This is a genomic window from Nocardioides sp. (assembly GCF_036267815.1).
GTDB lineage: Bacteria > Actinomycetota > Actinomycetes > Propionibacteriales > Nocardioidaceae > Nocardioides.
Genome location: NZ_DATAVI010000029.1, coordinates 1 through 56256, shown reverse-complemented (window position 1 = coordinate 56256; position 56256 = coordinate 1). Strand labels below are relative to the sequence as shown.

The following is a 56256-nucleotide window of genomic DNA, read 5'->3' as shown; positions in this document are numbered from 1 at the left end:
AACGGCTCGGCACCCTCGTTGAGCTTGATCCAGGCGGCCAGCTCCTCGCCGTACCTCTCGTCGGGGACGCCGATCACCTGGACGTCCTCGATGTCGGGGTGGCTGTAGAGGAACTCCTCGACCTCGCGTGGGTAGATGTTCTCGCCGCCCCGGATCACCATGTCCTTGATCCGGCCGACGATGTTGCAGTACCCGTCGTCCCGCATCTCGGCGAGGTCGCCGGTGTGCATCCAGCCGTCGGCGTCGATCGCCTCGGCCGTCTTCTCCGGGTCGTCCCAGTAGCCGATCATCACGGAGTAGCCACGGGTGCAGAGCTCGCCCGGCTCGCCGCGCTCGACGGTCTCGCCCGTGGCCGGGTCGACGATCTTGACCTCGACGTGCGGGTGCACCCGGCCGATGGACGCCGTACGCCGCTCCAGGTCGTCGTCGGTGCGGGTCTGGCAGGAGACGGGGCTGGTCTCGGTCATGCCGTAGGCGATCGACGCGGTCTCCATGTGCATCTCGTTGACGCAGCGCTTCATCACCTCGACCGGGCAGATCGAGCCGGCCATGATGCCGGTGCGCAGGGTCGACAGGTCGTGCTCCCCGAACGACGGATGGTGCTGCATGGCGATGAACATGGTGGGCACGCCGTACACCGCGGTGCAGCGCTCGTCAGTGATCGCGTCGAGGGTGAGCCCCGGGTCGAAGCCGGGCGCCGGGATCACCATCGTCGCGCCGTGGCTGGTGCAGCCGAGGTTGGCCATCACCATGCCGAAGCAGTGGTAGAAGGGCACCGGGATGCAGAGCCGGTCGGCCTCGGTGAGGTCGATCAGCTCGGTGGTGAGGAAGCCGTTGTTGAGGATGTTGCGATGGCTGAGGGTGGCGCCCTTGGGGAAGCCGGTGGTGCCGGACGTGTACTGGATGTTGATCGGGTCGCTCGGCTCGAGGGTCCGCTTGCGGACCGTGAGCGCGTCGGCGTCCAAGGCGTCGCCGCCGTCGATCAGGGCGTCCCAGTCGTCGGTGTCGAGGTAGACGACACGTTCGAGGACGCCGCCGGTGATCGCGCCGCTCGAGGTCGTCTCCTCGACCATCGTGCGGTAGTCGCTGGTCTTGAAGCTGCTGGCCGTGACGAGCAGCTTGGTGCCCGACTGGTTCATGGCGTAGGCGAACTCGTGGGTGCGGTACGCCGGGTTGACGTTCACCAGGATCGCGCCGGCCTTGGCGGCGGCGTACTGGGTGAGCGTCCAGCGAGCGCTGTTGGGTCCCCAGATTCCGACGCGATCGCCCTTCTCGATGCCCGCCGCGATCAGGCCACGAGCGACCCGGTCGACGTCGTGGTCGAACTCGCGCCACGACCAGCGGCGACCGGTCGCGCGCTCCACCAGCGCCTCCCGGTCGGGGAAGGCCGCCACGGTGCGCTCGAGGTTGGCCCCGATCGTCTCGTCCAGCAGGGCCGGTTCGGTCTCACCCTTCGCAGAGGACTCCACCCCCTGAGCCTAGGTCCCTCAGGTTGGTCGGGGGTAGGCGCGAGTCCTCCTCCGCCGAGTCGGCCTATGCCGACTCGGCGCGTTTTGCGTGCCCCTTTGCGCCGGGTCGGCGTGTCTTGCGTGCCCCTTTGCGCCGGGTCGGCGCGTTTTGCGTGCCCCTTTGCGCCGGGTCGGCGTGTTCTGCGCGCGCCTAGGGTGGGGGGGTGGAGACCGAGGCCGTGCTGCGGCTGCTGCGCGATGTCGCCGACGAGGTGATCAACCCGCGGTTCAGGTCGCTGGCCGCGGGCGACATCGACGAGAAGGGGCCCGGCGACCTGGTCACCACCGCCGACCGCGAGGCCGAGCGACTGATCACCGACGCCCTGCTCGCGGCGTACCCCGGGGCCGTGGTCCTGGGCGAGGAGGCCTACGCCGGGAGGCCGGAGCTGCTCGCGGAGTTCTGGGCCGCTGATCACGCCTTCACCGTCGACCCGGTGGACGGCACCAAGAACTTCGTGCACGGCTCGCCCGACCACGCCGTCATGGTCGGCGAGGTCCGCGACGGCCAGGCCGTGCGGGGCTGGATCTGGCAGCCCCAGCACCACACGGCGTACGTCGCGGAGCTGGGCGGCGGGGCCTGGCGCGACGGTGAGCGCCTGCTGCGGCCACCCGCGCCGACCAGGCCGCAGTGGCGCGGCGTGACGTCGAGGCGGGCCCTGGTGGGCCGCGCCCTGGCGGGCGACCTGCGCCCGTTGGAGCTGACCTGGGTCTCCTGCGGCATCGACTACCCGCAGCTGGCGCAGGGGGCTGCCGACTACGTCGTCTACGGACGCGCCAACCCCTGGGACCACGTGCCCGGTGGGCTGCTCCTCACCGAGGCCGGTGGCTTCCTCGGCACGGCGACGGGCACGGCGACGGGCACGGCGACGGGCACGGCGACGGGCACGGCGTACCGACCGCGCGACCAGGAGCCGGACGGCTCGGTCCCGCGTCGGGTCGTCGCGGCGGCCGACCGCGCGACGTACGACGCGGTGGTGGCCCTGCTCTAGCTCGGCGACCCGGGGTCCTGCGCCGTACTCGTCAGGCTGAGCGCGGTGAGGTTCACGACCCGAGGGACGACGGGCGGCGCAGTCACCACCGCCACCGGCACCCGGCGGACGTCGAGCAGCACCGACGAGACGAGGTGGTCGTGCCAGCCCTGCCGGAGGCCGCGCCCGTCGGTCAGCGCCGTCCACGCCAGCACGGCCAGACCGAACCCGAACGGCGCGGCGGCGACCCCCAGCGCAATGCTGCGCAGGACAGCCGGCCAGACCCCGATCGGCTCGCCGGTGCCGGTGTGCACCAGCCGCAGCCGGAACAGCGCCTTGCCCGGCGTCGTCCCGGTGGCGCCGAGCAGGACCGCGAAGGCGAGCGCCACCACGAGCGCGCCGGCCGTCGCCGTCAGGACGCCGGCCAGCAGGTGGCCGCGGGAGCACAGGAGCCGAACCGCCAGCAGCACGGCAGCCGCATCGAGACAGCCGGCGAGGAGCCGGTCGACGGCGAAGGCGAGGAAGCGCCGGTCGGGGTCAGCCGTCCGGAACCCGTCGTCCAGTGGTCTGGCGATGCTCCTCACCCCCACCGGCTCAGGCCTCGGAGACCTGGATCGTGACCCCTTCCCCGAGGTCGATGGTGGCCCCGGGCACGAGGCGCAAGGCGACGCCCGGTCGGAGGTCCTCCGCCGGCTGGCCGGGCTGGGCGACGACGGTGCCGTTGGTGGAGCCGAGGTCGGTCACCACCGCGGAGCCGTGGTCGGCGCCGGTCCCGGGGCGGATCTCGACATGGGTCGAGGAGATCTCCTGGTGGGGACTCGGCACGGTCACGGTGCGGGTCTGGTCGTCGCCGCCGAAGCGGCCGTGCTCGGGAGCGCGCCCGATGACGACGGACCGGTCGACGTCGACGACCTCGCCGCTGGAGAAGGTCAGCCGGGCGACCGCGCCGCTCGGGGGTGCGGGGGCCTCGGCATAGGCCGGGGTCACCGTGAGCTCGGGACTGGTCAGCGGGTCGAAGCCGGGGATGCCGAGCGCGCCGGCCGTCGACATCGGCGGAACCGGCGGAACCGGCGGCACCGGCGGAACCGGCGGAACCGGCGGCACCGGGACGTCCGAGGGCAGGTCACCGATGCCGAGCGGGTCGGGGTCGACCGGAACGGCGGTAGCGGCCTGCTCCGCCGCCCTCTGGGCCTCCTTCTCCGCCTCGAGCTGGGGATCGGGCGGCAGGATGCGAGCGGGTGGCTCGGGTTCGGGCCCGGGCTCCGGCTCCGGCTCATCGACCGGCTCGACCGGCTCGCCCGGCTCGCCCGGGTCGACGGGTTCCAGGGGCTCGACCGGGAGGACGGTCGCGGCCGACCCGATCGGAACGGCGACCGCCTCGGCATCGCTCACCTCCGGTGCGGCCGACCCGCCCGCGGGATGCTCCACGCTGGCGACCCGGACCAGCCCCGACCCCACGGTGTAGGCGACGCCGTCGGCGTCGGCGACCCGCACCGTCAGCCGGGTGACCCCGCTGACGTTGCGCTCCACCCAGGTCGTGTCGGCCGTGCCGGCGACGACCACGGAGCCGTCCTTGGTCGTCAGCTCGGCCTCGCCGGCGCCACGGATCACGACCTTGACCTCGCGCCCGTCGCCACTGACCAGGACGAACGCCGGCAGGCTGCGCAGGCCATCGCTGATCAGGGCGTCGAGCACCTCGTCGAAGCCTGCCCCCTCGTCGACGGTCTCCCAGAGGCCGGCCACGCGGGCCTTGGCCTCGGGTGGCAGCAGGACGATGACGTCGTCCCCGAGGACGCCGTACCAGTCTCCGGGCACGACGGTGCGGCTCACGGTCACGGCAGGTCTCCCAGCTTCTCGGGCGAGCTCTCGTCCTCGCCGGACTCGCCTGGCAGGCCTGGCTCGCCGGCGGGGTCGGGGCTCGCGTCGGCCAATCCCACCACATCGACGACCACGGCGGTCGCGTTGTCGATGCCGCCCTCGGCCAGGGCCAGGTCGACGATGCGCTCGGCCGCCCGGCGCGGGTCTGCCTCGTCGGCCAGAACCCCCTCGATGTCGGGGTCGGCGACCAGGTCGGTGACCCCGTCGGAGCACAGCAGGACCCGTCGTGCCTGGGCCAGCGGAAGCGCGAAGAGGTCGGGGTCGACCGGGTCCGGGCCACCGATCGCGCGGGTCACGATGTGGCGCTCGGGATGCGACCTCGCCTGCTCCTCGGTGATGCGACCCGCGTCGACCAGCTCCTGGACGACGCTGTGGTCGGTGCTGACACGTCGCAGGGCGCCGCCGTCGAGGCGGTAGATGCGGGAGTCGCCGAGGTTGACCAACAGCCACCCGGGGACGTCGTCGTGCTCGACCAGGAGCGCGGCGACGACGGTGGTGCCGCCGTGCCACGGTCCGCCGTCGCGACCGCGGTGGGTCGCTGCGTACTCGACGAGCCGCCGGCGCGCGGCGAACAGCGCCGTCATCACGACCTCGGAGCCCTGGCGGGGGTCGTAGCCCGCGGCGGCGAGCCGCGCGAACTCCTCGACCACGAGGCCGCTGGCGATCTCGCCGCCGTCGTGCCCGCCCATGCCGTCTGCGACGACGAACACCGGCGGCTCGGTGAGCCAGGAGTCCTCGTTGACCTGGCGCACGAGTCCGACGTCGCTGGCGACGCCGTACCTCAGCCCGACCCCGTCGAGCAGGGCGCGCTCGCTCATCGGCCCTCGCATCCCGAGGCGATGGTGGTGCCGCCCGCTAGCGTTGAGTCGATGGGCACCTCGTCCGCCCCACGCACCGACACGGGCAGGGGCCACCGCTCGCTCGCCGACCAGCTGCGCAGCTGGCCCGACGAGCGACTGGTGCAGCTGCTGCGAGAGCGCCCCGACCTGGGCGCCCCCGCGCCGGCCGACTGCGCCCAGCTCGCGTCGCGCGCGGCGACGCGCTCGTCGCTGCACCGTGCCCTCGACCTGCTCACGCGCCTCGAGCTCTCCGTCCTAGATGCCGTCGTCTCATCGGGTCACACGACCGAGTCCGAGCTGGCCCACATCCTCGACGCGGATCGTTCTGCTGTCGAGAGCACCGTGCACAGGCTGGTCGACCTCGCGCTGGTCTGGGAGAACGACGCGGGGCTGCGTCCGCTGACCGGCGTCCCCGACGCGCTGGGCTCGCTGGCCCGGCTCCACCCCGTGAACGGCGCGACCGCCGAGCAGGCCGCGGCCCGGCTCGCGGAGCTGTCGGAGGCGGCGCGCGCGATGCTCGACCACGTCGACGCGGGGTCGGGCGAGGCCGACGCGGGGACGGCGCGCCACCAGATCTCGCCCGAGGACGCCCAGACCCCCGCGGAGGAGCTGCTCTCGCGCGGCCTCCTGGTGCCGGGCCGGCCCGGGCTGGTGCGGATCCCGGGCGAGGTGCAGGTGGCTCTGCGCGGGGGACACACGACCCGCGAGCGCATCGACCTGCCTCCTGACCTCGCCACCTCCGAGCGGCCCGCGGAGCTGGTGGACCACGCGGCCGCGGGCGCGGCCTTCGACGTCGTACGCCGCGTGGAGCTGCTGGTCGACCACTGGGGCAGCGCACCGCCGACGGCCCTGCGCACCGGCGCGGTCGCCGTCCGCGACCTGAAGGCCGCCTCGGAGTTCGTCCAGCTCGACGAGACGGCCACGGCGCTCCTCGTCGAGGTGGCGGCCGCGGCGGGCCTGCTCGCGACATGGCCCGACGCCGACGGCAGCCCGGCCTGGACCCCCACGGAGGCGTTCGACTCCTGGTGCGACGACGCGGCGGCCGAGAGGTGGCGGCGGCTGGCCACGGCCTGGCTGGAGACCGAGCGCCTGCCCTACCTCGTCGGCGCGCGCGACGACGCCGGCAAGACGCGCAACGCCCTGGACCCCGAGCTGACCAGCCGGATCGCGCCCGAGACGCGAGCCATGACCCTCGCCGTGCTCGACGAGCTGCCGCCCGGAGTCGTGCTGGCCACCGGCACCGGGCCGGCGTCGGTGGTGGCGAGGGTCGCCTGGCTCCGCCCGCGCCGTCCGCCGTCGCGGGTCGGTCAGGTCGTCGGGGCACTCGACGAAGCGGCCCAGCTCGGGATGGTCGCCCTGGGCGGGCTCGCGTCGTACGCCCGGACGATGCTCCTCGGTGACGACCCGGTCGCGGTCCTCGCGACGCTGCTCCCGGAGGAGGTCGACGAGGTGCTCGTGCAGGCCGACCTCACGGCCGTCGCGCCGGGGCCACTGACTCGCGAGCGCGCGCGGGACCTGCACCTGCTGGCCGATGTCGAGTCCCGCGGGCAGGCCACGGTCTACCGGTTCACCGCCGGGTCGGTACGCCGCGCCTTCGACGCGGGGTGGGCGGCGCACGAGGTGCACGCGTTCCTCGAGGCGGTCTCGCGCACGCCGGTCCCGCAGCCGCTGACCTACCTGGTGGACGACGCCGCGCGGACGTTCGGGACCGTGCGGGTCGGACAGGCCGAGGCGTTCCTGCGCGCCGACGACGAGACCGCGCTCACCGAGCTGATGCACCATCCGCGGGCCTCGTCGCTGGGACTCCGGCGGATCGCACCGACGGTCGTGGTGAGCACGACCCCGCTCGACGTCCTGCTGCCGCGCCTGCGCGAGCTCGGGGTCTCGCCCCTGGTCGAGGGCGCGGACGGCAGTGTCCACGTCGCCCGGGCCGACCGGCTCCGCGCACGGCCGCATCGCCGCGGACCCGCGCGACAGACCGAGGCGGTGCGCGCGGAGGCCCGGCTGGCCCAGGTCGTCACCGCGATCCGGGCGGGCGACCGGATGGCGGCCGTGCGGGCTCCGTCCTCGGTGGAGCTGACCCCGATCGGGTCGATGGCCGCTCTTCGGGAGGCGGTGGAGACCGGGCGGACGGTGGTGATCGGCTACGTCGACAACCAGGGTGTCTCCGGCGACCGTCTGGTCGACCCGGTCAGCGTCGACGGCGGCTGGCTGACCGCACGCGACCACCGGGCCGACGACGTCCGGCGGTTCGCCGTACACCGGATCCGGACGGTCAATCCTGTGGACACCCCTCGGTAGACTCAGGTGCTGTGGACTTCGTCAGGTACGCCGAGTCGTCGGCGGCGCTGCTGAACGCGTCGCTGACCGACCGCGACTCGCTCGTGGACTTCCTCGCGGGCCGGGCCTGGCTCCAGGGTCAGGTGACCGACCGCGACGTCGTCGTGCTGCGCCGCTTCGGCAAGGACCTGCGGCGGGCCTTCGAGGCGTCGTCCCGCGAGGACGCGCAGGGCGTGGTCGACGTGCTCAACGAGCTTCTCGAACGCCATCCGATCACCCCGCGGATCGCCGACCACAACCCCGCCCGGCTCCACATCCACGTCGCGAACAAGGCGGCCAGCGTCGCCGAGCTGCTGATCGGCGAGTCCCTGCTCGGTCTGGCCAACCTGGTCTGCGACCTCGGCCCGACCCGGCTGGGGGTCTGCGCGGCCAGCCCGTGCGCCAACGTCTACGTCGACACCTCGCCGAACCAGTCGCGGAGGTACTGCTCCGAGCGCTGCTCCTCACGCGCCAACGTCGCCGCGTTCCGCGCCCGCCAGAAGGCCGCCGCCGGCTGACTGGCTCGTTGAGTTGGCCCTCCGGGCTCGTTGAGTTGGCCAGGCGTGGGCGGCGAGGAGCTCGGCGACGAGGGGCTCGACGAGCAGGCGGACGTCGTCCACGCCGTCGTGCGGGTAGCGCACGGTCATCGTGGCTCCGGGCACCTCGCCGCCCACGGCCACCACGGTCGAGCCGCGCTCGCGCACCCAGCGCAGCAGCTCGTCCTCGTGGTCGGATCCGGTCAGGAGCAGCATCCGGTAGTCCGTGGTCTTGGTGAGGTAGACGTCGACGTGGCTCCAGTCGGCCGTCTCGCAGGCGTAGGCCGGCAGCCGCGGCCCCTCACGCAGCATCAGCGCCGACTGCAGCGCGGAGCCGATCCGACGGGCCGGAGCCACGACGTGGGTGCCGGACGGGCCCAGCAGCGCGTCGGCCGCGTCGGGCAGCCAGGCCGCCCGGCCGCCCAGGAGGTACGACGCGGCCTCGGCCGCCCGGTCGAGCAGCGTCGGCACGTCCGGAGAACGCGTCAGCCGCGCCTCCAGGGCGAGCAGCAGCGCCAGCGTGTGCTGGTAGGAGCGGCAGGCCACCCCCCCGCGCTCGAGGCCGGCCCGCATCGATACGGTGCGGTCGCACAGCGCCCCGAGCTCGGTGTCCTCGCGGTTGGTCAGCGCCACGAACCTCGCGCCGGAGACCTCCCGCAGCCGGCGTACGGCGTCGAGGGTCTCGCGCGAGCCGCCCGAGGCCGACACCGCCAGGACCACCGTCTCGGGGCCGACGTGCGGCACCAGCTCGGACGCCGCGAGCTCGGCGACGGCCCGCACCCCGGCGTGCCGGAGTCGCGAGGCCGCGACCTGGTTGGCGTAGTGCGAGGAGCCCATGCCGAGCAGCAGCAGCTCCTGTCCGCGCCCGACATCGGTCCACGGGTCGGCGTCACGCAGCGAGGTCGCCAGGTCCGTCAGCCGGCGCGGCTTCTCCTCCAGGTCGGCAAGGAACAGCTGGGGATCCATCAGGCCCCCGGCACGAGTCGGCGTCGCAGCTCCGCGGCCGGGACGTAGAGCCACTCGGTGAGCTCGCGCTGCCCGGCGTACACGACCTCCTGGCAGACCTGCGCCCAGTCGTAGGCACCGACCAGCGCCTCGTCGAAGAGGTCGCCGCGGCTCCCGAGGCCGCGGCGGTACCCCGACATGAAGGCCGCCTGCTCGCCGGACGTCCACGCGCGGCCGGCCTCGACGGACAGGTCGGGTGCGTAGTGCCGGACGACGTGCTCGACGTTCTCCAGCGACACCAGCAGCTGGGCGACGTCCCGCGCAGCCGGTGCGGGCGTGGCGCGCAGCTCGGGCGGCGAGGTCGGGTTGCCGTCGAAGTCGACCACGGCGTAGCGGCCCTCCGCATCGCGGAGCACCTGACCGACGTGAAGGTCCCCGTGTACGGGCAGGACCGGGGTGCCCGTGGCATCGGCCAGGCCCGCGAGCAGCGCCTCGACCTCGCCACGGCGCCCGGCGAGCAGAGCGGCCGACTCCGGGTCGAACCGCTCGAGGAAGCCCACGGCGACCTCGAGACCGGCCACCGCCTCGTCGGCGTACCGCTGCGCGAGCTCCGCAGGCATCCGCTCGGCGGGGTCGGCGGCGAGGGCGACGTGCATCCGTCCCACCACCTCGCCGACATCGTCTCCGAAGCCGGGTCGCACCGGGCCGGGCACGAGCCCGAGCCCGAGGGCGCTCCGGGCGTCCTCGAGAGCCCATCTCCAGCCGTCCTCGGTCCCGGGCAGGTACTCCTGCACGACCACGACCGGGATCCAGTGGCCGCTGCCGGCCTCGCGCCACTCGACGACACCGACCAGTGCCGGGGACTCGGCGAAGCCCAGCTCCGACAGACGTCGCAGCCGGTCGGCGGCGGGGTGTGGGCCGACCAGCGTCTCGGTCATCCACTTCACGACGACCCGCTCGCCCACGACCCACGACGCGTGCGTCTGGTCGACGCCAACGCCGCGCTCGCTCTCGCCCTCGACCGGCAGCCATGCGTGCGCGGTCACCCGGAAGTCCTCCGGCACGGCCATCCGGTTGCGCAACCGGTGCAGGACGGCGAGGCCGGCGCCGTCGCCCGGCGTCGAGCCGACCCAGCCGGCGCTCGTCTCGGTGACGGGCTCGGCGTGGTGACCGGCTCCGGTCTCGACGATGCGGATCGCGTGACCTTCGTCGAGCGCGAGCTCAGCCACCGTGCCGCGCCCGATGCTCGAGCCCGACCCGCTCGATGATCCCGGCACCCGCATGCAGCCCGTCGCGAGCGCGGATGCCGGCGCCGACGGCCGCCATCCGCTGCCGCAGCTCGGTGTCGGCCAGGAGCCGGTCGACGGCACCGAGCAGGTCCGCGTCGGCGAAGGAGTACGTCGGCAGCCGCACGCCGTAGCCCAGCTCGTGCACGCGTTGCGCGTTGTCGTACTGGTCCCAGAACAGCGGCAGCAGGATCATCGGCTTGCCGAAGTGCATCGCCTCGGTCGTCGTGTTGTTGCCCCCGTGGGTGATCACGAGGTCGACCTGCGGCATCAGCGTCGTCTGGGGCAGGGTGGCGGCGCCGGTCATGTTCTCGGCCAGCCTCAGCTCGTCGGCGCGCGGACCCATGCTGACGATCACGCGGTGCGACGTCGTCCCGAGGAGGTCGACGAGCCGCTGCATCAGACCGATGTCGGCACTGCCGAGCGACCCGAGCGAGAGGTAGACCAGCCCGGAGCCGGGCGGCCGCTCGGCGACCCCCGGCGGTACGACGTACTGCTCCTCGGTCTCGCGGACGCTGGAGTCGATGCGGTGCCAGGTCGGATCCAGCGGGCGCGCGTCGGTGTAGTCGAGCTCGCGCGGGTAGACGTAGATGTTGGCGGCCGTCGAGGTGTGCACGAAGTCGCGCCGCGGCAGCGCCGGCGCCCCCTGCTCCCGGCACCACGCGTCGAACGCCGCCCAGGTCTGGTCGTGGGTGCGGTCGAACTCCGTCAGGAAGTCGGCCCACCCCGAGCGGTCGTCGGCCGGGTAGCCCGAGAAGACCGGGGCCACGTCGTCGCCGCGGACCTCCAGCGGGTTGCAGGAGACGATCCGGACGTACGCCGCGTCACCGGTCATCAGCGCCGGGAAGGAGACGACGTTGTCCTCCACGACGACGTCCGGCCGCTGCCGGGCGATGATCTCCCGCAGCTGCGGCTCGGCGTACCTCGCGCCGTCGATGAGCGCGGCGTAGGTCGGTTGGACGAACGTCGCGAGCTGCTCGACCGTCGGCTTGGCGAACTCCGGCGCCGTCTCCTTGATGAAGTCGATCCAGAACTGCCCGGCTGCCTCCTCGCCGGCATCCGGATCGGGAGCGGCGAGGTCGACGAGGTCCTCGACGAAGCCGAACGGCGAGAGCCTCGCCTCCCACGATCTCTCGGCCGCGAACACCACCCGGTGTCCGCGGTCGAGCAGCACCTTCCCGAGACCGATGCACTGGTTGGTCGGCCCATAGGCCGACTCCGGCATGAACAGGACGGTCAGAGCGTCAGTCACGCGCGCACGCTATCGCCCCGCTCCCGCCCTCGCCGCCGGTCGAGCCCCCTACGTCGGCCGAGCCCCTAGGTCGGTCCGTAGGCTTGTCCGGTTATGAACGACGGACCCCTGATCGTGCAGAGCGACAAGACGCTGCTGCTCGAGGTCGACCACGAGCGCGCGGGCGACTGCCGCAAGGCGATCGCGCCGTTCGCCGAGCTCGAGCGGTCCCCCGAGCACGTCCACACCTACCGGCTGACGCCGCTGGGTCTGTGGAACGCCCGCGCCGCCGGGCACGACGCCGAGCAGGTCGTCGACACGCTGCTGGAGTTCAGCCGGTACGCCGTGCCGCACGCGCTCCTGGTCGACGTCGCCGAGACGATGGCGCGCTACGGCCGGCTCCGGCTGGAGAAGCACCCGACCCATGGCCTGGTGCTGGCCGCCCAGGACCGGCCCGTGCTCGAGGAGGTGCTGCGCGCGAAGAAGGTCGCCGGCATGATCGGCACGCGCATCGACGACGACACCGTTGCCGTCCACCCCTCCGAGCGCGGCAACCTCAAGCAGGTCCTGCTCAAGCTGGGCTGGCCGGCCGAGGACCTCGCCGGGTACGTCGACGGCGAGGCGCACGCGATCGACCTGGACGAGACCGGGTGGTCGCTGCGGACCTACCAGAAGGAGGCCGTGGAGTCGTTCTGGCACGGCGGCTCCGGAGTCGTCGTGCTGCCCTGCGGCGCCGGCAAGACCCTGGTCGGCGCGGCTGCGATGGCCCAGGCGAAGGCCACGACGCTGATCCTGGTCACCAACACCGTGAGCGCGCGGCAGTGGAAGGACGAGCTGGTCCGACGTACCTCCCTGACCGAGGAGGAGATCGGGGAGTACTCCGGCTCGGTCAAGGAGATCCGGCCGGTGACGATCGCGACGTACCAGGTGATGACGACGCGCCGGAAGGGCGTCTACACCCACCTCGAGCTGCTCGACGCCCGCGACTGGGGCCTGGTCGTCTACGACGAGGTGCACCTGCTGCCGGCGCCGATCTTCCGGATGACCGCCGACCTTCAGGCGCGGCGCCGGATCGGTCTGACCGCGACGCTGGTGCGCGAGGACGGCCGCGAGGGCGACGTCTTCTCGCTGATCGGCCCCAAGCGCTACGACGCGCCGTGGAAGGACATCGAGGCGCAGGGCTGGATCGCGCCCGCGGAGTGCATCGAGGTGCGGGTGACGCTGCCGTCGTCGGAGCGGATGGCGTACGCCGTCGCCGAGCCAGAGGAGCGCTACCGGCTGGCGTCGTGCACCCACCACAAGATCGACGTCGTGGCCCAGCTCGTCTCCCAGCACCGCGGCCAGCCGACGCTGGTCATCGGTCAGTACCTCGACCAGCTCGACGAGATCGCGACGGCGCTGGACGCGCCGACGATCACCGGGGCGACGCCGGTCAAGGAGCGGCAGCGGCTCTTCGACGCCTTCCGCTCCGGCGAGGAGGAGCTGCTCGTGGTCTCGAAGGTCGCCAACTTCTCCGTCGACCTGCCGACCGCGGAGGTCGCGATCCAGGTGTCGGGCTCGTTCGGGTCGCGACAGGAGGAGGCGCAGCGACTCGGTCGCCTGCTCCGGCCGAAGACCGAGGGCAAGAGCGCCCACTTCTACACGATCGTCTCCCGCGACACCGTCGACGCGGAGTTCGCCGCCAACCGGCAGCGCTTCCTGGCCGAGCAGGGGTACGCCTACTCCATCCGCGACGCGGACAGCTGACCCCGCTCGCCCTGTTGCTGATTCTGCCGGCGCCACATTTCCTTGCCTTGCCTTGCCTTGCCTTGCCTTGCCTTGCCTTGCCTTGCCTTGCCTTGCCTTGCTGCCAAATCCCCCGCTGAAGCGGGGGATTTGGCACTTCTTGGCCGCTGCAACCCCCGGGAAGTGACAAGAGAGGCCAGGAAGTCCGCGCGCCCGACGGTCCAGGACACCCGCTCGGACAACCCCCTGACCCGTACGCTCGATCGCGTGGGGATGCGCGCACGGCTCGGCGAGGCGCTGTTCCGGCGGGTCGCGGGGCCGGACGGCGACCGCCATCGCGCCCGGATCCACGGCACCCCCGGCCCCCGCTGGTTCGCCCCCGGGAGCCCGATCACCGTCGTGCACGGTGACTCCTCGATGTTCGTCGGCGGCATCCGGGCCGTGCTGCTCCAGACCATGCAGCCCCAGGCGATGACGGCGGTCGCCGAGCACTCCGGATACCGCGGTGACATGTGGGGTCGGCTGGCGCGCACCAGCCGCTTCCTCGCCGTGACCACGTTCGGCACCGCGGACGACGCGCAGCAGGCGGTCGACGCCGTGCGGGCCATCCACGACCGCGTCCACGGCGCCATGCCCGACGGAACGGCGTACGACGCCAACGACCCGCACCTCCTGGAGTGGGTGCACGTCGCCGAGATCGAGAGCTTCCTGCTCGCCCACCGCCGCTACGGCCGCCGGCGCCTCGACCAGGAGGGGTACGACGAGTACGTCCGGCAGACAGCGCAGGTCGCGCGGCGACTCGGGGTCACCGACCCGCCGTCCTCGGAGGCCGAGCTGCACGCGTGCGTCGAGCGCTTCCGGCCCGAGCTGCGCGCGATCGACCACGCCCGCGACGCCGTGGCCTACCTGGTCCGCGAGCCTGACCTCCCCCTGGTGGCCCGGCCGCCCTACTGGGTCCTGGTCGCGGCGGCGATCGGGCTGATGCCGCCGTGGACCCGCGAGCCGCTCGACCTGCCGACCCTGCCGGTCGCCCACGACCGCGTCGCCGACCTCCTCGGCCACGCGGCGACGCGCACGGTCCGCTGGGCGACGGCGGCCGACCGCTCGCACAACGCCGCTCTCCACCAGCGAGCCGGCGTCGTGACAGGGGCGACCGGAGGCGACCACAATCACCTCATGACCGGGACCACGGGAGGCTGATCCCCACTCGATGACCGACCTCGCCGAACGCTGGCCGCTGGCCGAGCTCGCGGACGTCCGCGACGCCCTGCTGGCGGCGTACGACGACCCGAGCCGGGGATACCACGACAGCCTCCATCTCACCGAGGTGCTCGACCGGCTCGACGAGCTGGCCGACGCCGGGGTGGGCTTCGACCCGGCCGTCGCGGCGCTCGCCGCGTGGTTCCACGACGCGGTCTACGACGGCGAGCGCGACGCCGAGGAGCGCAGCGCCATGTGGGCCGAGGAGGCGCTGGACGGCACGCCGTACGCCGCGGAGGTGGCGCGGCTCGTACGGCTGACCGAGACCCACGACCCCGGCGAGGACGATCCCGACGGGCAGGTGCTCTGCGACGCCGACCTGGCGATCCTCGCCTCGCCCCAGCAGCGCTACGACGCCTACGTCGCCGGGGTCCGGCGGGAGTACGCCTACCTGTCCGGGCCCGACTTCGCCGCCGGTCGCGTCGCGGTGCTCCACGACCTCGCGGGCCGCGACCGGCTCTTCCACACGCCGTACGCGCGGGAGACGTGGGAGCCGGCCGCCCGCGCCAACCTCGGCCACGAGCTCGAGCAGCTGGCCGCGCCCAGGGACGCGCGAGGTCAGGAGTAGAGGCAGAACGGGTGCCCGGCCGGGTCGAGCAGGACACGTACGTCGTCCTGCGGCTGGAAGTCCGCGAGCGTGGCGCCGAGCTCGACGGCGTTGGCGACCGCGGCCTCCAGGTCGACCACCTCGATGTCCAGATGCATCTGCATGCCGGGCCGGCCGCGCTCGGGCGGCCACACGGGAGGCTCGTAGACCTCCGCCTTCTGCACCGCGAGATAGCCGACGCCCTCGCCGAGGTCGAGGCTGCCGCCGTCCTCCTCGTCGCGCCAGATCGGCCGGTCGAGCACCGCCGACCAGAAGGCCAGCAGGGCATGGGGATCCGGCGCCTCGAGCACCACGCCCCACCAGTCGCGCCTCTCCCAGCGGTCGGTGTCCGGCCCGTTCCTCTCGCGTCCGCGCATCAGTCCTCCCCGGTGACCCGGGACAGGTGCTTGGGCCGGCGCAGGCCGGCCGACCGGAGCCGCACGATCAGCTCGCGCGACGACACCTCCACCGCACCGAGCCCGACCGCCTCGTCGTACCACTGCGACGGGACGTCGTAGTGGTCGCGGTCGAAGCCCCGCTCGGGCACCCCGAGCTCGCGCGCGAAGGCGTGCAGCTCGTCGTACGACGTGTCGCTGGCGAGGTGCGACCAGAGGCGGCCGCGCGACGGCACGAGGGGCGGGTCGATGAGGATCACCGGGACTCCCCGGACAGGTCGTCGGCCATCGAGCGCCAGGAGCGGACGTAGCCGGCGTCGACGTAGGCCTTGGCCGAGCCGCCCGGCCGCACCTGGTCTCCGAGGTGGAGCTGGCGCACCCCGGCGTCGAGCAGCCACGGGACGTGCTCGGCCGCCAGGCCCCCGCCCGGCATCATCAGCGGGGCGAGCTCGGGGGTGACCAGGGCGAGCAGGTCCTCGAAGCCTGACTCCATGCCGCGCGGCGACCCGGCCGACCGCACGGCGAGGAGCCTGGGCAGCTGGACGAGCCGTCGCCACGACCGCCGCGGGTCGAGCGAGGAGTCGATGGCGCGGTGGAAGGTCCAGGGCACCTGGGGCAGGCGGCCCAGGAGCATCGAGCAGGTCTCGGTGTCGATCTCGAGGTCGGCGTCCAAGAACCCGAACGAGACCCCGGCCGCGCCACAGGCGAGGTAGTCCTCGCCCAGGCCGATCAGGCGGGCGAACTCTCCCCCGGTGGTCGACCAGGAGTCGTTGAGCCGCAGCAGCACGAACACCGGGAGATCGCTCTCGCGGCAGATGGCGCTGACCAGGGCCGGCTCCGGCGAGAGCGCACAGGTCGGGCCGGGCGCACCCACGTGGAGCCGGTCCGCGCCACCCTCGGCCGCCCCGGCGACATCGCGCGGGTCGCTGACGGCGACCTCCAGCACGACTCCGGGCATGACGCCAGCCTAGGGCCGCCCGCCCTCGGATCGTGTGCCTCCGGCACCGCCTCCTGTGGGGCGCGGGGCAGAATCGAGGGGTGCCCGACGACCTCCTGCTCTCCGCCCGCGCCCTGGTGCTGGCCGACCTCGCGGCCAGGCGCCGGGCCACCCCCGAGGCGGTCGACGCCCTGGAGGACGCCTGCGCCAACCGCGGCTGGTGGGCCGAGCAGTGGCCCGAGGGCCGGGTGTACGTCGCCGGGCTGGTCGCCCAAGACGTCCAGGACGCGCTCTTCGAGAGTGTCGGCCGCTGGCCGATGTGCCTGGCCTGCGACCCCGAGGAGCCCGAGCACTCGCTGTACATCGAGCCCGACATCGGCGGCCCCGCGCCGCAGTGGGTGTGCGAGGAGTCCGGTCGCACGATCGCCCCGCTCGGCGCCCTGGGCGAGGCTTGAGCCGCTGGCGCCGAGCGCACCTAGGGACTGACCGCCAGCGGGCTCCACCAGGTGTAGCGCGACCCGGCGTACACCGAGCGCGAGACCTCGATCACCATGTCTCCGACCAGGCCCCGCCGCGAGTGCCGCAGGATCGCGTCGCCGACCTTGAGCTCGAGGATCTCGGCCTCCGCCGCGTTGGCCAGATCGGCACTGAACTGGTCCTCGGCCGCCCGGGGCCGCAGCCCTCGGGTGGCGAGCAGGGAGTACAGGCTCTCGGGCAGCTCGCCGTGCAGGAACCCCGGCAGCAGGGTCTCGTTGAGGTAGACGTCCTGGTAGCACAGCGGTACGTCGTCGTGACGCCGGCGACGACGCCAGTGCACGACCGGGTCGCCGACGGTGATCCCCAACGCCTTGGCGACGCCGGGACCGGCCTGGCCGAGACCCGACTGAAGGGTCTCGGTGGTCACCGCCCAGCCCCTGGCCCGGGCGTCCTCGGCGAACGACAGCGGGCGCGCCACCGGGCGCGGGCTCTTGCACACGAAGGTGCCGCGGGCCGGGGCACGCTCCAGCAGGCCCTCCGCGACCAGGGCGTCGATGGCCTGGCGCACGGTCATCCGGGCCACGCCGAAGTGCTGCATGAGGCCGCGTTCGGACGGCGCCGGCGCACCCTCGGGGAGGCCCGCGATGAGCTGACGGACGTACTCGCGCACCTGGACGTGCTTGAGCCGTGACCCGAGAGGCGTGCCCACCTCATCCACGGCCGCGAGTCTAGGGTGTCCAAGCCTCGCCGGTCGCCCGGACCGGGTGCGGAAACGGGTGCGGGAAAATCCACCGCGTCACTCGAACGTCTGTTCGACTGCGTGTTATCGTCGGGTCATGGACTTCCAGGGCACCCTCTTCGAGGCGCCGGCCCCGGGCCTGCGGTCCCTGGCAGACGCCGAGCGCCATCCCCTGACCCGCGGTGCCTGGGTGGACGTCAGACGCGACTTCGTCTCCGGTGCCCACGACGTGCTCGAGCGGCTCGTCGCCGACGTCCCGTGGCGGGCCGAGCGGCGCCAGATGTACGACCGCGTCGTCGACGTGCCCCGCCTCGTGCACACCTACGGCGAGGGCGAGCCGCTCCCGCACCCGCTGCTCGTCGAGGCCCGCGACTCCCTGTCGGAGCACTACCGCCCCGAGCTCGGCGAGCCGTTCCTGACCGCCGGCTGCTGCTACTACCGCGACGGCCGCGACAGCGTCGCCTGGCACGGCGACCGGTTCGGGCGCGGCCGGACCCACGACACGATGGTCGCGATCGTCTCCTTCGGCGACCCGCGCCGGCTCGTCCTGCGTCCGCGTGGAGGTGGCGAGGCGATCTCGTTCGAGATGGGGCACGGCGACCTGGTCGTGATGGGCGGCTCCTGCCAGCGCACCTGGGAGCACGCCGTACCCAAGGTCGCCCAGGCGGGCCCGCGCATCTCGGTGCAGTTCCGGCCACGGGGAGTGTTCTGAGCGCCGGACCCGGCTCGGCGCCCAGCGCGGTCGGTAGGGTCGCAGCGTGCTCGTCGCGCTCGTCTCCTTCACCCTGGCCTCGGTGCTCGTCGTCCTGCTGCCCGGGCCGGACAGCCTGGTCGTGGTCCGCGGTCTCGTGCGCGGCGGACGCCGGGGTGGCGCCGCGACCGCGGCCGGAGTCCTGTGCGGCCTGGTGGTCTGGGTCGCCGCGGCCTCGCTCGGCCTCTCGGCGCTGCTCCAGGCCAGCCGGACCGGGTACGACGTGCTCAAGACCGCTGGCGCCTGCTACCTGCTGTGGATCGGCGTCCGCTCCCTGCTGGCGGTCCGCCGTACGCCCGCCGAGGTGGCCGCCACCGGGGACGGCCCGATGGCGCCGGCGCCCGGCTCGGTGAGCCGCGGGACGTCGGGGCTGCGGGGGTCGGGCTTCGTCGCGGGCTTCCTGACCGACATCCTCAACCCGAAGGTCGGGGTCTTCTTCGTCAGCTTCCTGCCGGGGTTCGTCCCGTCCGGTGACCACGCGGTGGGGTTGACGACGCTGGCCTTCGGGGCGCTGTTCGCCGTGCTGACCGCGCTCTACTTCCTGGGCCTGATAGCCCTCTCAGGCACGGTGTCGACCTGGATGGGGACCCCGGGGATCCGCCGGCGGCTGGATGCGCTGACCGGTCTCGTCCTGGTGGGCTTCGGCCTGCGGCTCGCCATCGAGGCCTGAGCGCCACACGTCGTCAGGAACCTGACAGGAAGGGGGACCTACCGTCGGCCGATGCCACGCTCGGTGCTCGTCTCCCTGGCCCTGACCGCCGCGCTCGTCCTCGCGGCGTGCGGCTCCTCGCGCGCCGGGGCAGACGCCCCGGCGAGTCGCCCGACCCGTCACCCGTCACCTCACCCGACGCACGCGACTCACCGCCCGGCGCGTCACCCCGCCGACGGGGCGAGACACCTGGCCAAGCACGTCACCAAGGTCCTCGTCGTGATCGAGGAGAACCACTCCCTGGCCGAGATGCGCTCGGGGATGCCGTTCCTCGCCCGCCTCTCCCGCGAGTACGGCTACGCCACCGACTGGCACGCGCTGCGGCACCCGAGCGAGCCGAACTACCTCGGCATCGCCGGCGGCTCGACCTTCGGCGTGAGCAACGACCACCCGCCGGCCAAGAACGCGGCCCGGGTCGGTACGGCGAGGTCGGTCTTCGCCCAGGCCGCCGCGGCGGGCAAGAGAGCCGCGACGTACGCCCAGTCGATGCCGCGCCGCTGCGACACCGCCGACGCCTACCCCTACGCCGTCCGGCACAACCCGTGGACCTTCTTCTCCGCCGACCGTGCCGCCTGCCGGCGGCACGACCGGAGTACGGCAGGCTTCGCGCGGGCGGCCCGCAAGGACCGGCTGCCGAACGTCGGCTTCCTGATCCCGGACATGCGCCACGACGCGCACGACGGCACGCTCGGCGCGGCCGACGCCTGGCTGCACGCGTCCTTGAAGCCGGTCCTGGCCAGTCATGACTTCAGCTCCGGCTCGCTGGTGGTCGTCGTCACCGCCGACGAGGACGACCGGAAGTCGGGCAACGTCGTACTCACGTCGGTACTCACGCCGCGGCTGCACCACGCCGTGGTCGGCCAGAGGCTCACGCACTACTCGCTGACCGGCTTCATCGCGCGCGTGCTCGGGGTCTCGGCGCTGCGCTCCGGTGCGCACGCTCCGGACCTGGCCGCGGCCTTCGGCCTCTGACCCGCTCGGCCACGAAGCGCCACACCACGTGGGTTCGATCCCATGGGGGCCCGGTGCAGGTGGGGCCCGGTGCAGGTGGGGCTCAGTGCAGCGGGATGCGGAGCTCGAAGCGCCCGCCGGGGCCCGGCCTCGCCTCCAGCCGGGCTCCCGCGGCGCTCGCCATCCGACGGGCGAGCGGCAGTCCGAGGCCGGAGCCGTCTCGCGAGGAGCGGCCCGGCTCGAAGACCCTCTCGAGCTCGTCCGGCGCAACGCCCGGGCCGTCGTCGACGACGCTGAGGACCAGGTGGCGTGGTGCCGACGCGACCTCGAGCCGGGGAGTCCCGGCGCCGTGCAGAGCGGCGTTCTCCAGCAGAGGTCGGACCGCGGCGACGAGCAACGGCGTCGGCGCCGCCAGCATCACGTCGTCCAACGCCGTCGGCGGCTGCTCCAGCGCGGCGACCAGGTCGCCGAGCCGGGAGGCACGCTGGCTGCCGGAGTGGGCGCGGGCGACGGCGAGCATGGTGTCGATCGCCGAGGTCATCCGCAGCGCTGCGTCGTGGATCGCCTCGAAGCTCTCCCGTTCCTCGCCGGTGGCGGTTGTCCGCGCCAGCTCGGCCTCCCCGAGCACCACCGCGAGCGGGGTGCGCAGCTCGTGGGCGATCTCGTCGGTGAGCCGGCGCTCCGCGGACAGCGCCTCGGCGATCCGGTCCAGCATCGTGTCGAGGGTTCGGCCCAGGTGGGCGATCTCGTCACCGCCCGGCCCGGGCTCGAACCTCGCCCCGAGGTCGTGCTCGCGCCACTCGTCGGCCGCCAGCGTCATCGCCTGCACGCGCCGTAGCGACCGGGTCGCGGCCATCCAGGCGGCCCCGGTCGCGACGGCGACCGACACCACCGCCAGGACGAGGGTCAGCACGAGCGAGTGGAGCTCGGAGTTCTCGTAGGGCTGCTCGTCCTCGGCCACGATGACGGTCGCCACGCGCCTGCCGTTGCGGACGACCGGCTGGGCCAGCAGCACCAGGTCGCCGTGGGTGACCCGGCGCTCGCTCGTGGACGTCGCCAGGGCGCGGACCTCGTCGCTGACCTGGTCCTCGGACTCCGACAGGCGGCCCGCCAGCAGGGTGCCGCCGGTGTCGAAGATCCACGAGCTCTGCTCCAGCAACGTCGAGGTCGGCGGGACGACCCGGATCCCCTTCGCGGTGACCCGGACGCTGGCCGACGCGGCGCTGGCCCGGTCGGACAGCCGGCTGTGCAGGGTGACGCCGTTGGTGTGGGCGAGCAGGACCTGCACGCCGACGATGAGCAGGGCCGACGTCAGCGTCGCCACGATCATCGACGTCGCGGCCAGCCGGAAGGGGAGGGAGTGGCTCCTCATCGCCAGCGGTAGCCGACGCCGCGCCGGGTCGAGATCTCGCCGCCGTCGACCTCCTCGAGCTTGTGTCGCACCCGACGCATGTAGGAGTCCAGGGTGTTCTCACTGACGTGGCCGCCCATCGGCCACGCGGCGGCGACCAGCGCATGACGCCGCACGACCCGGCCGGGCTCGGCCATCAGCCTGCCCAGCAGCCGAAACTCCGTCGGCGTCAGGCTCACCTCGAGGTCACCGACGACCAGGGCGTGACGGGCACTGTCGAGAACCGGGCGCTCCGGCCCGGCGGCCGCCGGGGACTCGGGGCTCGCGGCACGCCGTAGCAGGGCCTCGACCCGGACCTTGAGCTCGGCGAGCTGGAAGGGCTTGGTCAGGTAGTCGTCGCCGCCCGCCTCGAAGCCCGCCACCTTGTCGTGCAGGCCGTCGCGCGCGGTGAGGAACAGCACGGGTGCCTCGATGCCGGCGGCCCGCAGGGCCAGGCACAGGTCGCGTCCGTCGCCGTCAGGCAGGCCGATGTCGAGCACCAGCACCCGAGGCGGTGACTCGCGGAACACGCGGAGCGCCTCGGCGGCGGTCCCCACCGAGACCGGCTCGTGGCCGAAGCTGCGCAGGCTGCGGCTGAGCACCGAGCGCAGGGCCGGCTCGTCCTCGCACACGCCGACGGTCGCCACGTCGAGAATCTAGTCGGCCGTTCCGCGGACCTGGGGGTCCTGACCTGCGCGGTCAGGTTGTCGGCAGGCGCCCGCGCGCACCCTGTGCGCCGGAGAGGAGCCGCAAACGTGTCGCATCTGACGTGGGTCGAGGCAGCCGTGGTGGGCGCCGTCCAGGGCGTGTCGGAGCTGTTCCCGGTCTCGAGCCTGGGCCACAGCGTGCTGCTCCCTGCGGTGATCGGCGGGAGCTGGGCCCGTGAGCTGGACGTCGCGGCCCCGGAGTCGCCGTACCTCGCCTTCATCGTCGGCACCCACGTGGCGACCGCCCTGGCCCTGCTGGTCTTCTACCGCCGCGACTGGGTCCGGCTGATCGGCGCCCTGTTCACCAGCGTGCGGCATCGACACGTCACGGGACCCGACGAGAGGCTGATCTGGCAGCTGATCGTGGCCACGATCCCGGTCGGCCTGGTCGGCCTGGTCTTCGAGCACTGGCTGCGCACCCATCTCGGACGACCGGTCCCGGCCGCATGCTTCCTGGCCGCCAACGGTGTCGTGCTGCTGTGGATCGAGCACCGCTCCGGGCGGAGCCTTCCCGAGCGGCCGGAGTCCGATCCTCACTCCGATCCTGCGGCCGACGTGGAGACAGATCCGGTTGCGGCCGATCCGGTGGCGGCCGACCGGCGGCTCTCGCGGCTGACCATCCCGACCGTGCTGGCCATCGGGGGCTCGCAGATCCTGGCGCTGGCTCCCGGCATCTCCCGCTCCGGCATCGCCACCGCCACCGGGATGCGCGCCGGGCTGGCCCGCGAGGACGCCGTCCGCTTCTCCTTCCTGCTGGCGACCCCGGTGATCCTGGCCGCCGGTGTCCTGAAGCTGCCCGATCTCTTCGGTCCGTTGGGGAACGGGATCCGGCCGCAGGTCGTCTTCGGCTCGGCGCTGGCCGGCATCGGTGCCTACATCTCCGTGCGCTGGCTGACCCGGTGGGTGCACACCAACTCGCTGCGGCCCTTCGGGGTCTACTGCCTGGTGGCCGGCATCGCCTGCCTGGTCTGGTTCTCGGTGCGGTAGCCGGCGCGCGCCTGCTCAGCAAGGCACCAGTCCACGCCCGGCGCGTGCGCACGCGAGGTTCCGTCGCGACCGGCAGACTTGGAGCCGCCATGTCCCCCTCGTCCCCCACGTCCGCCGAGCCCGCCGAGCCCGGCCAACCCGTGACCGTCGAGCCCCGCGACCCGGCCCCCGAGCGGGAGCCCACGCGCGACCGGGAGACCACCCGAGAGATCACCGCCACGCTGAGCCTGGCGCTGCGGATCGGCGAGCTCCTGCTGTCGTCGGGGGCGGGCGCGGGAGACGTGAGCGCCGCGATGCGGAACGTCGCCTGGGCCTGCGGGCTGCGCGGCTACACGGCGGACGTGATGTTCACCCAGCTCACGATGAGCCACCAGACCTCCACCGACGAGCCGGCCCTGATCCAGATCCGGCAGGTCCGCTACCGCGAGGTCGACTACGGCGACCTCACCGAGGTCGACCACCTGATCCGCGACCTGGTCACCGGTGAGATCGACCGGGCCGAGGCCACGAGCCGGCTCAACCGGATCATCTCCACCGGGCATGCCCGCCGGCGGTGGCTGGTCACCGTGGCGCTCGGCGTGATGGGCGGCGGAGTCGGGATGGTCCTGGGCGGCGACTGGGTGGTCGTCGGAGTCGCCGCCGTGGCGGCCATGCTGGTCGACCTGCTCCAGCGCCAGATGAGCCGCCGCCGGCTGCCGACCTTCTACCAGCAGGTGGCCGGCGGGCTGCTGGCGACGCTGATCGCCGTAGGGATCGACGCCACCCCGGCCAACGTCTCGTCCAACCTCGTGATCTCGACCAGCATCATCATGCTGTTGGCGGGGGTGAACTTCCTCGGCGCCATCCAGGACGCCTTGACCGGCTTCCCGGTGACCGCGGGCGCGCGGATCCTCGAGGCGTTCCTGGCGACGGCGGGTGTCGTGGCCGGCGTCAGCGGTGGTCTGAAGCTGGCCGACGTGTTCGGGGTCGACCTGGGGCGCCTGAACCCGGGCGCGTACTCCATCGCCGACTGGCCCGCGATGATGGCCGGCGGCGCGATCGCTGCCGCCGCGTACGCGTTCGCGGCGTACGCCCCGCGCCGCTGTCTGCTGCCGATCGCGGCCGTGGCCGCTGTCGCCATCGGGATCTACGTCGCGTCCTACGACCGCGGCCTGGGCGTGGCGTGGTCATCGGCGGTGGCCGCACTCTTCATCGGCCTGGTCAGCTATCCGGTGGCCGCACGCGCCCGGATCCCCACCCTGGTCGTCATCGCCGCCGGCATCACGCCGTTCCTGCCCGGACTCTCGATCTATCGCGGACTCACGCTGCTCGCGACCAACTCCAGCAAGGCGCTGCTCGCGATGGTGACCGCGGCGGCGATCGCGATCGCCCTGAGCTCGGGCGCGATCCTCGGCGAGTACGTCGCCCAGCCGATCCGGCGCGAGGCACGACGGCTCGAGAGCCGGCTGGCGGGTCCCCGTCTGGTCGGGCCGCACACCGTCCCCGGGGTCCGTGCCCTCCGCCGCCGCCGCGCCAGGAAGCGCGCCCCGCGCCCCCCTGGCGCGACGTCCGGCTGAGGTCGGGCGCGCGTCGGGCAGCGTCTGCCTGTGGCCCGGCCGTCGTGGTGTTCGCCCGGGTGTCGGGCGGCGTGGTCGTGGTCGGGTGGCGGGTGTGGTGGTGGTCGGAGCCATGTCGGCGGTGACGTGGGGGTCGCGGGTGGTGGTAGCCGTGGGGGCTGGTCCAGGCGCAGGTGCCGGGGGCGAGGGCGTGGTGGTCCAGGGAGTGTGGGTGTTGAGTCGGCGGTGTCGCCGGCACAGGGGGGCTAGGTTGCACGAGCAGGTCGGGCCGCCGCGCGGGCACGCGCCTCGCCAACACCACATTGCTAACGCCGCATGCGCCTTCCTTCGTCGGTTCGGCCGCGGTGCGTGAGGAGCCCGGGCAATACTTGCTTCGTGGCGAACCACGGGCAGCACTCCGGGGATGGCAACTGGTGGTGGACCGGCTCACAGTGGCTCCCGGCGCGTAGCCAGGATGGCCAGTGGTGGTTCAACGGTTCCTCCTGGATTCGCGCCAACCGCGCCCACACTCTCCCCAAGCCGACAGCACTCGAATGGCGGCTAGGCATCGCCTGGGCCGTCCTCTGGGCGCTCGCCCTGGTGTGGTGGGGGATGCTCGACGCGTCGCGACCCGAACAAGGCGAGGCTTTGAGCTCGGGCCTCTTGCGGTCGGGGCTCGCCCTCGGAGTCTTGGTGCTGGCTTACCTGCCCGCGAGCGGTTATGCACTTGCCCGCGCCCGCCGATGGCCGTACGTCGGGGCTCTGGTCCTCTACATCTCGGCACTCCTCATCTTGCTGTACGTCATCGCGATGCTGACGGCACCGACCGACGGCGGAACGAGCAATGACACAGCGGCAAGCGCGGGAGTCGTCCTACTCGCGATCCCCACACTCCTCCTCGTCGCCGTGTGCGTGGGTCTCGGCGCGGGAGCGAGCGCGCTCGTCGGAGTCCTGTCGCACTGGCGTTCCAGAGCCACTTGATCGCCTGCCTCGGGCCCCGAGCTCGGGGCGGATGCGGTCGGCGTCGCACGGGTGGCGGGCCGGTCGCAGAGCGACCTTGTCAGCCGCGGATGGGCTCCTCGGCGACGCGGGCGAGGTGCAGGATCGTGTCGGCCTCGATCGCGACCGTGTCGGGCAGGGCGGCCAGGATGGCGGCGAACGCCTCGGAGCGTGTGGGCTCGGGGAGCTGGAGGTAGTAGGAGACCGTCGTGAGGTGGTCGACGTACTCGCTCGCCGGCTGGGTGAAGCGGCGGACGAGCACCTTCTGACGCACCTCGGTGAAGAGACCCGAGCGCTCGAGCTCCGTGCCGGGCCACTGCATCGGGTCCTCCGACGGAGTGCCGTCGGGAGATCCGCGATCGTCCTCGGGGAGGAAACGTCGCCGGGCGGCGTCCTCCAGGGCCTGGACGTGGTCGTCGGCGAGGCAGTACGGCCCACCGAACGACGCGAAGGTGCCGCCCCCGCGCAGCAGCGCCGCCGCGCGGGGCCAGCGTCCGGTCGGCTCCGTCCAGTGCAGCGACGCCGCGGCGTAGACGAGGTCGTACGTCGTGTCGAGGGGCAGGTCCTCGAACGCCGCCTCGACGGTGGTGACCGAGCTCGGGACGTGGCGGCGCAGCTCGGCGAGCATCTCCGGGTCGGGGTCGGTGGCGGTGACCGCGATGCCGCGGGCGGCGAACACCCGGGTCGCCTTGCCGGTGCCCGCCCCGATCTCCAGGGCCGTGCGGACCGGCCCGCGGGCGTAGGCCAGCACCTCGTCGACGAGCTCGCGTGAGTACCCGGGACGGAACCGCTCGTACGCGGACGCGACGGCCCCGAAGCTGCGCGAGCGCTCGCTCACCCTGGTGTCCTCACCCTCAGTGGGGCTGCGTCCGTGTCTGCCACGCCCCGGCTACTCGAGTGCCGTCGGATCTGTAGTCACCGTGAGACTACGCGCAGCGCAGCACCGAAGATCGCTCACGGGGCCAGGCACCGTCGTCCGAAAACCGGGTGAGGAGTGTCGGTGCTGCCTGGGAGAGTCGGCGCAATGTCCGGGACCTCCTCTTCCTCCGCCACCCTCCGCTCGTTCTGGCTCGACCTGCCCCGCGAGGGGCGCCTGCTCTTGTCCATCGTCGTGGTGCAGTTCCTCGGCACGGGTCTGGTGCTGCCGTTCCTGGTCGTCTACCTCCACGAGATCCGCGGCTTCTCGCTCGGTGACGTCGGGCTCCTGATCGGCCTCGGACCGCTGATGGGCTTCGTGGCGGTGGGGCCGGGCGGCGCGATCATCGACAAGTACGGCGCTCGCGTGGTGATGCTGGCGACGATGACCCTGGAGGTGCTGGCCGACGTCGCCCTCACGTTCGCCTCGACGCTCCCGATCGCCGCCCTGGCCGTCGTGCTCCAGGGCATCGCCTTCGGCGTGGAGTGGCCGGCGGCGCAGAGCCTGATCGCGACCGTCGTCCCCTCCGAGCTGCGCCAGCGCTACTTCGGGGTCAACTTCACGCTGCTCAACCTCGGGATCGGTCTGGGCGGCGTCGTCGGCGGGCTCGTGGTCGACGTCGACCACCCGGTGACCTTCCAGGCGATCTACGTCGCCGACGCGGTCAGCTTCCTGCCCGCGATCTACCTCCTCTCGGTCCCGCTGCGCCACCTCGCGGGCCGGCCGGTGCACGACGCGTCCACCGGAGACCCGCCTGCCGCGGCGTCGTACCTCGAGGTGATGCGGCGTCCCGGCGTCCGGCTGATGATGCTGCTGAGCTTCGTCTCGTCGTACGTCGGCTACAGCCAGCTCAACGCCGGCACCCAGGCGTTCGCCCGTGACGTCGGCCGGATCTCGACCCAGGGCCTCGGGCTGGCCTACGCCTGCAACACGCTGGTGATCGTGCTGCTCCAGCTCGCGGTGCTCCGTCGCATCGAGGGACGGCGACGCACCCGCGTGATGATGGTGATGTCCGCGATCTGGGGCGCCTCCTGGGTGCTGCTCGGGACCTCGGGCCTCCTGCCCGGCGGGCTGAGCGCGACCGTGCTGGTGGCCGGCTGCGCGTCGGTGTTCGCGCTCGGCGAGACGCTGATGCAGCCGACGATCCCAGCCCTGGTCAACGACCTGGCGCCCGACCACCTGCGGGGTCGGTACAACGCGCTGAGCACCGCCGCGTTCTCGCTCGCCTCGATCGTGGCCCCCGTGATCGCCGGCTGGCTGATCGGCGCGGGCCTCGGCTCGGCGTACATCGTCCAGCTGGTGATCGGGTGTGGCGTGCTCGCCCTGGTCGCGATGTACCTCGAGCCGCGCCTGCCCGAGGGGGTGAACGGCGTGGCGGCGTCGTCGGCGGATCGCGACGCGACCGTCAGCGCGTGAAGATCCAGACCAGCACGACGATCACGACGACCGCGGCCACGACCGGCTTCCAGTAGGTCTTGGCCAGCACCGGCAGCACGGCCGAGCCGAGGTTCAGCGCGTCGTCCGAGCCTCGGGCCCTGGTCGACGGGGTGGCCGACGGGGTGGTCGACGGGGTGGCCGACGTGTCGGTCGGCGTATCGGTCGGCGGGGTGGCCGGCGTCGATCTCGGGGTCGCCGCGGGAGGCGGCGTGGCCGGCGCGATCGCCACCGGGTCTCCCGGTGACTCGTCGGTGGCGGTGGTGACCGGCTCCGGCGCGACCTGGCTCGCGTCGTCAGAGGGGGGCTCGGGGGCCGGCCCGGGGCTCTCGCCCAGCCGCGACTCCAAGCACGAGACGAACTGGCCGAGCAGCTTGTCGGACACGTCCTGCATCACGCCACGGCCGAACTGCGCCGGCTTGCCGGTGATGGCCAGGTCGGTGAGCACCGTGACCTCGGTCGAGGCGTCGCCGTGCGGCGTCATGGTGAGGGTCACGGTGGCCCCGGCGGTGCCGTTGCCGCGCTTGTCCTTGCCCTTGGCGTCGACGACGAACCGGTGGTTGGTCTCGTCCCTCTCGGTGAAGGTGCCGCTGCCGTTGTAGGTGAGCGCGATCGGGCCGAGCTTGACCTTCACCGACCCGGCGAAGGAGTCGTCCTCGACGCCGGTGACGGTGGCGCCGGGGAAGCACTGGGCGACCGAGGAGATGTCCTGGAACTCAGCCCAGGCCTGGTCGACGCCGACGGGAACGGTGAAGGTGTGCTCGAGATCCATGCGGCCAGTCTCTCGTCAGGCGCCGGCGGCCTTCAGCACGGCCCTCCGGGTCAGCACGGTCGCGAGGTGCTTGCGGTAGTCGGCGTCGCCGTTGAGGTCGCTCGGCGGGCGGGTGCCCTCGGCTGCTTGGTCGGCGGCCGAGCGGACGCCGTCCTCGGTCGCCGCCGCCCCTGACAGCGCCGACTCGGTGGCGCCTGCCCGCAGTGGCGTCGAGCCCATGTTGGTGAGCCCGACCCTCGCCTCGCCGATCGTGCCGCCGGAGGCGCTGACCGTCGCGGCCACGGCCACGATCGGCCACTGGTGGGCGACCCGCACGAACTTCTCGTAGTGCGCCCCCCATCCGGTCTTCTTCGGCACCCGGATCTCGGTGAGGATCTCGTCCTCGCCGATCGCGGTCTCGAACAGGTCGACGAAGAAGTCAGTCGCCGCGACCGACCGAGAGCCACCGGAGCCCGCGATCACGAACTCGGCGTCCATGGCCAGCGCGGCGGAGCCCATGTCTCCGGCCGGGTCGGCGTGGGCGCACGAGCCCCCGAAGGTGCCCCGGTGGCGGATCTGGTTGTCGGCGACCTCGGCCGCCGCCTTGGACAGCAGCAGCGCGTGCTGGCGGACCAGGTCGCTGGTCACCATCTCCGAGTGCGTCGTCAGGGCGCCGATCACCAGGGCGTCGCCGTCCTCGCGGACGCCGCGCAGGCTGTCGATGCGACCGAGGTCGATGACGACCTCCGGCGCGTTCAGCCGCATCCGGAGCACCGGCAGGAGGCTCTGGCCACCGGCCATCAGCTTGGCGTCGTCGCCGTGCTCGGCCAGGGCGCTGAGCGCCTCCTGGACCGAGCCAGGGGCGAGGTAGTCGAACTTCGCGGGGATCATGCCTGCGCTCCTTCGGTGCTGGAGGCGCCGGCTTCGCCCTCGTCGAAGTGCGGCATCGCCGCTGCTTGGGTCGCGGCGCCGGAGCCGGCCGAGTTGATCGCCTGCCAGACCCGGGCCGGCGTGCACGGCATCTGCACGTCGTCCACGCCATGGTGACGGATGGCGTCGACGATGGCGTTGACCACCGCCGGCGTCGACGCGATCGTGCCCGCCTCGCCGACGCCCTTGGTGCCCAGGGAGTTGGTCGTGGACGGGCTGGTCGTGTGGTCGATGTCGAAGGAGATGGTGTCGGCCGCGGTCGGCAGCAGGTAGTCGACGAAGGAGCCGCTCACCAGCGTCCCGGAGTCGTCGTACACCGCCTCCTCCCAGAGCGCCTGGGCGATGCCCTGGACGAGCCCGCCGTGCACCTGCCCGCTGACGATCAGCGGGTTGATGATGTTGCCGATGTCGTCGCAGGCGACGTACTTGCGCATCGTGGACTGCCCGGTCTCGGTGTCGACCTCCATCGCGCACAGGTGGGTGCCGTGGGGGAAGGAGAAGTTGACCGGGTCGTAGGTCGACTCGGCGTCGATGTTCGGCTCGATCCCCTCGGGGTAGTCGTGTGCCGCGAACGTCGCCAGGGCGATCTCCTGGATCGACCTGCCCTGGTCGGTGCCCTTCACCGAGAAGGTGCCGGCCGCGAACTCGACGTCGTCGACGTCGGCCTCGAGCAGGTGGGCCGCGATCGGCTTGGCCTTCTCGATCACCTTGTCGGCAGCCCGCACCAGCGCCTCGCCGCCGACCACCAGCGACCGCGAGCCGTAGGTGTCCAGGCCCTTGTGCGCGACCTGGGTGTCACCGTGCAGGACCTCGACGTCGTCGAAGGGCACGCCCAGCCGGTCGGCCACGATCTGGCTGAACGCCGTCTCGTGACCCTGACCGTGCGCGCTGGCGCCGGTGACGACCTCGACCTTCCCGGTGGCCAGCATCCGCACGCTGGCGTGCTCCCAGCCACCCGCGCCGTAGTCGAGGGTGCCCAGCACCCGGCTGGGCGCGAGGCCGCACATCTCGGTGAACGTCGAGATGCCGATCCCGAGCTGGACCCGGTCGCCGGCGTCGCGCCGCTGCCTCTGCTCCGCGCGCAGGGCGTCGTAGCCGAACATCTCCTTGGCTCGCGCCGTCGCCGCCTCGTAGTTGCCGGAGTCGTAGGTGAGGCCCGCCACCGTGGTGAACGGGAACTCCTCGTGCCTGATCCAGTTCTTCGCACGGATCTCGAGCGGGTCGGCGCCCACGGCCACGGCGAGCTCGTCCATGATCCGCTCGATGCCGTACGTCGCCTCGGGGCGACCCGCGCCGCGGTAGGCGTCGGTCCAGGTCTTGTTGGTCAGCACGGTCTGGCAGGAGAAGCGGTACGCCGGGAACTTGTAGATCGCGTTGAACATGAACGCACCCAGCACCGGCACCCCGCCGCCGACGATCGCGACGTACGCCCCGAGGTCCGCGAGCAGGTCGACCTTGAAGCCGGTGACCGTGCCGTCCTTGGTGGCCGCCAGCGTGAGCCGCTGCCACTGGTCCCGGCCGTGGTGGGCGCTCAGCAGGCTCTCGCTGCGGGTCTCGGTGTACTTGACCGGCTTGTGGATCCGCCGCGCCACGGCCCAGGCGATCCACTCCTCCGGCGTCGCCTGGAGCTTGCCGCCGAAGCCACCGCCGACGTCCGGCGCGACCACCCGGATCTTCGACTCCGGTACGCCGGTCGTGGCGGCCAGCGCGAACCGCAGGATGTGCGGGATCTGGGTCGCCGACCACATGGTCAGCTGCTCACCGGTCGGGTCGACGACGACCGAGCGCGGCTCCATGAACGCCGGGATCAGGCGCTGCTGGCGGTACTCCCGCTCGATCACGATGCCGTCGGCGCGGGCCTTGTCGATCGCCTCCTCGACGTTGCCGCCGGTCCCCGCCTCGCCGGAGTCGAAGACCCACAGAGCCGACTTGTTGGTGCCGGAGTCGGGGTGGGCGATGACCTTGTCCGCCGCGGCCTCCTTCAGGTCCAGCGCGGCCGGGAGCTCGTCGTACTCCACGTCGACGAGCTCGGCGGCGTCGCGGGCCTCGGCGGCGGTGCGCGCGACCACGACGGCGACGATCTCGCCCGCGAACGCGACCCGGTCGGCCGGCATCGGCGAGTGGGTGGGCGTGACCTGCTCGGGCGTGATCGGCCAGGCGTTGATGCACACCCCGAGCTCGTCGCCGAAGTCGGCACCGCTGAAGACCCCGACGACGTTCGGCGCGCCCTTGGCCGCACTCGTGTCGATGCTGGTGATCGTGGCGTGCGCGAACGGGCTGCGCACCATGGCGAGGTGGAGCATGCCGGGCAGCGTGATGTTGTCGGTCCAGCGGGTGCGCCCGGTGATCAGGCGCTGGTCCTCCTTGCGACGGCGGTCCTTCCCGATCTCGGCGGCAGGACGCTCGGCGGTGGTGGTCACGACGCCCCCACCTCCGCGGCCTCGGCGGCGGCGTCGCCGGCGTGCTCCGCGGCGTACAGGACGCTGCGGACGATGTTGTGGTACCCGGTGCAGCGACACAGGTTGCCCTCGAGGCCGACCCGCACCTCCGCCTCGGTGGGGTGCGGGTTCTCGTTCAGCAGGTCGACCGACTGCATGATCATGCCGGGGGTGCAGAAGCCGCACTGGAGTCCGTGGCACTCCCGGAACGCCGCCTGCACCGGGTGCAGCTCGCCGCCCGTCGCGAGACCCTCGATGGTGGTCACCTCGTGGCCGTCGGCCTGCACGGCCAGGACGTTGCAGCTCTTCACGCTGCGCCCGTCGAGGTGGACCGTGCAGGCGCCGCAGTTGCTGGTGTCGCAGCCGATCACGGTGCCGGTCTTGCCGACCTTCTCGCGGAGGTACTGCACGAGCAGCATCCGCGGCTCGACGTCGTCGGTGACCTGGGTCCCGTCGACGGTCAGGCTGATCTGGGTCATCGAGGACTGCCCTTCCCTGGGGGTCGCACACCTGGACGCGCGCAAGACACGGGTCTCTCCGGGCACGCTAGGCCGGACCGGGTTGGCGAAAGGTTGCCCACCTCGTCGCCGTCGCCTCCGGTGCGCCGGTTTCAGCGGGTCGCGCCGTCGTCGATGTCCTCGGACCTGCCGGTGCCCCTAGGATCCGGACGTGGAGGACTGGGAGACGGTCTCCAGGGGGCACACGGAAGCGGTCGTACGCCGGTCGCCGGACGGTCTTGCCTACGCCAAGACGGGCGTCGGGATGATCCGCGACGAGCTGGCCGACGAGCGCGACCGGCTGGAGTGGCTGGCCGGCGTTGGTCTGCCGGCACCGGCGGTGCTGGACTGGGCGGACGACGACGGCTCCGCGACGCTGACCACCGCGTCGCTGCCCGGCGTACCCCTGAGCGAGCTGCCCGGCTCGTCGGTGCCGGTGGCCGCCCGGGCGTTGGGCGAGTTCCTGGCCCGGCTGCACGGCGTCCCCCGCGAGAGATGCCCGTTCGAGCGCTGGCTGGCGGTGACCGTGCCCCTGGCTCGGGTCCGGGCCGAGGAGGGCCTGGTCGACGCCGACGACTTCGACGAGGGGCGAGCGGGGCGCTCGGTCGACGAGGTGCTCGCCGACCTGCTCGCGGGGCGCCCACGCGCGGAGCAGCTGGAGATGGCCGACCTCGTCGTCTGTCACGGCGACGCGTGCCTGCCCAACTTCCTGGCCGACCCCGAGACGCTGGCGATCACCGGCATGGTCGACGTCGGCCGGCTCGGCGTCGCCGACCGCCATGTCGACCTCGCCCTGGCCACCCGGTCGATGTCGGATGCCACCCTCAACCCGGCGTACGGGCCGGATGCCGCGTCGGCCACGCTGACCGCCTACGGCCGCGACGCCGACCCCTGGCGCCTGGACTTCTACCAGCTCCTCGACGAGCTCCTCTAACCCCCGCGAGGCGGGGCAACTCCTCCCACCTCGCGGGGGGTTAGAGGCAGGTGTGGCCGTGGTCGTAGAAGCCCTCGCCGTGCAGGCCCGGACCGGTCAGGGTCGGCTCGCTGCCGCTGGGGTACGCCGTGTCGAACCACTGGGTGAAGAAGTCGGCGAGCCGCGTCTGGCACCCCGTGCTGTCGGTCGGCAGGTAGTGCGCGAACGCCGCCTCCAGCTGCGGCTCGGAGATGAAGCCGTACTGGCGCTGGACGAAGTGCAGCGCCTTCACGAAGCGCTGGTGACCGAGGATCTGGCGCAGTGCGAGGTACGCCGCCCCCGGGCGGGTGTACGTCGTCCCGCCGTCGAAGAGCGTCGCGGGCGTCGGGTCGGAGGGCGCGCCGGTCCAGATCTCGCCCGTGCTGGCGTAGGCGCGGTTGAAGGACTTCACCAGGCTGCGCTGGAAGGCCGCGCGACCCGCGGGGGTCCCGGGACCGCCGGCCTGGGCGCGGGCACGGCGCGCGTGGAAGAGGTACTCCCCGACGGTGGCCATGCCCTCCTTGAAGAAGGTCATCGAGAAGCCGCCCTCGGTGACGTGGTCGCCCCACCACTGGTGCATGTTCTCGTGGTTGAAGGTGTCGAGGTCGATCCGGCCGCCGGCGAACGTGATCATCGACTGCATCTCCTCCTCGAAGCTCGCGGGAGGGGTGCCGATCACGACGCCGTCGCTGGGGAAGGGGAAGGGCCCGTTGAACGTCGCCTGGAAGTCGGTGATGCGCTGCTGCTGGCGCATGACCCGCAGGTTCGCCCGCTTGCGGGCAGGGCTGAGCGAGCTGGCCTGGGCCATGTAGTAGCGGATCCCGTCCGAGCCCTTGCGCGAGGTCAGGTCGTAGTGGCCGACGCTGCTCTCGACGAGGTAGCTGGCCACGCCCTGGTTGGTCCGCCAGTGGAAGGTCCGCGACCCGTGCGGGAACTGCTTGTCGGGCCGATGGGTGCGGACGGCGCCGAGCCGGCCGTTGGCGATCGCCGTCCGGCTCTTGTTGACCGTCTCGGCGAAGTCGTAGAAGGGCTTGGCCGTGGGGTAGTTGTTCAGTGGCATCCAGTCCTCGGTGCCGACGGGCTCGGTGGTGACGAAGCCGCCGTCGCCCTTGGGGTGCTTGGAGCGGAACCAGCCCTCGGTCGAGCCGTCGCCGTCGATGTGGGTGCCCGGTCGGCCGGTGTAGGCCACCTTCACCACGACGGTCCGGCCGCGGGCGATGGGGTGCTTCGGCGTGATCACCAGCTTGTTCTTGGGGCACTGCTGCCCGTCCTGCCCGTCGACGTCACCGCCGGTCACCTCGGGGGTGCACGCCGGCGGCAGCGGGTTGTCGCCGGGCCCGCCGACCGGGTTGTTCTGCGACGCCTCGTGGGCGCGGGGGTCGGGGTCGTTCTGCCCGTTCGGGTCACCGGGGTACGTCGGCTGCTCGAACCTCCAGGTGGCGGGCTTCCCGTCGACCGTGACCGCGCGCACCCGCAGGTCGGGCCCGTTCACCTTGTCCGGCGAGTGCCGCTCGAGGTCGAGGCTGAAGTCGTTGAGGCAGTGCTGCGCCTTGATCTGGAGCCGGACGTGGTTGCCGCGCAGGAAGCGGTTGGACGGCGCGTCGTACACGAGGTGGACGGAGGTCCGGATGTTCAGGTATCCCGCGTTGCCCATCTCCGGATACACGTGCGCTCCGGGCGGCGACAGCGTGTGTGCCCCGGAGATGCAGGTGCGCTTGGCCGCGGCCGGCGCCGAGGGGTCGGGGCCGGCGGACGCCGGGCCGGCCATGGTGGCCACCAGCGCGGTCACGGACACCATCAGGGCGAGTCGTCGCATCGCGACACCTTTCGTGGGTGGGGTGGATGTCAGCCGCGGGCGACCGCGAGCCGGCCCTTGAGCAGGGGCACGGCGGGATGGGACCGGTCACCGAGCGCCTCGAGACAGCTCTCGATGACCTCGGCGTCGTAGGGCGCGAGCTCGCTGTAGCGGATCACCGCAGCCGGCTCGGGGTTGACGATCAGCGCCTCGCGCATCGCGACGGCGACGTACTCGCCCAGCTCGACCAGGGCCGGCGACTCGGTGCCCGGGAGGAGGTCGCCGCCGTAGCGTGCGACAGCCGCCGCGGCGTCGCCTCGCCCGAGCGCATCGAGGACCTCCTCGATGTCGGTGGCGACCGGCAGCGTCAGCCGGTAGGGGCGTGAGGCGAGCTGCCCCCCGAGCGCCGCGCGCAGGTGGGAGACCTCGGCCTTGAGGGTCGAGAGCGTGACCGACTGGTCGCCGTAGACCAGGGCGTGCAGGCGGTCGAGCGAGAGGCCGTCGGGATGCAGGGCCAGGATCGCCAGGATCTCGGTCTGCCGGCGGTTGAGGAGCAGGCGGCTGCCGTCGAGGGTCGCCTCGGCGTTGCCGAGGAGGCGCAGCTGGAGACCGGTGGGACCGCCGGGCTCCTCCAGCATCGGGTTGGCCGCCGAGAGCGGCATCGCGGTCTCGATCAGCCGGGCCAGCACGCGCGCGGTGGCCAGGCCGATCGGGTGGGTGCGGTCCCAGGTCGTCGAGAGGTCGACGACGCCGAGCTGGGCCCCGGTCACGGGGTCGTGCACCGGCGCCGCCCAGCAGACCCAGTTGTGCACGATCGGCGCGTAGTGCTCGGCGCTGAAGACCATGCTCGGACGGCGCAGCCGGGTGGCGAGGTCGAGCGCGTTGGTGCCGACCGACTCGTCGTCCCACCGGGCCGCGGGGACGAAGTTCACCGTCTCGGCCTTGCGGCGCATGACCCGCCCGCCGTACGTCCACAGGATGCGGGTGTGCTGGTCGGTGACGGCCAGCACGAGGTCGCCGTCCTCCGCCGTACGTCGCAGCTCGGTCTCGACGTGCGCCACGGCGAGCTGGAGCGGGGAGCCGTCCCAGAAGGCGCGGGCCTCGGACTCGTCGTCCAGGGGCGCCTCGGCGACGTCGCGCGAGACCCGCGGCTGCGAGCGCTGCCAGCTCTTCAGGATCTCGGGCCGCACGTGCCCGGCGGCCCGGTCGCCCTGCTCCACGAACGCCGTCCACGCCCGCAGCGCGCTCACGCGGCGGTCCTGCAGGTCGCCCTGCGGGTCTGTGGTCACGGCGATTCCTGACGTGGGACGGGTCCGGTCACGGTAGCGCGAGTGCCCGCCATCGGCAGCGCTCCCCTCCCTCCGCTTTGGTGGGGGCTCGCTTGCCAAATCCCCCGCTGACGGGGGGTATTTGGCACTTCCTGGCCGCTGCAACCTCCAGGAAGTGTCAACTCGGGCCAAGAAGTCCGGGGCCGAGGTGACCAAGGAGGTCGCGCGGCGCTAGTCGTGGTGGATCCGGCCCTCGCCGCGGGCCAGCGGACCGCCGGAGCCACCCCAGCGCCCCGCGATGATCTCCGCCGCGATCGAGACCGCGGTCTCCTCCGGCGTACGCGCGCCGAGGTCGAGCCCGATCGGGCTCGCCAGCCGCTTCAGCTCGGCGTCGGTGACCCCGGCCTCGCGCAGCCGGGCCTCCCGGTCCTGATGGGTACGACGTGAGCCCATCGCGCCGATGTAGGCCACCTCCGGCAGGCGCAGCGCGACCTCGAGCAGGGGTACGTCGAACTTGGGGTCGTGGGTCAGCACCGTGATCACCGTGCGGGCGTCCAGGGCGCCGGCATCTCGCTGCTTCTCCAGGTAGCGGTGCGGCCAGTCGACGACGACCTCGTCAGCGTCGGGGAAGCGCGAGCTGGTGGCGAAGACCGGACGCGCGTCGCAGACGGTCACGTGGTAGCCGAGGAAGCTGCCGACCCGCGCGACCGCGGCCGCGAAGTCGATGGCACCGAAGACCAGCATCCGCGGCTTCGGTGCGAAGGCCCACACGAAGACGCGCATCCCCTCGCCGCGCCGTTCGCCGTCCGGCCCGTAGGTCAGCGTCGCGTTGGTGCCGCTGGCCAGCAGGCCGAGCGCGTCGTCGCGGACCGCTTGGTCGGCGCGGGTGGAGCCGATCGAGCCGGAGACCTCCTCGGTGTCGGGGTGGATGACCAGGCGCCGCCCCAGCCGCGCGGGGTCGGGGTGCTCGATCACGGTGGCGACGGCCACCGGCCGGCCGCTGTCGATGTCGGCCGCGAGCTCCTCCAGCTCGGGGAACGTCGCTCGAGAGACCTTCTCGACGTACACGTCGAGGATGCCCCCACAGGTCAGCCCCACCGCGAAGGCGTCGTCGTCGGAGATGCCGTAGCGGGTGAGCACCGGGACGCCGGACTCGACGACCTCCTTGCCCAGCTCGTAGACCGCGCCCTCGACGCAGCCTCCCGACACCGAGCCCACCGCGGTCTCGTCGGGCCCGACCAGCATGCTCGCGCCCGGCGGACGCGGCGCCGACCTGAACGTCGCCACGACGGTGCCGACTCCCACCTCGTCGCCCGCACGCCACCACGCCATCAGCTCGGGAAGGACCTCACGCATCGGCCAGCACCTCCACCAGGTCGGCGAAGGTCGCCAGCGAGTGCCCCGCGAGGAAGTCGTGGCAGAACGGCAGCGCCGCCAACACCCCGGTCTGGACGGCTTCGTAGCCCACCTTGCCGCGGTGCGGGTTCACCCACACGACGCGATGCGCGATACGTCGCAGCCTAGCCATCTGTCCTGCCAGCACCGACGCGTCACCTCGCTCCCATCCGTCGCTGAACACAACCACCACGGCGCCCCGCGCCATTCCGCGCTGCCCCCAGCGGTCGAGGAAGAACCGCAGCGTCTCTCCCAGCCTGGTGCCACCCGACCAGTCGGGGACGGTCTCACCGGCCGCCACCAGGGCCCGCTCGGGGTCGCCGATGCGCATCGCGCGGGTGATGTGGGTGACCCGCGTGCCGATGGTGAAGGTCTCCACCCGCCCGGACCCGGTCGCCATCCCCTGGGTGATCCGGTGTGCGAGCCGCAGCAGGGCATCGGCGTACGACGTCATCGACCCGCTCACGTCGACGAGCAGGACGACGCGGCGCGGACGCCGGGCCCGCCGCCGCCAGGCGATCTCGGCCGGCTCGCCCATCCGGCGCAGGCTGTCGCGCAAGGTGCGTCGGCTGTCGACCTCGCCGCGGTGCCATCGCTGGTGGCGCGCCGTACGCCGCGACGGCGGGCGCGGGCGCAGGCCGGCGAACATCGCCGCCAGGCGCTGCTTCTCCCCCGCCGTGAGCGATGCGACGTCGCGATGGCGCAGGACCTCGGCCGGGCTGGCCGCCGCCCGGATGACGTCGTCGGCGGTCGCGATGTCGCCTCCGTCGGGCTCCTCGAGGGGCAGCTGGTCCGCACTGGTCTCCGCGCGGACGACGGGCCGCGGCCTCGGCAGGCCGTGTCGGACGCTGAAGAACGCCTCGAAGACCTGGTCGAGCCGAGCCAGGTCGTCGGGACCGGCGCACAGCGTGGCCCGACCGGCCATCCGGACCGCAGCCGGCTCGGCCGCGTCGAGCCGCGCGGCGGCGGCCAGGAACTCCTGGGTCCGGTCCTGGGTGACCGGCACACCACCGGCCCGCACCGCTCGCGCGAACCCCAGCAGGATCTCGTCGCCCTCCCGGGCCGTCGAGGTGCTCATCGTCGGCTCAGGTCCGCAGCAGCTGGTCGAGCGCCTGCTTCACGCGATCGGTGTCCTCGCGGTACTTCACCAGCGCGCCCAGCGTCGTCGCGGCCGACTCGAGGTCGAGCTCGACCGTCCCGAGGTAGTGCAGGGCTCGCGCCCAGTCGAGGGTCTCGGCCACCCCCGGTGGCTTGGTGAGATCGCGCGCGCGCAGGTCCTGGACCGCGGCGACGACCTGGCGGGCCAGCGTCTCGGAGACCTCCGGCGCACGGGACCGGACGATCTGGAGCTCACGCTCGAGCCCGGGGTGCTCGATCCAGTGGTAGAGGCAGCGCCGCTTCAGCGCGTCGTGGAGGTCGCGGGTGCGGTTGGAGGTCAGGACGACGACCGGCGGGGTCGCCGCCTTGACGGTGCCGAGCTCGGGGATGCTGACCTGCCACGTCGAGAGCACCTCGAGCAGGAAGGCCTCGAACTCGTCGTCCGCGCGGTCGACCTCGTCGACCAGCAGGACCGCAGGGCTCTGCTGGAGAGCCGCGAGTACCGGCCGGGCGAGCAGGAACCGCTCGTCGTACAGGCTCTTCTCGGCCTCCTCGACACCGGCTCCCTCGGGACCACCGGCGGCCTCGAGCGCGCGGAGGTGGAGGATCTGGCGGGGGAAGTCCCAGTCGTAGAGCGCCTGGGACGCGTCGATCCCCTCGTAGCACTGGAGGCGCACCAGCGGCAGGTCGAGGGCCTCGGCGACCGCCTCGGCCAGCGCGGTCTTGCCTGTGCCCGGCTCACCCTCGAGCAGAAGCGGGCGCCGCATCGCCAGCGCCAGGTAGGTGACCGTGGCCAGCTCGTCGTCGGCGAGGTAGCCGGTCTGCCCCAGCAGGCTCGCCACCTCTGCCGCGGACGAGACCTCGCTGCGCTCGGACATGCCCCCAATCTACTTCTCCGGCCGCGGAGAGCCGATCGGATCACCGATGTGCCGAGGCGTCGGCCCGAACCACGACGACGCAGGGCTCGGCCACCCGGCGAGAACCCGCATCTCAACCGGTCGGAAGGCGCCACTCAACGGGAGTCGACGTCGTGGCCGGAGGCGAGGTCGCCGCACTCGACCAGGGTGACCTCGCGGGGCGCGAGGTAGGCGCGCGCGCCCTGGTCCCCGACCGCCGAGGCGACGACCCCGGCCCAGTGCTCGCGCCCGAGCAGGACCGGGTGGCCCGGCCTCCCGTCGTACGACGCGCGCGCCAGCGCCGCGGGGCCGTCGGACGCCGCGGCGGCGATCACTCGCGAGACGACCTCCGGCACCAGGTCGGGCACGTCGACCAGGGAGACGACGGCCCCCGGCTCCGTCGAGTCGGCGAGAGTCCGCAGACCGGTGCGCAGCGAGGCGCCCATGCCTTCGGCCCAGTCTGCGGCCACGACGACCTCGACGCCCAGCCCGTCGAGAAGCGGACGTGCCTGCTCCGCCTCGGCCCCGAGGACGACGGTCACGCGCGAGCAGCCGCCGGTGCGCAGGACCTCGACCCCGCGCACCAGCCACGGCCCCCCGTCGTCGCTCACCAGCGCCTTGGGCATGCCCATCCGACGACCGGCACCCCCGGCGAGAAGCAGACCCTCCACGCCACCAGCCTCTCAGACCGTCCCGCGCCGAGACCCGCACTCAGCCGAGGGCGATCAGCCCTATCCCGGCGAGCACGACGACGGCGCCCACCAGCCTGCGGGCGGGCCGCGGCTCGCGCAGCACCAGCCACCCGAAGACCGCGCCGACCACGATGCTCGACTCCCGGCCCGCCGCCACCAGGGCCACCGGCGCCAGCTGCATCGCGCGCAGGACGAGCACGTACGCCAGCGGCGAGCAGGCCGCCACGGTCAGCGCGGCCCGGCGGCCCGTGGTCCACACCTCCCGCACCGGCGTCGGGTCGGTACGGCGGGCCAGGGCCACCCACAGGAACGGCAGCTGGAGGACCAGGCCGAGCACGAAGTAGGGCACCGGGGGCACGTGGAGGCCGTTGACCGAACGGTTGTCCCACAGGGTGTACGCCGCGATCGTGGCGCCGGTGGCGAGTCCCCAGGCGGCACCGGCCCGCGCGTCGCCCGTCGTGCCGCCGAGCGAGATCAGCAGGACCCCGGCGACCACCGAGAGCACCCCGGCGACCTCCGCCGGCGCCGGGTGCTGGCCGAGCACCGTCACCGCGACGACGAAGGTCAGCAGCGGCCCGGTGCCGCGCGCCAGCGGATAGACGAGGTTGAGGTCGCCTTCGGCGTAGCCGCGCTGGAGGACCAGCTGGTAGGCGATGTGCAGCAGCGCGGAGACCACCGGTCCGACCAGCCAGGACCAGGTCGGGCGCTCGCCGGCGACCAGCACCCAGCAGACGCCGATCGGGAGCCACAGCGCGGCACTCGCCACGACGTACACCCAGACGAAGGCGACCCGGTCGGCACCGTCGCTGACGCCCTTGACCGCGAAGTTCCAGGTGGCGTGCAGGAGCGCGGCCGCCAGGACCAGCCCGAGCGCGGTCGTGCTCACGAGATGGGCGAGACGGGCGAGATGTGCGAGGGGGACCAGGGTGCCAGGTGGCCGCGCGCCATCCGGATCTCGGTCACGCCGGTCTCGGGCTCGGGCTTGCGACCGCCCTCGTCGGTGAAGCCGAGCTTGGCGTAGAACGCGATCGCCCTCGCGTTGCCGTCGAGGACCCACAGGTACGCCGGCCGGTCGCCGATCGCATGGCCCACGAGGTCGGCGGCCAGGCCGGTGCCGTGGGCACGCGCCAAGACGTTGATCGCGTAGAGCTCCAGGGGGACGGGCGCGTCGTCGTCGCGGCCGGGCCCGGACGTCGCCAGGCCGACGATGCCCGCCTCGTCGCGGGCCAGCCACCAGCTGACCGCCGGGGAGCTGCCGAGGCGTTCGCGCCACCGGCGCGGACCGGACGCCGGGTCGAGGGCGGCGAGGTACTCGGCCGGGAGCAGCCCGGCGTAGGCCTCCTGCCAGACGCGGACGTGCACCCGGCCCATCTCGTCGAGGTCGTCGAGGACGGGTCGAGCGATCGTCCAGGACACGCCCCTCACGCTCTCACAGCGGGATGGGACACCTCAGCGGCAGGTGCCGAGCATCGCCGACAGCGCGGCCTCCTCCGACGGGTCGACGGCGAGCCGGTAGCGCGTCTTGACCCCGATCCAGCGCCTGGCGTAGGTGCACTGGTAGCCCCGCCGGGGCCGCCACGACGCCGGGTCGTCGTCGCCCTTGCTCGCATTGGTCGGGCCGTCGACGGCGAGCAGCTCGGTCAGGTCGTTCGCGAACGCCACGCGCCGGTCCGGGCGCCAACGTCTCGCCCCGGAGACCCAGGCCTCGGCCAGCGGCACGACGTGGTCGATCTGGATCGCCTCGGCCTGCCGGAGGTCCTTGAGGTCGGTGAAGGTCAAGGTGCGCCCGGTGTAGGGGTCGTGCCAGCGGCCGGCGAGGACGTCGTGGTCGCACGAGCCCTGCTGCGCCACCGTCGTGGTCCCGGGCACCGCGTCGCGGAGCAGGACGTCGTCGCGCTGGTTGCACCCGTCGTGGTCGGTGTCGAGCCAGGCCGCACCGAATGCGTCGCGGTGGTAGCCCTCGGTCCCCCGCGGCCGCGGCGCGACGTGGAGCCGAGCGAGCTCCGCCCGCGCCCGCACCGCGTCGGGCGGCTGCGGGGATGCCGGGGACGACGGGGACGACGGGAGGTGGCGCCCGTGGTGCTGGCGGTGGCCGGCCCGCGACCCGGCCGACGACGTGCCGAGACCGCAGCCGGCCGCCAGCAGGAGGACCGCCCCGAGGGCGGCCGGCAACAGCAAAGGCCCCCGCCGTCGGCGGGAGCCTTCGCTGGTAGGACTCGTTGCTGGCCTGTCGGTCAGAAGTCCATGCCGCCCATGCCGCCGTCGCCTCCGCCGGGCATGGCAGCGGCCTTCTCGGGCTTGTCCGCGACGACCGCCTCGGTCGTCAGGAACAGCGCGGCGATCGACGCGGCGTTCTGCAACGCGGAGCGGACGACCTTGGTCGGGTCGGGCACGCCGGCCTTCAGCATGTCGCCGTACTCGCCGGTCGCGGCGTTGAGACCGTGACCCTCGGGCAGACCGGCGACCTTCTCGGCCACGACGCCGCCCTCGAGCCCGGCGTTGAGCGCGATCTGGCGGACCGGGGCGCTGAGGGCGACCTTGACGATGTTGGCGCCCGTGGCCTCGTCCTGAGGCAGGTCGAGCTTGTCGAACGCCTTGGCACCGGCCTGGAGCAGGGCCACACCGCCACCGGCGACGATGCCCTCCTCCACCGAGGCCTTGGCCGCGCGAACGGCGTCCTCGATGCGGTGCTTGCGCTCCTTGAGCTCGACCTCGGTGGCCGCCCCGACCTTGATGACCGCGACGCCGCCGGCGAGCTTCGCCAGCCGCTCCTGGAGCTTCTCGCGGTCGTAGTCGGAGTCGCTCTTCTCGATCTCGGCGCGGATCTGGTTGACCCGGCCCTCGATCTGGCCGGAGTCACCGGCACCCTCGACGATCGTGGTCTCGTCCTTGGTGATGACGACCTTGCGCGCCGAGCCGAGCAGCTCCAGCCCGGTCGACTCCAGCTTGAGGCCGACCTCCTCGGAGATGACCTGCCCGCCGGTGAGGATCGCGATGTCCTGGAGCATGGCCTTGCGGCGGTCGCCGAAGCCCGGAGCCTTGACGGCCACGGACTTGAAGGTGCCGCGGATCTTGTTGACCACCAGGGTCGAGAGGGCCTCGCCGTCGACGTCCTCGGCGATGATCAGCAGCGGCTTGCCGCCCTGCATGACCTTCTCCAGCACGGGCAGGAGGTCCTTGACCGAGGAGACCTTCTGGTTCGCGACCAGGATGTAGGGGTCGTCCAGGACGGCCTCCATGCGCTCCATGTCGGTGGCGAAGTACGCCGAGATGTAGCCCTTGTCGAACCGCATGCCCTCGGTGAGCTCGAGGTCGATGCCGAACGTGTTCGACTCCTCGACGGTGATGACGCCTTCCTTGCCGACCTTGTCCATCGCCTCGGCGATGATGTCGCCGACGCTCTGGTCGCCACCGGCGGAGATGGCCGCCACCGAGGCGATCTGCTCCTTGGTCTCGACGTCCTTCGACATCGAGGTGAGCTGCTCCGAGACGGCCTCGACGGCCTTCTCGATGCCCCGCTTGATGCCCATCGGGTTGGCGCCCGCGGCGACGTTGCGCAGTCCCTCGCGGACCATCGCCTGAGCCAGCACGGTAGCGGTCGTCGTGCCGTCACCGGCGACGTCGTCGGTCTTCTTCGCGACCTCCTTGACGAGCTCGGCCCCGATCTTCTCGTAGGGGTCCTCCAGCTCGATCTCCTTGGCGATGCTCACACCATCGTTGGTGATGGTGGGCGCGCCCCACTTCTTCTCGAGGACGACGTTGCGGCCCTTGGGACCGAGCGTGACCTTGACCGCGTCGGCGAGTTGGTTCATCCCTCGCTCGAGCCCGCGGCGGGCCTCCTCGTTGAAAGCAATCAGCTTCGGCATGTTGTCTGCGATTCCTTCTGGCGTGAATACAGATGTGGTCGGCCGGAGGGCTGCCCGCGACGGACGGCCAGGCTGCCCGGCGGACCCTTCCCGCCGTCGCTACTGACCTCAGCTCACCCGGTCGAATGCGTTGTCACTCTCGACCCGAGAGTGCCAGCCTCATGTTTAGCACTCGCACCCCCCGAGTGCAAACGGTCCGGGCCGTCCTGGCGGCGCGCGACCCACTACCGTCGCCGCATGAAGGATCTGCGCCGGCCCGTCCGGCTGCCGGAGAAGGCGACCACCGACCGGGCCGCCCTCGACGCCCTGCTCGACACCGCCCGAGTCGGCCATTTCGCGGTCGTCGCCGCGGACGGCGCGCCGGCCGTGATCCCCACGATGGTGGTGCGCGACGGTGACCGGGTCCTCGCCCACGGCTCGACCGGCTCCCGCTGGATGCGACGGCTCGCGGCCGGCGTCCCCACCTCGCTCGGCGTCACGGCGTACGACGGGCTGGTCGTGGCCCGCAGCGCCTTCGAGTCCTCGATCCGCTACCGCTCCGCGGTGGTCTTCGGGCGCTGCTCGACCGTGACCGACGACAAGGAGCGCTTCCTCGACCTGGTCACCGAGGCGCTGATCCCGGGCCGCACGGCCGAGATCCGCCGGCCGAGCAAGGCCGAGCTCGCCGCCACCCTCGTCCTGGCCCTCCCCCTCGACGACTGGTCGCTGAAGATCTCCGCCGGCTGGCCGGAGGACGAGGACGACGACGTCGCCGGGCCCGCGTGGGCAGGCGTCGTCCCGGTCCGGGAGAGGTACGACGCGCCGCTCGCGGCCCCCGACCTGCGCGACGGCATCGACGTGCCCGCCTCGGTGCGCACCCTGGAGCCGCCCGACGCGAACGTCGATCCCGATGCGGGTGCCTCGTCACCCCGGTGACCGATCCACCTGAGAGGAAGACACCATGACCAGCTACCTGATCCTGTTCCCCGCCGACCGGGAGGACGAGTGGGCCGTCAAGACGCCGGAGGAGCGGCAGGCCGTCTACGACACCGACCTCGAGTTCGGACGGCTGCTCGAGCAGCGCGACGGCATGGTGACCGGCGGCGCGGAGCTCGACACCTGCCAGCGCGCCCACTCCATCCGCCGCGGTCCCCACGGCACGGCCCTGACCACCGACGGCCCGTACGCCGAGTCGGCCGAGCAGCTCTCGGGCTTCTACGTCGTCTCGATCGACGACGAGCAGGCTCTGCTCGACGCGGCCCAGGTGCTGGTGAAGGCCCATCCGGCGGTGGAGATCCGCCCGATCGAGAGCCAGGGCGACTGACCGGCCCGGCTGTCGATTCCGACGAGGCTCGCGCGTCACCAGGGTGAGGGGGAAGACTCCTCCCCACGACCCGAGAGGACCGCCATGACCAGCTACGTCGTACTCCTGCCCGGTGACGAGAGCGCCTGGGCGGCGACTCCGGAGCCTCAGAAGCAGGAGATGTACGCCGTCCACGCGGAGTTCGCCAAGCGGCTGGCCGAGCGCGGGCACCAGGTGACCGGTGGCGCGGAGCTCGCTCCGAGCAGCCAGGCCCGGGTGCTGCGCACATCCGCGAACGGCGAGCACACGGTCACCCAGGGGCCGTACGCCGAGACCGCCGAGCAGGTGACCGGCTTCTACGTCGTCGAGACCGCCGACCTCGACGACCTGGTCGAGGTCTGCAAGGTGCTCGGCCGCGGCGAGAGCGCGATCGAGATCCGTGAGTGTCGCGGCGGTGGCATGTGAAGGCGATGGTGCTGCTCGCCGAGACCGAAGGCGGGTGGGAGAGCGCCACCGAGCAGCAGCGGCAGGAGGTGATGGACGCCCACACGGCGTTCCACAAGGCGGTCGCGGAGCGCGCCACCATGCTCGCCGGCGAGGCGCTCGCGGAGGCTCGCGAGGCCAGGACCCTGCGCCACGTCGGCGGCGCTCCCGTGGTCACCGAGGGGCCGTACGCCGAGACCGCCGAGCAGATCGGCGGCTTCTACCTCGTCCAGGCCGAGTCGCTGGACCTGGTCGTGGAGCTGTGCGGCCTGCTGCCGTCGTCGTACGCCGTGGAAGTGCGTCCCGTCGTCGACATCGAGGGCTATGACGACACCCGCGACTGGACCTGACCCCGCGCCGGGAGTCGCGCAGGCGGTCGCCGAGGCGGTCGCCATCGCGTGGCGCGACCAGTGGGGCCGGCTGACGGCTCTGCTGGTCGCGCAGTACCGACGGCTCGACCTGGCCGAGGACGGCCTCGCCGACGCCTTCGAGGCGGCCGCGCGCACGTGGCCCCGCGACGGCGTTCCCGCCAACCCACCGGCGTGGCTGCTCACCAGCGCGCGCCGTCGCATCCTCGACCGGTTGCGCGCCGAGGCGGTCGCCGCCAGGCGGCTGCCCGTGCTCGCCGTCGAGGCCCAGCTCCAGGAGGAGGTGCAGCGCGTGATGGCCGACGCCGGCGAGCCCGTCCGCGACGAGCGGCTGCGCCTGGTGCTGCTGTGCGCCCACCCGGCGCTGTCCCGGGAGAACGCGGCTGCGCTCACCCTGCGGATGGTCATCGGCGTCTCGACCGCAGACATCGCGCGGCTCTTCCTCGTGCCCACGGCCACGATGGCCGCACGGCTCACCCGCTCGCGCAAGAGCCTGGCCGGCGAGAGCTTCGGGGTGCCCACGGGCGCCGAGCTCCGGCGACGGGTGGGCCGAGCGGCCGACGTGGCCTACCTGGCCTTCACGGCCGGCTACGCACCGCCGTCCGGCTCCCAGCTGGTGCGCGGCGACCTGGCGGCCGAGGCGATCCGCCTCGCGCGCGTGCTGCACGAGCTGCTCCCCGGACGGGCCGATCTCGACGGTCTGCTCGGCCTGATGCTGCTCCAGCACTCACGGCGCGACGCCAGGCTGGACGACGGGCAGCTCGTCCTGCTGCCCGACCAGGACCGGGCTCGCTGGCACGCCGCCGAGATCCGCGAGGCCCTCGAGGTGCTGACGCCACACGTCACCGCGCCCGGCACGCCGTACCTCCTCCAGGCGCTGATCGCCGCGGAGCACGCGATCGCGCCCCATCCCGACGCCACCGACTGGCCGCGCATCGTCGAGAGGTACGACGAGCTGGTGGCGCTGGAGGACACCCCCGTCGTCCGCCTCAACCGCGCGGTCGCCGTGGCCGAGGCAGACGGTCCGCTGGCCGGGCTGCGCGCCCTGGACGGCGTCGAGCTCCCGGGCCACCGGCTTCCCGGGGTCCGTGGCGAGCTGCTGGCCCGGGTCGGCCGCACCGACGAGGCCCGCACCGAGCTCAGCCGCGCGATAGCCCTGTGCGACAACGACCCCGAGCGCGCCCACCTCAGCACCCGCGTGGCCGGCTTGTCCTAGGGAAGCGCTGGTCCGCGGGTCTCCTCGGCCGGAGCCTCCAGGACTGCTCGGGTGGGGACGACGTGCGCGAGCCCGCAGGCACGTCTCTCGGGCACGACGGAGGCCGACCGGGTGTCGGAGGGCGGCTCTAGGGTGAGCGGCGTGGCCACCTCCCCCGCTCGGATCCTCGGCGAGCTCCGCGCCCGCCCGGCCACGCGATTCTTCCGCTGTCTCACCCGGTCGGTGCCGGGGCTCGCTGCCGCGTGGTGGCTGCTGCTGCTCGTCCGCGCGCTGGTGCCGGCCGGGCTGGCCATCGCCACGGGCCTGCTCGTCGGCCGGGTGCAGGCGGGGTCCGACCTGACCGCAGCGCTGGCCGTCTTCGGCGTGGTGTTCGTGGCCTCCCAGGTGAGCCCCTCGGTCCATCAGGTCGTCGGCGCTCTGCTGGGCCACCACCTCAGCTCGGTCCTCAACGACCGGCTGATGGCCGCGAGCCTGGGGCCCGACGGCGTCGGTCACCTCGAGCGCGGCGATCTCACCAACGACCTCACGACGGCTCGCGACTTCGACCTCGGCTGGACCGGCCCGCCGATGTTCATCAACATGGACTTCATCGCCCAGGGCCTGGTCATGCTGCTGGGCGGCATCGCGTCGTCCCTGGTGCTGGTCGGGTTCGCCTGGTGGGCCCCGCCGCTGCTGCTGCTCGGCTGGGGGTCGACCCACTGGCTGCTGCGCGAGAGCGGCGTGTGGCGAGACCGCAACACCGACGAGGTCAAGGCCGCGCGCCGTCACACCGACTACGCCTACGACCTCGCGACGGAGCCGGCAGCGGCCAAGGAGGTGCGGCTGTTCGGGCTCGCGCCCTGGCTGCTCGAGCGCTTCACGGGCCACCGGCTCCACCTCCACCAGCTCCAGTACGACGCGACCCGGCTGCGCGAGCGCTCGCTGGCCGGGGCGCTCGTGATCGTCCTGGCCACCAACGCGCTGCTGTTCGGCGTCCTCGCCCACCGCGGATACGCCGGCAGCCTCGACCTGCGCGCCGTCGTGACCTACGCAGGCGCCGGGTTCGGGTCGAGCGCGATCGCCTTCGGCGGGCTGAGCTGGGCCCTCGACGGCGCGGCCGCGCCCGTGGTCGCCATCGAGCGGCTGGAGGTGGAGATGGCGCGGGCCGGCGCGCTCACCGCGTCCCGGGTGGCTCCCCGACCGTCGTCGACGACCAGCGGGTCGGCCGCTCCGGAGATCAGGTTCCGCGACGTCACCTTCACCTACCCGACCGGCAGCGGGCCGGTCCTGGAGCACCTCGACCTGACCGTGCCCGCCGGTGCGTCGCTGGCCATCGTCGGGCAGAACGGCGCCGGCAAGACCACCCTCGCCAAGCTGCTGTGCCGCCTCTACGACCCCGACTCGGGCAGCATCGAGATCGACGGCGTCGACCTGCGCGAGCTCGACCTCGTCGCCTGGAGGTCGCGCCTGGCCGCCGTCTTCCAGGACTTCGTCCGCTACGAGCTGCCGCTGCGTGACAACGTCGCGCCGCTGGGCGCCGACACCTCGGTGGTCGAGGGCGCGCTGGAGCAGGCCGGTGCGCTCGGCCTCGCCGAGCTCGACGCGCCGCTGGCCAAGGGGTACCCAGGCGGCGTCGAGCTGTCCGGTGGTCAGTGGCAGCGGGTGGCGCTGGCACGGGCGATCGCCAAGGTCCACGGCGGTGCCAGCGCCGTGCTCCTCGACGAGCCGACCGCCATGCTCGACGTGCGCGGCGAGTCCGAGATCTTCCGCCGGGTGCTCGGTTCCACGGCTGCCGCGACCACGGTCCTGGTCTCACACCGGTTCTCGACCGTCCGGCAGGCCGAGCTGATCTGCGTGGTCGAGCAGGGGCGGGCGCTCGAGCTGGGGACCCACGACGAGCTGATGGCGCTGCGGGGGCGCTACTTCACGATGTACGACCTCCAGGCGAGCCGCTTCCACGACGAGCGCGAGCTCGACGAGCACGGCGAGGAGCTCGTCCATGACCACCTCTGAGGCCGCCGGACGCCGTGCCGGCGTGCCGACCGACGAGGCCGGCGCCCTGCCGCGGGCCGTGCCCTCGATGATCCGGGTCGTCAGGCACGGGTACCACGCCGAGCCCGGGCTGCTGTGGTCCTCGCTGGCCATGACCGCGCTCGAGGCGCTGCCCGACGTGCTGGTCGCGATCTGGCTGGCGCTGCTCACCGACGGGCTCGTGGGTCACCACCGGTCCCGTCTCTACGTCGGCGCCGCCGGCCTCGCGGCGTCCGCCACCTTGATGTGGGTCCTGTCGGTCACCCTCGACCGCACCACCCGCCGGCTCGGCGACCGGCTGAACATCATGTTCCAGGGCCTGGTCGCGCGGCTCCAGGCCGAGGTCGCCACCGTCGAGCACCACGAGCGCCCGGCGTACCTCGACCGGATCGCGGTGCTGCGCACGGGCGTGTTCGCGCTCGACCATCTGTTCCGGTCGATGTTCACGATGGTCGGCTGGCTGCTGCGCCTGGCCTTCGTCTGCGTGCTGCTCGCGGCGATCGACCCGCGGCTGCTCCTGCTGCTGGTCAGCGCGGTTCCGCTGCTGGTCGTCGCGGGCTGGCGGCCCAAGGTCGAGAAGCGCGTGGAGGAGCGCGTCGCTCCCCACGGCCGGCTCGGGCGCCACGTGTTCTCGGTCTCGACCACGCCGCCGCCCGGCAAGGAGGTGCGCGTCACCGGCAACCAGGCCGACCTCGCCGCGCGCCGGCAGGCGGCGTGGAGCAGCTGGTTCCGGCCGATCCGCGCCACCGGGCTGGTCAGCGCTGGCTACCTGTCGCTGGCGTGGGCGGTGTTCGCCCTGTCCTTCGTCGGCGCCGTCGTGTGGGTGGTCTCCGGCCTCGACCGGGGTCCGGGGGCCGTGGTGCTCGTGCTGACTGCTGGGGGCCGGCTCTCGGCGTACGTCGGCTCCGCGGTCGGCGAGCTGGGGTTCCTGCGCGGCATCTGGCTCGACTCCGCGCAGCGGCTGGCCTGGCTGGAGGACTTCGCCGCCCAGCAGAACGCGCAGGTCGACGAGGTGGCCCCCGACCACCTGAGCCAGGGCATCCGCTTCGAGGGCGTGACCTTCGCCTATCCGGGCACGACCCGCGAGGTGCTGCGCGACGTCGACCTGACGCTGCCCGCCGGCAGCGTGGTGGCCGTCGTCGGTGAGAACGGCGCGGGCAAGTCCACCCTGGTCAAGCTGCTCGCGCGGATGTACGCCCCGACCGCGGGCCGGATCCTGGCCGATGACACCGACATCGGGCGGATCGACGTCGAGCAGTGGCGCGCGCGACTGGCCGGTGCCTTCCAGGACTTCGCACGCCTGGAGTTCGTCGCGGCCACCACGGTCGGGCTCGGCGACGCGCCGCGTCGCGACGACCGCGCAGCCGTGGGCTCGGCGGTCGACAAGGCCGGCGCGACCACGGTGGTCGCCGGCCTCGGCCAGGGGCTCGACACCCAGCTCGGGCCCTCGTGGGAGGGCGGCGTCGATGTCAGCTTCGGCCAGTGGCAGAAGCTCGCCCTGGCCCGCGGCTACATGCGCCACGATCCGCTCCTGCTGATGCTCGACGAGCCCACCGCCGCCCTCGACGCCGAGACCGAGCACGCGCTCTTCGAGCGGTTCGCGGCCGGCGCGCGCGAGGTGACGGACAACGGCCGGGTCATCGTGCTGGTCTCCCACCGCTTCTCCACGGTGCGGATGGCCGACCTGATCGTGGTCCTCGACGGCGCCCGCGTCGCCGAGGTCGGCAGCCACGACGAGCTGATGGCCCTCCGCGGCACCTACGCCGAGCTGTATGCCATCCAGGCCGAGTCCTACGCCTGAGGCGAGCATCAGGGGGCCCCGCCCGCGATCGAACCCCGCGCCCGCATGGCACGTAGGTTCGCTTCATGAGACCGGTGCTGCGCTGGGGGGTGGCCGGGCTCGCCACCGCCCTGCTGGCTCTCACGCCGTACGCCGGGCGCCTGTACCGCGTGTCCGACCCCGACGTCAGCACGGCGGCCCTGGTCGCTGCGGTGCGCGCCTCCGCGGGCACTGCGTACTCCGCGACGGTCGAGGTCGACGGCCATGTCGGCCTGCCGATCGCCGACCACTTCAGCGACCTCGCGGACCTGTTCGGCGGCACCACGAGACTGAGGGTCTGGTGGCGCGACGAGACCGACTGGCGAGTCGACCGGCTGCTCGACACCGGTGAGGTCGACCTCTTCCACCTCGGCCAGGTGACTACCGAGTGGGACTACGAGCGCGGAGACGCGCGCTACTCCCGCGACCCCGAGATCCGGCTGCCGCGCGACTCCGACCTGCTGCCCCCCGAGGTTGCCCGCCGTGCTCTCGACGACGCGGCGGCCGGCCAGGTGACGTCACTCCCGGCGCGTCGGATCGCGGGCGTCGACGCGGCCGGGCTGCGCGTGCCCGTCACCGGTGTGCAGAGCAGCCTGCGCCACGTCGACCTGTGGGTCGACCCGGCGACCGGGGTCACGCTCGCCGCCCGGGTCTACGGCGTCTCGTCGCAGCCGGCCGTCAGCACGACGTTCACGACGTACTCCAGCGCCATCCCCGGCACCGCCGCGACCCACTTCCGCCCGGCGCCGGGCGTCACGCGCTTCGCCGACCGGATCGTCGACATCGCGGACGCGGCCGACGAGTTCGCGCCGGTGAAGGCACCGGCGTCACTGGCCGGGTTGTCCCGCACGTCCGGATCGGCGGCTGCCCTCTACGGCCACGGCCTGACCCGTTTGCTAGCGATCCCCCTGCCCTACCGCGATGCCGACGAGCTCGCCGCGCAGCTCACCAGCTCGGGCGCCACCGTCGTGCACGGGCAGGAGCTGCTCCGGGCCGGCCCGTTGGGCGTGCTGGTGACCCGCGGCGTGGGCAATGTCTATGTCCACTGGCTGCTCGCCGGCACGGTGACCGATGCGGCGCTGCGTCAGGCGGCCCGGGAGCTCACGCGCACGGCGGTCCACCGGTGATCCGCACCCAGGGACTGACCAAGCGCTTCGGCCGGCTCGCGGCCGTCGACGGGCTCGACCTGGACGTCGCCGAAGGCGACGTCTACGGCTTTCTGGGCCCCAACGGCTCGGGCAAGACCACGACGGTCCGGATGCTGCTCGGGCTCGTCCTGGCCACCTCCGGCACCGTGGAGCTCCTGGACCAGCCCATGCCGAAGCGGGCCGCCGACGTGCTCCCCCAGGTCGGGGCTCTGGTCGAGGCGCCCGCGGCGTACGCCGGGATGTCGGGGCGCGCCAGCCTCGCGCTGCTCGACGCGATGGGTCCCGGCGGCGGCCGACGCGACCGCAAGCGCCGGATCGAGGAGGCCCTGGACCGGGTGGGCCTCGGCGGCATCGACCGCCGACCGGTCCGCACCTACTCGCTCGGGATGCGGCAGCGCCTCGGCCTGGCCGGTGCGCTCGTGCGCCGGCCTCGGCTACTCGTCCTGGACGAGCCCACCAACGGCCTGGACCCGCAGGGGATCCGCGAGATCCGCGACCTGCTCCTGGAGCTCAACCGCGAGGGCACGACCGTGTTCTTGTCCTCGCACCTGCTGGCCGAGGTCGAGCAGCTGTGCGGGCGGGTCGGCGTCCTGGACCGCGGCCGGCTCGTGGTCCAGGGCCGACTGGAGGACCTGCGCGGACCGACCGGCCGGCTCCACGTGCGGACACCGGACGTCGACGCGGCTCGGGCCCTCCTCGACGGTCGGATCGAGGTCGCGAGCGACGACGGCCTGCTGATCCGCCACGACGACCCCGCCGCGCTGAACCGGCTCCTCGTCGAGGCCGGGGTCCGCGTCGAGCTGCTCGCCCCCGAGCACCGCTCTCTCGAGGACGTCGTGCTGGCGGCGACCCGGTCCGGGTCGGACCGGGTGGCCCGATGATCCGGGTGGAGCTCGTCAAGCTGCTGCGCAGCCGGCGGACCTGGGTCACCGTGGCCGTCATCGACGCCCTCCCCTCCCTGGTCGCGGTCCTGCTCGCCACCACCGACATCGGACCGCGCCCGGGCAGCGGGCCGGCGTTCCTCTCGGCCGTGCTCTCGGACGGCTCGCTCTACCCGCTGGCGGCGATCGCGATGGTGCTGCCGCTGTTCCTGCCGGCGGCGATCGCCATCGTCGGCGGGGACTCGGTCGCCGGCGAGGCACAGCAGGGCACGCTGCGCTATGTGCTGGTGCGGCCGGTGGGACGTACCCGGCTGCTGGTCGCCAAGCTCGTCTCGGTGATGGCCTTCGCCCTGCTGTCGCTGCTGGTGGTCGCGGCGACGGCGTTCGTCCTGGGCACGCTGCTGCTCGGGCAGGGTCCCGGTCAGGTGACGACGACGTTCTCGGGCACGTCGCTGAGCAACAGCCAGCTCGCCGCACGCACCGCGCTGGCGCTGGTCTACGCCTTGCTGTCGATGCTCGGCGTGGCCTCGGTCGCGCTGTTCCTCTCGACGATCGTGCGCTCACCCCTGGCCGCGACCATGGGCACCCTTGCCCTGCTGATCGGGTCCTCGCTCCTGCTGACCCTGGACGCCGCCCACGCGCTGCGGCCCTACCTCGTCACGAGGTACTGGCTGTCGTTCGTCGACCTGTTCCGCGACCCCATCTTGTGGCACGACGTACTGCACGGCGTCCTGCAGCAGGTGGCCTACGTCGTCGTCTTCCTGCTCGCCGCCTGGGCGAACTTCGTGACCAAGGACGTGACCGACTGACCCCTCCCCCGCGAGGTGGGGTGGGGTGGGGGTCAGGCTCCTCGGCCGCGGACTCGCCGCATCTCGTCGGCCAGAGCGGGGTTGCGCTCGCCCAGGTGGGCGGTGACGTTCTCGACCACCTCGGGCGACTTGTTCTGGCTGAGCTTGGCGCGGGCGTCGAACCGGTCGACCCGCATCCGCAGACCGGCCGTCCCCTGCGCCGTACGACGGGTGCCGGCCTCGTCCTCGGCGAGACTGCGGCCGTGCGGCTGGCGGCTCTCGAAGTAGTCGGTGAGGCGGCCCAGCGCGGCGTAGTTCGCCTCCGCGCTGAGCACCTCCGGCGTCCCGTACAGGTGAGCGGTGACGTGGTTCCACGTCGGGATCAGGTCACCGGGCGCGTACCAGCTCGGCGAGACGTAGTCGTGCGGGCCCGCGATGATCACCAGGACCTGGTGCTCACCGAGCTCGTGCAGCTCGTCGTCGGGCCGCCCGAAGTGGCTGATGATCGTGATCTGGTCGCCCTCGGAGGCAGCCTCGTCGAGCATCACCGGATAGTGGGAGGCGACAACGCCGCCGTCCACCGGCGAGCAGAAGGTCGCCCACGGGTTGTTGCGGATGAGGCGCCGGACCTCGTCCGGATCTGTCATCAGGTAGTGAGGTGTGTGCCGCATCAGCGTCGGGCTCCTCCTCGGACGGCGGGCACGGGCGTGCCTCGCTCTGCCTACCACAGGCCCCGTCACCCACGGCGCGGATGGTCCCGGGGCGGTGCCGGGTGCGACGATCACGATGACCGGGCACTCGAGGATCGGAGGTCGCCGTGGACGGAGCCGACCTCCCGGAGGTGGTCTCGGGCGAGCTCGTGACCGAGCGCCTCGGGTACGACGGCGGCCGGCAGGTGTCGGCGTACGTCCCGTCGGCCCCGCCCGAGGCGATCGTGTTCGCGGGTGACGGCCAGGTCGTCACACGATGGGGCGAGGACCTGGTTGCGGCAGGTGCGCCACCCACGATGATCGTCGGTCTCCACCGGGCGAGCGACAAGGAGCTCCGGCTCCACGAGTACTCACCCGGCTTCGATCCCCAGCGCTTCGCGGCGCACGAGAGGTTCCTGGTCGACGACGTCCGCCGCTGGGTCGAGGCACGGTTCGGCGTCGCGATGCCAGCGGAGCGCACCGCGTCGTTCGGGGTCTCGGCGGGTGGGGAGCTGGCCCTGGCCCTCGGCATGGGACACCCCGACCTCTTCGGGGCCGTGCTCTGCGCCTCCCCCGGTGCCGGCTACCGGCCACCGGAGGTGCTGCCCGTCCGGCTGCCGCGCACCTATCTCGTGGCCGGCACTCGGGAGCCGTTCTTCCTCGCGAACGCGGGCCGATGGGCGCAGTCGCTGCGCGACGCGGGTGCGGAGGTGGTCATGCAGGAGCGCGACGGGGCACACGGCGACGGGTTCTGGCGCCGGGAGCTCCCGCTGATGGCGACGTGGGCGTTCGGCTCTTCTCGGTAGGGAAGACGCGCGACGAGGCGCGGCCCGCACCGAGTGCGGGCCGCGCCGTCGTGGTCGTGCTAGTCGGGCAGGGGGACGGGTCGACGCCGGCGGGCGCGGGCCGCTCGGCGTCCCAGTCGCCGCTGTTCGGCATCGGCGACTCGGGTGGCGATCACTTCTCGGGCAACACGGTGGGGCAGC

56 protein-coding genes (1 of these 56 only partly in view) are annotated in these 56256 nt (G+C 72.9%); 27 read left to right on the top strand and 29 right to left on the bottom strand.

Annotated elements, in window-relative coordinates:
• A protein-coding gene (locus tag VHW64_RS04750; RefSeq protein ID WP_329649362.1) for an AMP-binding protein crosses the window boundary here: on the bottom strand, positions 1 to 1469 show its 5' portion. The gene continues 190 nt to the left of window position 1, outside the view; 1469 of the gene's 1659 nt are visible here — the first part of the coding sequence; its start codon is at positions 1467 to 1469; its stop codon lies off the left edge, out of view.
• A 203-nt stretch (positions 1470 to 1672) separates the two neighbouring features.
• Here VHW64_RS04750 and VHW64_RS04745 point away from each other — a divergent pair, with 203 nt between their 5' ends.
• Positions 1673 to 2497 (top strand): inositol monophosphatase, encoded by an 825-nt coding sequence (locus tag VHW64_RS04745; protein WP_329649361.1) that lies wholly within the window; start codon positions 1673 to 1675, stop codon positions 2495 to 2497.
• On the opposite strand, the gene VHW64_RS04740 is transcribed toward VHW64_RS04745, so the two are convergent.
• From VHW64_RS04740 to VHW64_RS04730, 3 genes are read right to left on the bottom strand one after another with little or no spacing between them, the layout of a single operon-like run.
• Complete coding sequence (locus VHW64_RS04740) at positions 2494 to 3060, bottom strand: RDD family protein (protein ID WP_329649360.1); 567 nt, start codon at positions 3058 to 3060, stop codon at positions 2494 to 2496. The two genes, VHW64_RS04745 and VHW64_RS04740, sit on opposite strands and share 4 nt — an antisense overlap.
• A 10-nt stretch (positions 3061 to 3070) precedes the next feature.
• On the bottom strand, positions 3071 to 4312 hold the full coding sequence (locus VHW64_RS04735) for an FHA domain-containing protein (RefSeq protein WP_329649359.1): 1242 nt from the start codon (positions 4310 to 4312) through the stop codon (positions 3071 to 3073).
• Positions 4309 to 5172: a PP2C family protein-serine/threonine phosphatase gene (locus tag VHW64_RS04730; protein ID WP_329649358.1), complete on the bottom strand. Its 864-nt coding sequence runs from the start codon at positions 5170 to 5172 to the stop codon at positions 4309 to 4311. The genes VHW64_RS04735 and VHW64_RS04730 overlap by 4 nt, the downstream gene beginning before the upstream one ends.
• Positions 5173 to 5223: 51 nt before the next feature.
• Here VHW64_RS04730 and VHW64_RS04725 point away from each other — a divergent pair, with 51 nt between their 5' ends.
• Together VHW64_RS04725 and VHW64_RS04720 are read left to right on the top strand one after the other, a co-directional pair.
• Positions 5224 to 7494, top strand: a complete 2271-nt coding sequence (locus tag VHW64_RS04725) for a helicase C-terminal domain-containing protein (RefSeq protein ID WP_329649357.1) — start codon at positions 5224 to 5226, stop codon at positions 7492 to 7494.
• An 11-nt stretch (positions 7495 to 7505) separates the two neighbouring features.
• Positions 7506 to 8030 carry a CGNR zinc finger domain-containing protein gene (locus tag VHW64_RS04720; RefSeq protein ID WP_329649356.1) on the top strand — a complete coding sequence of 175 codons (525 nt, stop codon included), beginning with the start codon at positions 7506 to 7508 and terminating at the stop codon, positions 8028 to 8030.
• Here the strand turns inward: VHW64_RS04720 and VHW64_RS04715 are convergent.
• Genes VHW64_RS04715 through VHW64_RS04705 form a run of 3 tightly spaced genes read right to left on the bottom strand, consistent with a single transcriptional unit; the run spans position 7977 to position 11531 of the window.
• On the bottom strand, positions 7977 to 9014 hold the full coding sequence (locus tag VHW64_RS04715; protein WP_329649355.1) for an SIS domain-containing protein: 1038 nt from the start codon (positions 9012 to 9014) through the stop codon (positions 7977 to 7979). The two genes, VHW64_RS04720 and VHW64_RS04715, sit on opposite strands and share 54 nt — an antisense overlap.
• Complete coding sequence (locus VHW64_RS04710) at positions 9014 to 10222, bottom strand: hypothetical protein (protein WP_329649354.1); 1209 nt, start codon at positions 10220 to 10222, stop codon at positions 9014 to 9016. The genes VHW64_RS04715 and VHW64_RS04710 overlap by 1 nt, the downstream gene beginning before the upstream one ends.
• Positions 10215 to 11531: a nucleotide disphospho-sugar-binding domain-containing protein gene (locus tag VHW64_RS04705; protein WP_329649353.1), complete on the bottom strand. Its 1317-nt coding sequence runs from the start codon at positions 11529 to 11531 to the stop codon at positions 10215 to 10217. Before VHW64_RS04705 ends, VHW64_RS04710 begins: the two co-directional genes overlap by 8 nt.
• 93 nt (positions 11532 to 11624) lie before the next feature.
• Between VHW64_RS04705 and VHW64_RS04700 the strand changes: the two genes are divergently transcribed.
• The 3 genes from VHW64_RS04700 to VHW64_RS04690 all read left to right on the top strand — a co-directional run bounded on the left by VHW64_RS04700 (position 11625) and on the right by VHW64_RS04690 (position 15063).
• Positions 11625 to 13256, top strand: coding sequence for a DNA repair helicase XPB (locus VHW64_RS04700; RefSeq protein ID WP_329649352.1), 1632 nt, complete (start codon positions 11625 to 11627; stop codon positions 13254 to 13256).
• A 252-nt stretch (positions 13257 to 13508) separates the two neighbouring features.
• Positions 13509 to 14435, top strand: coding sequence for an oxygenase MpaB family protein (locus VHW64_RS04695; RefSeq protein WP_329649375.1), 927 nt, complete (start codon positions 13509 to 13511; stop codon positions 14433 to 14435).
• A gap of 10 nt (positions 14436 to 14445) precedes the next feature.
• Positions 14446 to 15063 (top strand): hypothetical protein, encoded by a 618-nt coding sequence (locus VHW64_RS04690; RefSeq protein WP_329649351.1) that lies wholly within the window; start codon positions 14446 to 14448, stop codon positions 15061 to 15063.
• Here the strand turns inward: VHW64_RS04690 and VHW64_RS04685 are convergent.
• From VHW64_RS04685 to VHW64_RS04675, 3 genes are read right to left on the bottom strand one after another with little or no spacing between them, the layout of a single operon-like run.
• The gene (locus tag VHW64_RS04685) at positions 15054 to 15458 is read right to left on the bottom strand and encodes a VOC family protein (protein ID WP_329649350.1); all 405 of its coding nucleotides are present in this window, start codon (positions 15456 to 15458) and stop codon (positions 15054 to 15056) included. The two genes, VHW64_RS04690 and VHW64_RS04685, sit on opposite strands and share 10 nt — an antisense overlap.
• Positions 15458 to 15736, bottom strand: coding sequence for a DUF4031 domain-containing protein (locus VHW64_RS04680; RefSeq protein ID WP_329649349.1), 279 nt, complete (start codon positions 15734 to 15736; stop codon positions 15458 to 15460). Before VHW64_RS04680 ends, VHW64_RS04685 begins: the two co-directional genes overlap by 1 nt.
• Complete coding sequence (locus VHW64_RS04675) at positions 15733 to 16434, bottom strand: copper homeostasis protein CutC (protein WP_329649348.1); 702 nt, start codon at positions 16432 to 16434, stop codon at positions 15733 to 15735. Before VHW64_RS04675 ends, VHW64_RS04680 begins: the two co-directional genes overlap by 4 nt.
• 80 nt (positions 16435 to 16514) lie before the next feature.
• Between VHW64_RS04675 and VHW64_RS04670 the strand changes: the two genes are divergently transcribed.
• On the top strand, positions 16515 to 16868 hold the full coding sequence (locus VHW64_RS04670) for a hypothetical protein (RefSeq protein ID WP_329649347.1): 354 nt from the start codon (positions 16515 to 16517) through the stop codon (positions 16866 to 16868).
• Positions 16869 to 16888: 20 nt separating this feature from the next.
• Here the strand turns inward: VHW64_RS04670 and VHW64_RS04665 are convergent, their stop codons facing one another.
• Positions 16889 to 17608 carry a GntR family transcriptional regulator gene (locus tag VHW64_RS04665; RefSeq protein ID WP_329649346.1) on the bottom strand — a complete coding sequence of 240 codons (720 nt, stop codon included), beginning with the start codon at positions 17606 to 17608 and terminating at the stop codon, positions 16889 to 16891.
• A gap of 118 nt (positions 17609 to 17726) precedes the next feature.
• On the opposite strand from VHW64_RS04665, the gene VHW64_RS04660 reads away from it, so the two are divergent.
• The 3 genes from VHW64_RS04660 to VHW64_RS04650 are packed head-to-tail and all read left to right on the top strand — an operon-like array spanning position 17727 to position 20061.
• Positions 17727 to 18341 carry an alpha-ketoglutarate-dependent dioxygenase AlkB gene (locus VHW64_RS04660; protein ID WP_329649345.1) on the top strand — a complete coding sequence of 205 codons (615 nt, stop codon included), beginning with the start codon at positions 17727 to 17729 and terminating at the stop codon, positions 18339 to 18341.
• A 46-nt stretch (positions 18342 to 18387) separates the two neighbouring features.
• Positions 18388 to 19050: a LysE family translocator gene (locus VHW64_RS04655; RefSeq protein ID WP_329649344.1), complete on the top strand. Its 663-nt coding sequence runs from the start codon at positions 18388 to 18390 to the stop codon at positions 19048 to 19050.
• A gap of 51 nt (positions 19051 to 19101) precedes the next feature.
• A complete protein-coding gene (locus tag VHW64_RS04650; RefSeq protein ID WP_329649343.1) occupies positions 19102 to 20061 on the top strand; it encodes an alkaline phosphatase family protein in 960 nt (319 codons plus the stop codon).
• 82 nt (positions 20062 to 20143) lie between these two features.
• Here the strand turns inward: VHW64_RS04650 and VHW64_RS04645 are convergent, their stop codons facing one another.
• Positions 20144 to 21412 carry a HAMP domain-containing sensor histidine kinase gene (locus VHW64_RS04645; RefSeq protein ID WP_329649342.1) on the bottom strand — a complete coding sequence of 423 codons (1269 nt, stop codon included), beginning with the start codon at positions 21410 to 21412 and terminating at the stop codon, positions 20144 to 20146.
• Positions 21409 to 22077, bottom strand: a complete 669-nt coding sequence (locus VHW64_RS04640) for a response regulator transcription factor (RefSeq protein WP_329649341.1) — start codon at positions 22075 to 22077, stop codon at positions 21409 to 21411. Before VHW64_RS04640 ends, VHW64_RS04645 begins: the two co-directional genes overlap by 4 nt.
• 108 nt (positions 22078 to 22185) lie before the next feature.
• Here VHW64_RS04640 and VHW64_RS04635 point away from each other — a divergent pair, with 108 nt between their 5' ends.
• The 3 genes from VHW64_RS04635 (at position 22186) to VHW64_RS04625 (ending at position 25640) form a co-directional block, all read left to right on the top strand.
• Entirely contained in the window at positions 22186 to 23124 is a 939-nt protein-coding gene (locus VHW64_RS04635; protein ID WP_329649340.1) for an undecaprenyl-diphosphate phosphatase, read from the top strand.
• Between the two features lie 89 nt (positions 23125 to 23213).
• The gene (locus tag VHW64_RS04630; protein ID WP_329649339.1) at positions 23214 to 24680 is read left to right on the top strand and encodes a threonine/serine exporter family protein; all 1467 of its coding nucleotides are present in this window, start codon (positions 23214 to 23216) and stop codon (positions 24678 to 24680) included.
• 375 nt (positions 24681 to 25055) lie between these two features.
• Positions 25056 to 25640, top strand: coding sequence for a hypothetical protein (locus VHW64_RS04625; RefSeq protein ID WP_329649338.1), 585 nt, complete (start codon positions 25056 to 25058; stop codon positions 25638 to 25640).
• Between the two features lie 79 nt (positions 25641 to 25719).
• Here VHW64_RS04625 and VHW64_RS04620 read toward each other — a convergent pair whose 3' ends face one another.
• The gene (locus VHW64_RS04620; protein WP_329649337.1) at positions 25720 to 26496 is read right to left on the bottom strand and encodes a class I SAM-dependent methyltransferase; all 777 of its coding nucleotides are present in this window, start codon (positions 26494 to 26496) and stop codon (positions 25720 to 25722) included.
• Positions 26497 to 26682: 186 nt separating this feature from the next.
• Here VHW64_RS04620 and VHW64_RS04615 point away from each other — a divergent pair, with 186 nt between their 5' ends.
• Positions 26683 to 27990 (top strand): MFS transporter, encoded by a 1308-nt coding sequence (locus VHW64_RS04615; protein ID WP_329649336.1) that lies wholly within the window; start codon positions 26683 to 26685, stop codon positions 27988 to 27990.
• Here VHW64_RS04615 and VHW64_RS04610 read toward each other — a convergent pair.
• The 4 genes from VHW64_RS04610 to VHW64_RS04595 are packed head-to-tail and all read right to left on the bottom strand — an operon-like array spanning position 27980 to position 32606.
• The gene (locus VHW64_RS04610; protein ID WP_329649335.1) at positions 27980 to 28780 is read right to left on the bottom strand and encodes an SRPBCC family protein; all 801 of its coding nucleotides are present in this window, start codon (positions 28778 to 28780) and stop codon (positions 27980 to 27982) included. The genes VHW64_RS04615 and VHW64_RS04610 overlap by 11 nt on opposite strands.
• 15 nt (positions 28781 to 28795) lie before the next feature.
• On the bottom strand, positions 28796 to 29650 hold the full coding sequence (locus VHW64_RS04605) for a xanthine dehydrogenase family protein subunit M (RefSeq protein ID WP_329649334.1): 855 nt from the start codon (positions 29648 to 29650) through the stop codon (positions 28796 to 28798).
• Entirely contained in the window at positions 29647 to 32109 is a 2463-nt protein-coding gene (locus VHW64_RS04600; protein ID WP_329649333.1) for a xanthine dehydrogenase family protein molybdopterin-binding subunit, read from the bottom strand. The genes VHW64_RS04605 and VHW64_RS04600 overlap by 4 nt, the downstream gene beginning before the upstream one ends.
• On the bottom strand, positions 32106 to 32606 hold the full coding sequence (locus VHW64_RS04595) for a (2Fe-2S)-binding protein (protein WP_329649332.1): 501 nt from the start codon (positions 32604 to 32606) through the stop codon (positions 32106 to 32108). Before VHW64_RS04595 ends, VHW64_RS04600 begins: the two co-directional genes overlap by 4 nt.
• Positions 32607 to 32796: 190 nt before the next feature.
• Here VHW64_RS04595 and VHW64_RS04590 point away from each other — a divergent pair, with 190 nt between their 5' ends.
• Positions 32797 to 33558: an APH(3') family aminoglycoside O-phosphotransferase gene (locus tag VHW64_RS04590; RefSeq protein WP_329649331.1), complete on the top strand. Its 762-nt coding sequence runs from the start codon at positions 32797 to 32799 to the stop codon at positions 33556 to 33558.
• Positions 33559 to 33598: 40 nt separating this feature from the next.
• Here VHW64_RS04590 and VHW64_RS04585 read toward each other — a convergent pair whose 3' ends face one another.
• The 10 genes from VHW64_RS04585 to groL all read right to left on the bottom strand — a co-directional run bounded on the left by VHW64_RS04585 (position 33599) and on the right by groL (position 44586).
• A complete protein-coding gene (locus VHW64_RS04585) occupies positions 33599 to 35392 on the bottom strand; it encodes a M1 family aminopeptidase (protein WP_329649330.1) in 1794 nt (597 codons plus the stop codon).
• A 29-nt stretch (positions 35393 to 35421) separates the two neighbouring features.
• Positions 35422 to 36660: a transcriptional regulator gene (locus VHW64_RS04580; protein WP_329649329.1), complete on the bottom strand. Its 1239-nt coding sequence runs from the start codon at positions 36658 to 36660 to the stop codon at positions 35422 to 35424.
• 210 nt (positions 36661 to 36870) lie between these two features.
• Entirely contained in the window at positions 36871 to 37995 is a 1125-nt protein-coding gene (locus tag VHW64_RS04575) for an XdhC/CoxI family protein (RefSeq protein ID WP_329649328.1), read from the bottom strand.
• Positions 37988 to 39112, bottom strand: coding sequence for a vWA domain-containing protein (locus VHW64_RS04570; protein WP_329649327.1), 1125 nt, complete (start codon positions 39110 to 39112; stop codon positions 37988 to 37990). The genes VHW64_RS04575 and VHW64_RS04570 overlap by 8 nt, the downstream gene beginning before the upstream one ends.
• Before the next feature lie 7 nt (positions 39113 to 39119).
• Positions 39120 to 40010: a MoxR family ATPase gene (locus VHW64_RS04565; protein WP_329649326.1), complete on the bottom strand. Its 891-nt coding sequence runs from the start codon at positions 40008 to 40010 to the stop codon at positions 39120 to 39122.
• Positions 40011 to 40144: 134 nt separating this feature from the next.
• Positions 40145 to 40699: a nucleotidyltransferase family protein gene (locus tag VHW64_RS04560; protein ID WP_329649325.1), complete on the bottom strand. Its 555-nt coding sequence runs from the start codon at positions 40697 to 40699 to the stop codon at positions 40145 to 40147.
• Between the two features lie 40 nt (positions 40700 to 40739).
• Entirely contained in the window at positions 40740 to 41606 is an 867-nt protein-coding gene (locus tag VHW64_RS04555; RefSeq protein ID WP_329649324.1) for a DMT family transporter, read from the bottom strand.
• Complete coding sequence (locus VHW64_RS04550) at positions 41603 to 42136, bottom strand: GNAT family N-acetyltransferase (RefSeq protein WP_329649323.1); 534 nt, start codon at positions 42134 to 42136, stop codon at positions 41603 to 41605. Before VHW64_RS04550 ends, VHW64_RS04555 begins: the two co-directional genes overlap by 4 nt.
• Positions 42137 to 42169: 33 nt before the next feature.
• Entirely contained in the window at positions 42170 to 42892 is a 723-nt protein-coding gene (locus VHW64_RS04545) for an HNH endonuclease family protein (protein WP_329649322.1), read from the bottom strand.
• Between the two features lie 62 nt (positions 42893 to 42954).
• Positions 42955 to 44586: a chaperonin GroEL gene (gene groL, locus VHW64_RS04540; protein WP_329649321.1), complete on the bottom strand. Its 1632-nt coding sequence runs from the start codon at positions 44584 to 44586 to the stop codon at positions 42955 to 42957.
• A 237-nt stretch (positions 44587 to 44823) separates the two neighbouring features.
• On the opposite strand from groL, the gene VHW64_RS04535 reads away from it, so the two are divergent.
• From VHW64_RS04535 to VHW64_RS04490, 10 genes are all read left to right on the top strand, one after another.
• Positions 44824 to 45501, top strand: coding sequence for a pyridoxamine 5'-phosphate oxidase family protein (locus tag VHW64_RS04535; RefSeq protein WP_329649320.1), 678 nt, complete (start codon positions 44824 to 44826; stop codon positions 45499 to 45501).
• 25 nt (positions 45502 to 45526) lie between these two features.
• Positions 45527 to 45889 (top strand): YciI family protein, encoded by a 363-nt coding sequence (locus tag VHW64_RS04530; RefSeq protein ID WP_329649319.1) that lies wholly within the window; start codon positions 45527 to 45529, stop codon positions 45887 to 45889.
• Between the two features lie 84 nt (positions 45890 to 45973).
• Positions 45974 to 46333, top strand: a complete 360-nt coding sequence (locus tag VHW64_RS04525) for a YciI family protein (protein WP_329649318.1) — start codon at positions 45974 to 45976, stop codon at positions 46331 to 46333.
• 5 nt (positions 46334 to 46338) lie between these two features.
• Positions 46339 to 46701: a YciI family protein gene (locus VHW64_RS04520; protein ID WP_329649374.1), complete on the top strand. Its 363-nt coding sequence runs from the start codon at positions 46339 to 46341 to the stop codon at positions 46699 to 46701.
• Positions 46676 to 47935, top strand: coding sequence for an RNA polymerase sigma factor (locus VHW64_RS04515; protein ID WP_329649317.1), 1260 nt, complete (start codon positions 46676 to 46678; stop codon positions 47933 to 47935). Before VHW64_RS04520 ends, VHW64_RS04515 begins: the two co-directional genes overlap by 26 nt.
• A 141-nt stretch (positions 47936 to 48076) precedes the next feature.
• Positions 48077 to 49927, top strand: coding sequence for an ABC transporter ATP-binding protein (locus VHW64_RS04510; protein ID WP_329649316.1), 1851 nt, complete (start codon positions 48077 to 48079; stop codon positions 49925 to 49927).
• Positions 49914 to 51746, top strand: coding sequence for an ABC transporter ATP-binding protein (locus VHW64_RS04505; RefSeq protein ID WP_329649315.1), 1833 nt, complete (start codon positions 49914 to 49916; stop codon positions 51744 to 51746). Before VHW64_RS04510 ends, VHW64_RS04505 begins: the two co-directional genes overlap by 14 nt.
• A 65-nt stretch (positions 51747 to 51811) precedes the next feature.
• Positions 51812 to 52891: a hypothetical protein gene (locus VHW64_RS04500; RefSeq protein ID WP_329649314.1), complete on the top strand. Its 1080-nt coding sequence runs from the start codon at positions 51812 to 51814 to the stop codon at positions 52889 to 52891.
• On the top strand, positions 52888 to 53793 hold the full coding sequence (locus VHW64_RS04495; protein ID WP_329649313.1) for an ABC transporter ATP-binding protein: 906 nt from the start codon (positions 52888 to 52890) through the stop codon (positions 53791 to 53793). Before VHW64_RS04500 ends, VHW64_RS04495 begins: the two co-directional genes overlap by 4 nt.
• Positions 53790 to 54602, top strand: coding sequence for an ABC transporter permease (locus VHW64_RS04490; RefSeq protein ID WP_329649312.1), 813 nt, complete (start codon positions 53790 to 53792; stop codon positions 54600 to 54602). Before VHW64_RS04495 ends, VHW64_RS04490 begins: the two co-directional genes overlap by 4 nt.
• Before the next feature lie 32 nt (positions 54603 to 54634).
• Here the strand turns inward: VHW64_RS04490 and VHW64_RS04485 are convergent, their stop codons facing one another.
• Entirely contained in the window at positions 54635 to 55252 is a 618-nt protein-coding gene (locus VHW64_RS04485; protein ID WP_329649311.1) for an FMN-binding negative transcriptional regulator, read from the bottom strand.
• 146 nt (positions 55253 to 55398) lie between these two features.
• Between VHW64_RS04485 and VHW64_RS04480 the strand changes: the two genes are divergently transcribed.
• A complete protein-coding gene (locus VHW64_RS04480; protein WP_329649310.1) occupies positions 55399 to 56076 on the top strand; it encodes an alpha/beta hydrolase in 678 nt (225 codons plus the stop codon).
• A partial coding sequence (locus VHW64_RS04475) for a hypothetical protein (protein ID WP_329649309.1) occupies positions 56052 to 56256 on the top strand: 205 nt, incomplete at its 3' end. The genes VHW64_RS04480 and VHW64_RS04475, both read left to right, overlap by 25 nt.

Excerpts from the sequence above, each read along its gene's own strand:
- VHW64_RS04630 (WP_329649339.1), top strand. The coding sequence starts at position 23,214 with ATGTCCCCCTCGTCCCCCACGTCCGCCGAGCCCGCCGAGCCCGGCCAA.
- VHW64_RS04530 (WP_329649319.1), top strand. The coding sequence starts at position 45,527 with ATGACCAGCTACCTGATCCTGTTCCCCGCCGACCGGGAGGACGAGTGG.
- VHW64_RS04575 (WP_329649328.1), bottom strand. The coding sequence starts at position 37,995 with ATGCGTGAGGTCCTTCCCGAGCTGATGGCGTGGTGGCGTGCGGGCGAC.
- VHW64_RS04715 (WP_329649355.1), bottom strand. The coding sequence starts at position 9,014 with ATGGATCCCCAGCTGTTCCTTGCCGACCTGGAGGAGAAGCCGCGCCGG.
- VHW64_RS04595 (WP_329649332.1), bottom strand. The coding sequence starts at position 32,606 with ATGACCCAGATCAGCCTGACCGTCGACGGGACCCAGGTCACCGACGAC.
- VHW64_RS04525 (WP_329649318.1), top strand. The coding sequence starts at position 45,974 with ATGACCAGCTACGTCGTACTCCTGCCCGGTGACGAGAGCGCCTGGGCG.
- groL (WP_329649321.1), bottom strand. The coding sequence starts at position 44,586 with ATGCCGAAGCTGATTGCTTTCAACGAGGAGGCCCGCCGCGGGCTCGAG.
- VHW64_RS04695 (WP_329649375.1), top strand. The coding sequence starts at position 13,509 with ATGCGCGCACGGCTCGGCGAGGCGCTGTTCCGGCGGGTCGCGGGGCCG.
- VHW64_RS04605 (WP_329649334.1), bottom strand. The coding sequence starts at position 29,650 with ATGATCCCCGCGAAGTTCGACTACCTCGCCCCTGGCTCGGTCCAGGAG.
- VHW64_RS04565 (WP_329649326.1), bottom strand. The coding sequence starts at position 40,010 with ATGTCCGAGCGCAGCGAGGTCTCGTCCGCGGCAGAGGTGGCGAGCCTG.
- VHW64_RS04660 (WP_329649345.1), top strand. The coding sequence starts at position 17,727 with ATGGACTTCCAGGGCACCCTCTTCGAGGCGCCGGCCCCGGGCCTGCGG.
- VHW64_RS04505 (WP_329649315.1), top strand. The coding sequence starts at position 49,914 with ATGACCACCTCTGAGGCCGCCGGACGCCGTGCCGGCGTGCCGACCGAC.
- VHW64_RS04610 (WP_329649335.1), bottom strand. The coding sequence starts at position 28,780 with ATGGATCTCGAGCACACCTTCACCGTTCCCGTCGGCGTCGACCAGGCC.
- VHW64_RS04520 (WP_329649374.1), top strand. The coding sequence starts at position 46,339 with ATGGTGCTGCTCGCCGAGACCGAAGGCGGGTGGGAGAGCGCCACCGAG.
- VHW64_RS04615 (WP_329649336.1), top strand. The coding sequence starts at position 26,683 with ATGTCCGGGACCTCCTCTTCCTCCGCCACCCTCCGCTCGTTCTGGCTC.
- VHW64_RS04730 (WP_329649358.1), bottom strand. The coding sequence starts at position 5,172 with ATGAGCGAGCGCGCCCTGCTCGACGGGGTCGGGCTGAGGTACGGCGTC.
- VHW64_RS04725 (WP_329649357.1), top strand. The coding sequence starts at position 5,224 with ATGGGCACCTCGTCCGCCCCACGCACCGACACGGGCAGGGGCCACCGC.
- VHW64_RS04515 (WP_329649317.1), top strand. The coding sequence starts at position 46,676 with ATGACGACACCCGCGACTGGACCTGACCCCGCGCCGGGAGTCGCGCAG.
- VHW64_RS04485 (WP_329649311.1), bottom strand. The coding sequence starts at position 55,252 with ATGCGGCACACACCTCACTACCTGATGACAGATCCGGACGAGGTCCGG.
- VHW64_RS04675 (WP_329649348.1), bottom strand. The coding sequence starts at position 16,434 with ATGCCCGGAGTCGTGCTGGAGGTCGCCGTCAGCGACCCGCGCGATGTC.
- VHW64_RS04500 (WP_329649314.1), top strand. The coding sequence starts at position 51,812 with ATGAGACCGGTGCTGCGCTGGGGGGTGGCCGGGCTCGCCACCGCCCTG.
- VHW64_RS04490 (WP_329649312.1), top strand. The coding sequence starts at position 53,790 with ATGATCCGGGTGGAGCTCGTCAAGCTGCTGCGCAGCCGGCGGACCTGG.
- VHW64_RS04690 (WP_329649351.1), top strand. The coding sequence starts at position 14,446 with ATGACCGACCTCGCCGAACGCTGGCCGCTGGCCGAGCTCGCGGACGTC.
- VHW64_RS04685 (WP_329649350.1), bottom strand. The coding sequence starts at position 15,458 with ATGCGCGGACGCGAGAGGAACGGGCCGGACACCGACCGCTGGGAGAGG.
- VHW64_RS04700 (WP_329649352.1), top strand. The coding sequence starts at position 11,625 with ATGAACGACGGACCCCTGATCGTGCAGAGCGACAAGACGCTGCTGCTC.
- VHW64_RS04570 (WP_329649327.1), bottom strand. The coding sequence starts at position 39,112 with ATGAGCACCTCGACGGCCCGGGAGGGCGACGAGATCCTGCTGGGGTTC.
- VHW64_RS04585 (WP_329649330.1), bottom strand. The coding sequence starts at position 35,392 with ATGCGACGACTCGCCCTGATGGTGTCCGTGACCGCGCTGGTGGCCACC.
- VHW64_RS04650 (WP_329649343.1), top strand. The coding sequence starts at position 19,102 with ATGCCACGCTCGGTGCTCGTCTCCCTGGCCCTGACCGCCGCGCTCGTC.
- VHW64_RS04535 (WP_329649320.1), top strand. The coding sequence starts at position 44,824 with ATGAAGGATCTGCGCCGGCCCGTCCGGCTGCCGGAGAAGGCGACCACC.
- VHW64_RS04645 (WP_329649342.1), bottom strand. The coding sequence starts at position 21,412 with ATGAGGAGCCACTCCCTCCCCTTCCGGCTGGCCGCGACGTCGATGATC.